General features: G+C 35.7%; 50 protein-coding genes and 1 pseudogene (1 of these 51 cut by a window edge). 21 read left to right on the plus strand and 30 right to left on the minus strand.

Features of this window, described 5'->3' with window-relative positions; translation table 11 throughout:
- Positions 1-110: 110 nt before the first annotated feature.
- Positions 111-326, minus strand: a complete 216-nt coding sequence (locus IPI31_04795) for a hypothetical protein (GenBank protein MBK7567124.1) — start codon at positions 324-326, stop codon at positions 111-113.
- A 47-nt stretch (positions 327-373) separates the two neighbouring features.
- On the opposite strand from IPI31_04795, the gene IPI31_04800 reads away from it, so the two are divergent.
- Together IPI31_04800 and IPI31_04805 are read left to right on the plus strand one after the other, a co-directional pair.
- Complete coding sequence (locus IPI31_04800) at positions 374-1,717, plus strand: OmpA family protein (protein MBK7567125.1); 1,344 nt, start codon at positions 374-376, stop codon at positions 1,715-1,717.
- Positions 1,718-1,985: 268 nt separating this feature from the next.
- Positions 1,986-2,687, plus strand: a complete 702-nt coding sequence (locus tag IPI31_04805) for a hypothetical protein (GenBank protein MBK7567126.1) — start codon at positions 1,986-1,988, stop codon at positions 2,685-2,687.
- An 8-nt stretch (positions 2,688-2,695) separates the two neighbouring features.
- Here the strand turns inward: IPI31_04805 and IPI31_04810 are convergent, their stop codons facing one another.
- From IPI31_04810 to IPI31_04830, 5 genes and pseudogenes are all read right to left on the minus strand, one after another.
- Positions 2,696-4,036: a hypothetical protein gene (locus IPI31_04810; protein MBK7567127.1), complete on the minus strand. Its 1,341-nt coding sequence runs from the start codon at positions 4,034-4,036 to the stop codon at positions 2,696-2,698.
- Between the two features lie 2 nt (positions 4,037-4,038).
- Positions 4,039-5,516 (minus strand): annotated as a pseudogene (locus IPI31_04815) (glycosyltransferase).
- Between the two features lie 14 nt (positions 5,517-5,530).
- Entirely contained in the window at positions 5,531-6,223 is a 693-nt protein-coding gene (locus IPI31_04820; GenBank protein MBK7567128.1) for a glycosyltransferase family 2 protein, read from the minus strand.
- Between the two features lie 70 nt (positions 6,224-6,293).
- Positions 6,294-7,646, minus strand: a complete 1,353-nt coding sequence (locus tag IPI31_04825) for a 4Fe-4S binding protein (GenBank protein MBK7567129.1) — start codon at positions 7,644-7,646, stop codon at positions 6,294-6,296.
- A gap of 263 nt (positions 7,647-7,909) precedes the next feature.
- Positions 7,910-9,244, minus strand: coding sequence for an NAD(P)/FAD-dependent oxidoreductase (locus IPI31_04830; GenBank protein ID MBK7567130.1), 1,335 nt, complete (start codon positions 9,242-9,244; stop codon positions 7,910-7,912).
- 213 nt (positions 9,245-9,457) lie between these two features.
- On the opposite strand from IPI31_04830, the gene IPI31_04835 reads away from it, so the two are divergent.
- The 9 genes from IPI31_04835 (at position 9,458) to IPI31_04875 (ending at position 14,278) form a co-directional block, all read left to right on the plus strand.
- The gene (locus IPI31_04835; protein MBK7567131.1) at positions 9,458-10,492 is read left to right on the plus strand and encodes a hypothetical protein; all 1,035 of its coding nucleotides are present in this window, start codon (positions 9,458-9,460) and stop codon (positions 10,490-10,492) included.
- A gap of 148 nt (positions 10,493-10,640) precedes the next feature.
- The gene (locus IPI31_04840; GenBank protein MBK7567132.1) at positions 10,641-11,189 is read left to right on the plus strand and encodes a cupin domain-containing protein; all 549 of its coding nucleotides are present in this window, start codon (positions 10,641-10,643) and stop codon (positions 11,187-11,189) included.
- A gap of 227 nt (positions 11,190-11,416) precedes the next feature.
- The gene (locus tag IPI31_04845) at positions 11,417-11,875 is read left to right on the plus strand and encodes a hypothetical protein (GenBank protein MBK7567133.1); all 459 of its coding nucleotides are present in this window, start codon (positions 11,417-11,419) and stop codon (positions 11,873-11,875) included.
- A 47-nt stretch (positions 11,876-11,922) separates the two neighbouring features.
- On the plus strand, positions 11,923-12,216 hold the full coding sequence (locus IPI31_04850; protein MBK7567134.1) for an FUSC family protein: 294 nt from the start codon (positions 11,923-11,925) through the stop codon (positions 12,214-12,216).
- Between the two features lie 20 nt (positions 12,217-12,236).
- A complete protein-coding gene (locus IPI31_04855) occupies positions 12,237-12,605 on the plus strand; it encodes a hypothetical protein (protein ID MBK7567135.1) in 369 nt (122 codons plus the stop codon).
- A gap of 17 nt (positions 12,606-12,622) precedes the next feature.
- Positions 12,623-13,027, plus strand: coding sequence for a hypothetical protein (locus IPI31_04860; protein ID MBK7567136.1), 405 nt, complete (start codon positions 12,623-12,625; stop codon positions 13,025-13,027).
- 143 nt (positions 13,028-13,170) lie between these two features.
- On the plus strand, positions 13,171-13,599 hold the full coding sequence (locus tag IPI31_04865; protein MBK7567137.1) for a hypothetical protein: 429 nt from the start codon (positions 13,171-13,173) through the stop codon (positions 13,597-13,599).
- Positions 13,600-13,722: 123 nt separating this feature from the next.
- A complete protein-coding gene (locus tag IPI31_04870) occupies positions 13,723-13,953 on the plus strand; it encodes a hypothetical protein (protein MBK7567138.1) in 231 nt (76 codons plus the stop codon).
- Entirely contained in the window at positions 13,943-14,278 is a 336-nt protein-coding gene (locus IPI31_04875; GenBank protein ID MBK7567139.1) for a type II toxin-antitoxin system PemK/MazF family toxin, read from the plus strand. The genes IPI31_04870 and IPI31_04875 overlap by 11 nt, the downstream gene beginning before the upstream one ends.
- A 132-nt stretch (positions 14,279-14,410) precedes the next feature.
- Here the strand turns inward: IPI31_04875 and IPI31_04880 are convergent, their stop codons facing one another.
- The 14 genes from IPI31_04880 to IPI31_04945 all read right to left on the minus strand — a co-directional run bounded on the left by IPI31_04880 (position 14,411) and on the right by IPI31_04945 (position 31,030).
- Positions 14,411-15,175 carry a DUF547 domain-containing protein gene (locus tag IPI31_04880; GenBank protein MBK7567140.1) on the minus strand — a complete coding sequence of 255 codons (765 nt, stop codon included), beginning with the start codon at positions 15,173-15,175 and terminating at the stop codon, positions 14,411-14,413.
- A gap of 413 nt (positions 15,176-15,588) precedes the next feature.
- Positions 15,589-18,051 carry a T9SS type A sorting domain-containing protein gene (locus IPI31_04885; protein MBK7567141.1) on the minus strand — a complete coding sequence of 821 codons (2,463 nt, stop codon included), beginning with the start codon at positions 18,049-18,051 and terminating at the stop codon, positions 15,589-15,591.
- A 441-nt stretch (positions 18,052-18,492) separates the two neighbouring features.
- Positions 18,493-20,943 carry a T9SS type A sorting domain-containing protein gene (locus IPI31_04890; GenBank protein ID MBK7567142.1) on the minus strand — a complete coding sequence of 817 codons (2,451 nt, stop codon included), beginning with the start codon at positions 20,941-20,943 and terminating at the stop codon, positions 18,493-18,495.
- A gap of 169 nt (positions 20,944-21,112) precedes the next feature.
- Positions 21,113-22,246, minus strand: a complete 1,134-nt coding sequence (locus IPI31_04895; GenBank protein ID MBK7567143.1) for an AI-2E family transporter — start codon at positions 22,244-22,246, stop codon at positions 21,113-21,115.
- 663 nt (positions 22,247-22,909) lie between these two features.
- Complete coding sequence (gene arsM, locus IPI31_04900; protein MBK7567144.1) at positions 22,910-23,884, minus strand: arsenosugar biosynthesis arsenite methyltransferase ArsM; 975 nt, start codon at positions 23,882-23,884, stop codon at positions 22,910-22,912.
- A gap of 17 nt (positions 23,885-23,901) precedes the next feature.
- Entirely contained in the window at positions 23,902-24,984 is a 1,083-nt protein-coding gene (locus IPI31_04905) for an anion permease (protein MBK7567145.1), read from the minus strand.
- On the minus strand, positions 24,981-25,592 hold the full coding sequence (locus IPI31_04910) for a TIGR04282 family arsenosugar biosynthesis glycosyltransferase (GenBank protein ID MBK7567146.1): 612 nt from the start codon (positions 25,590-25,592) through the stop codon (positions 24,981-24,983). The genes IPI31_04905 and IPI31_04910 overlap by 4 nt, the downstream gene beginning before the upstream one ends.
- Before the next feature lie 36 nt (positions 25,593-25,628).
- Positions 25,629-26,687 (minus strand): arsenosugar biosynthesis radical SAM protein ArsS, encoded by a 1,059-nt coding sequence (arsS, locus tag IPI31_04915; protein ID MBK7567147.1) that lies wholly within the window; start codon positions 26,685-26,687, stop codon positions 25,629-25,631.
- A 189-nt stretch (positions 26,688-26,876) separates the two neighbouring features.
- Positions 26,877-27,215, minus strand: coding sequence for a carboxymuconolactone decarboxylase family protein (locus IPI31_04920; GenBank protein ID MBK7567148.1), 339 nt, complete (start codon positions 27,213-27,215; stop codon positions 26,877-26,879).
- 114 nt (positions 27,216-27,329) lie between these two features.
- The gene (locus tag IPI31_04925; GenBank protein ID MBK7567149.1) at positions 27,330-28,034 is read right to left on the minus strand and encodes a DUF2064 domain-containing protein; all 705 of its coding nucleotides are present in this window, start codon (positions 28,032-28,034) and stop codon (positions 27,330-27,332) included.
- Between the two features lie 310 nt (positions 28,035-28,344).
- Positions 28,345-28,686 (minus strand): bacillithiol system redox-active protein YtxJ, encoded by a 342-nt coding sequence (gene ytxJ / locus IPI31_04930; protein MBK7567150.1) that lies wholly within the window; start codon positions 28,684-28,686, stop codon positions 28,345-28,347.
- Positions 28,687-28,754: 68 nt separating this feature from the next.
- A complete protein-coding gene (locus IPI31_04935) occupies positions 28,755-29,318 on the minus strand; it encodes a DNA alkylation repair protein (GenBank protein ID MBK7567151.1) in 564 nt (187 codons plus the stop codon).
- On the minus strand, positions 29,305-30,135 hold the full coding sequence (locus tag IPI31_04940; protein ID MBK7567152.1) for an aminotransferase class IV: 831 nt from the start codon (positions 30,133-30,135) through the stop codon (positions 29,305-29,307). Before IPI31_04940 ends, IPI31_04935 begins: the two co-directional genes overlap by 14 nt.
- 1 nt (position 30,136) lies before the next feature.
- On the minus strand, positions 30,137-31,030 hold the full coding sequence (locus IPI31_04945; GenBank protein ID MBK7567153.1) for a radical SAM protein: 894 nt from the start codon (positions 31,028-31,030) through the stop codon (positions 30,137-30,139).
- A 115-nt stretch (positions 31,031-31,145) separates the two neighbouring features.
- On the opposite strand from IPI31_04945, the gene IPI31_04950 reads away from it, so the two are divergent.
- The 3 genes from IPI31_04950 to IPI31_04960 all read left to right on the plus strand — a co-directional run bounded on the left by IPI31_04950 (position 31,146) and on the right by IPI31_04960 (position 36,290).
- Positions 31,146-33,875, plus strand: coding sequence for a 2-oxoglutarate dehydrogenase E1 component (locus IPI31_04950; GenBank protein ID MBK7567154.1), 2,730 nt, complete (start codon positions 31,146-31,148; stop codon positions 33,873-33,875).
- 76 nt (positions 33,876-33,951) lie between these two features.
- Positions 33,952-35,220, plus strand: coding sequence for a 2-oxoglutarate dehydrogenase complex dihydrolipoyllysine-residue succinyltransferase (gene odhB / locus IPI31_04955; protein MBK7567155.1), 1,269 nt, complete (start codon positions 33,952-33,954; stop codon positions 35,218-35,220).
- A gap of 35 nt (positions 35,221-35,255) precedes the next feature.
- A complete protein-coding gene (locus IPI31_04960; protein MBK7567156.1) occupies positions 35,256-36,290 on the plus strand; it encodes an endonuclease in 1,035 nt (344 codons plus the stop codon).
- Here IPI31_04960 and IPI31_04965 read toward each other — a convergent pair.
- The 5 genes from IPI31_04965 to IPI31_04985 are packed head-to-tail and all read right to left on the minus strand — an operon-like array spanning position 36,280 to position 41,610.
- On the minus strand, positions 36,280-37,122 hold the full coding sequence (locus tag IPI31_04965) for a hypothetical protein (protein MBK7567157.1): 843 nt from the start codon (positions 37,120-37,122) through the stop codon (positions 36,280-36,282). The two genes, IPI31_04960 and IPI31_04965, sit on opposite strands and share 11 nt — an antisense overlap.
- 35 nt (positions 37,123-37,157) lie before the next feature.
- Entirely contained in the window at positions 37,158-38,198 is a 1,041-nt protein-coding gene (gene mvaD, locus IPI31_04970) for a diphosphomevalonate decarboxylase (GenBank protein MBK7567158.1), read from the minus strand.
- 50 nt (positions 38,199-38,248) lie between these two features.
- Positions 38,249-39,184 carry a GHMP kinase gene (locus IPI31_04975; protein MBK7567159.1) on the minus strand — a complete coding sequence of 312 codons (936 nt, stop codon included), beginning with the start codon at positions 39,182-39,184 and terminating at the stop codon, positions 38,249-38,251.
- A 26-nt stretch (positions 39,185-39,210) separates the two neighbouring features.
- Positions 39,211-40,560, minus strand: a complete 1,350-nt coding sequence (locus IPI31_04980; GenBank protein MBK7567160.1) for a hydroxymethylglutaryl-CoA reductase, degradative — start codon at positions 40,558-40,560, stop codon at positions 39,211-39,213.
- Between the two features lie 42 nt (positions 40,561-40,602).
- Positions 40,603-41,610 carry a type 2 isopentenyl-diphosphate Delta-isomerase gene (locus tag IPI31_04985; protein MBK7567161.1) on the minus strand — a complete coding sequence of 336 codons (1,008 nt, stop codon included), beginning with the start codon at positions 41,608-41,610 and terminating at the stop codon, positions 40,603-40,605.
- Positions 41,611-42,177: 567 nt separating this feature from the next.
- Here IPI31_04985 and IPI31_04990 point away from each other — a divergent pair.
- From IPI31_04990 to IPI31_05000, 3 genes are all read left to right on the plus strand, one after another.
- A complete protein-coding gene (locus IPI31_04990; protein MBK7567162.1) occupies positions 42,178-43,875 on the plus strand; it encodes a M3 family oligoendopeptidase in 1,698 nt (565 codons plus the stop codon).
- Between the two features lie 353 nt (positions 43,876-44,228).
- Positions 44,229-44,963: a hypothetical protein gene (locus IPI31_04995; protein ID MBK7567163.1), complete on the plus strand. Its 735-nt coding sequence runs from the start codon at positions 44,229-44,231 to the stop codon at positions 44,961-44,963.
- 137 nt (positions 44,964-45,100) lie between these two features.
- Positions 45,101-46,150, plus strand: a complete 1,050-nt coding sequence (locus tag IPI31_05000) for a T9SS type A sorting domain-containing protein (GenBank protein ID MBK7567164.1) — start codon at positions 45,101-45,103, stop codon at positions 46,148-46,150.
- Positions 46,151-46,360: 210 nt separating this feature from the next.
- Here IPI31_05000 and IPI31_05005 read toward each other — a convergent pair whose 3' ends face one another.
- Positions 46,361-47,071, minus strand: coding sequence for a response regulator transcription factor (locus IPI31_05005; protein MBK7567165.1), 711 nt, complete (start codon positions 47,069-47,071; stop codon positions 46,361-46,363).
- 9 nt (positions 47,072-47,080) lie between these two features.
- Complete coding sequence (locus IPI31_05010; GenBank protein ID MBK7567166.1) at positions 47,081-48,697, minus strand: HAMP domain-containing histidine kinase; 1,617 nt, start codon at positions 48,695-48,697, stop codon at positions 47,081-47,083.
- Between the two features lie 173 nt (positions 48,698-48,870).
- Here IPI31_05010 and IPI31_05015 point away from each other — a divergent pair, with 173 nt between their 5' ends.
- The 3 genes from IPI31_05015 to IPI31_05025 all read left to right on the plus strand — a co-directional run bounded on the left by IPI31_05015 (position 48,871) and on the right by IPI31_05025 (position 54,663).
- A complete protein-coding gene (locus IPI31_05015; GenBank protein MBK7567167.1) occupies positions 48,871-50,325 on the plus strand; it encodes a PDZ domain-containing protein in 1,455 nt (484 codons plus the stop codon).
- Positions 50,326-50,511: 186 nt separating this feature from the next.
- Positions 50,512-53,097, plus strand: coding sequence for a TonB-dependent receptor (locus IPI31_05020; protein ID MBK7567168.1), 2,586 nt, complete (start codon positions 50,512-50,514; stop codon positions 53,095-53,097).
- 981 nt (positions 53,098-54,078) lie between these two features.
- On the plus strand, positions 54,079-54,663 hold the full coding sequence (locus tag IPI31_05025) for a NifU family protein (protein ID MBK7567169.1): 585 nt from the start codon (positions 54,079-54,081) through the stop codon (positions 54,661-54,663).
- A gap of 79 nt (positions 54,664-54,742) precedes the next feature.
- On the opposite strand, the gene IPI31_05030 is transcribed toward IPI31_05025, so the two are convergent.
- The 3 genes from IPI31_05030 to rlmN are packed head-to-tail and all read right to left on the minus strand — an operon-like array spanning position 54,743 to position 56,986.
- Positions 54,743-55,663 (minus strand): DoxX family protein, encoded by a 921-nt coding sequence (locus IPI31_05030; GenBank protein MBK7567170.1) that lies wholly within the window; start codon positions 55,661-55,663, stop codon positions 54,743-54,745.
- A gap of 15 nt (positions 55,664-55,678) precedes the next feature.
- The gene (locus tag IPI31_05035) at positions 55,679-55,918 is read right to left on the minus strand and encodes a hypothetical protein (GenBank protein ID MBK7567171.1); all 240 of its coding nucleotides are present in this window, start codon (positions 55,916-55,918) and stop codon (positions 55,679-55,681) included.
- A 27-nt stretch (positions 55,919-55,945) separates the two neighbouring features.
- Positions 55,946-56,986, minus strand: coding sequence for a 23S rRNA (adenine(2503)-C(2))-methyltransferase RlmN (rlmN, locus tag IPI31_05040; GenBank protein MBK7567172.1), 1,041 nt, complete (start codon positions 56,984-56,986; stop codon positions 55,946-55,948).
- Positions 56,987-57,111: 125 nt separating this feature from the next.
- On the opposite strand from rlmN, the gene IPI31_05045 reads away from it, so the two are divergent.
- Positions 57,112-57,671, plus strand: partial view of a PorP/SprF family type IX secretion system membrane protein gene (locus IPI31_05045; protein ID MBK7567173.1) — the 5' portion only. Its footprint extends 475 nt past the window's final position; only the first 560 of its 1,035 coding nucleotides appear in the window; the start codon lies at positions 57,112-57,114; its stop codon lies beyond the right edge, outside the window.

Raw genomic sequence — 57,671 nt, forward strand, 5'->3', positions numbered from 1 at the left:
AGTTGACAAAATTGCGACTCCGATTTGCATAAGAACAATAGGGGTTATAGTTTTGCCCACATATTAGGTTATTTTATACATTATAGAATTTAAAATATTATTAACTTTAATTAATACGTCATGATTAGTAGAAAACTCACGTTTGCGGTACTGTTGCTGGTTGGCATCATTACCATTGGCCAAAGCCAAACATCTTCATTTCCTCCAAAACCTGCCAATAAATGGCAACTTGGATTGAACCTTGGAGTTCCCCAGATTCTGGGTGATATTAAATCTGAACCTTTTGGTGGTAACCACACGCCTGCTTTTGGTGTTGGTTTAAACATCCGTAAAAGTTTAGGGTATCTTTTATCAATGCGTTTGCATGGTATGTATGGGCATTGCTTACGGACAGGACTTCGTTCAAGGTTCATTTGCATTTAATAAAACACTTAATGGTGCATTTTCAAACAGCACAAATGAAAACTACTCAACAGGTGCCGATTATACCGGTAACGTTTGGGTACCAAATTACAAAACAACCATAGGTCATGGATCATTGGACCTTATGGTTAATATTAACAACCTTAATTTCCACACTGCATCATCTAAATTCTTAGTATATGCATTTGTAGGTGTGGGTGGTTTTATGTTTAATACGAAAATGGATGCGTTGAATGGTGAAACACCATATGACTACGCTGCCATTCTCGGAGCTTTCGGTTCTCAGAATACATCAGAAAAAGAGCGTATCGATGCGATACATGCTGTTTTGGATGGTGAATATGAAACACAAGCGGAAGTTGCTGCACCAGCTGCACGTGCGGAAGGTGAAGTTAGAGGAACTTGGATTCGTAACCCTAGTATTTCAGGTGGTTTCGGTTTTTCTTACAGAATCGGAACTAACATGGAAATCGGTTTAGAGCACAGAGCTTCTCATTACTTCGACGACTTAGCAGATGGTCAGCGTTGGGAATTGGATGGTGACTATACAGATCACTTTGACATGTTCCAATATACTAACCTTACCTTTGGTATCAACTTAGGTAAATCTGAATCAGTAGATCCACTTTGGGAATTAAACCCTTTAACATACTTGTATGATAAAGTTGCATCTATCGATCCTGAAAACTTATTAAAAGATTCAGATAACGACGGTGTTATCGATTACTTAGATAAAGAACCAAATACAGCAGAAGGAGTTCCGGTTGACACACATGGTGTTAGTTTAGACTCTGATAAAGACGGTTGTCCGGATTCAGAAGATCCTGAACCATTCTCTTCTCCTGTTCTTCCTATGGAAAATTGCCAAAACGTTCATGTAACAATGAATGAAGTTAAAGCATATGTTGACAAAGCTTTAGAAGGCGTAAGCCGCGATGGCGGTGGAGCTGCTGACTGGATCTTACCTTATATATTCTTTGACTTAAACAAATATGATATCCGTCCGGATGCAGTACCTACCTTAAATCAGGTTGCTGAGATCATGAACAGATACAAAAAATTAGAAGTTAATGTTGTAGGTCACACCGATACTCAAGGTAGCGAATCAATGAATATGAAATTATCTGAAAATCGTTCTAAATCAGCTATTGCTTACCTTACTAAAAAAGGTGTTCCTGAAAGCAGAATGAAGATCGTTTATAAAGGTGAATCTGAAGTTATTATTGAAGGTGCCAAAAATGATGAAGAACACCAAATGAATCGTCGTGTGGAATTCCACATCATCAAGAATTAATACTGATATATACATATAATCATGACAGCCTAAGGGGTGGAGTAATATCCACCCCTTATTTTTTTATCACAGGGTCAAGGATTTTGGATCGCGGATTTTAATGGGATTTCACTGATTGCGCGGATTTATTTTTTGGATCACGGATTTTATGGAGATTACACGGATTGCGCGGATTTATTTTTTGGATCGCGGATTTTATGGGGATTTCGCGGATTGCGCGGATTTTAGTTTGTTGAAGTAATTTTTTAGTTTTATATGGATTTAGATAATGCTTCGAATAATAATCATATCTGTAGTTTGTTTTGTTTGTACTTCTGTTAATGGGCAGAATCAAAATGTGGTGGAGAAAAAAATTCCTCATTTGTATTTTCCTTATGAGCAGGTGGAGAAAAATTCGGTGCAGGTTAAATCTGCTTCAATTATTGTGGATACGGATAATGATGGTGTGCTTGATGAATTTGATAAGGAAATAAATTCGCCTTCGGGTTTTCCTGTTGATGTATTTGGTGTTTCGGTGGATAGTGATAATGATGGTTGTTTGGATTTTGAAGATATGGAGCCATTTTCCTCTCCGGTAATTCCGATTGAAAATTGTGTTAATATAATTGTCGGCGGATGCGACATAAAATCTGACAGTGAATCAAAATGGAGGGGTCTTGATTGTCATGGAATCCCAATGATATTTTTTGATGTAAATTCAATTAATATAGGCAAAGAGGACCTCCCTGTTTTAAACCAGGTATTTGAAATATTAAAACGATATCCGCAATTTAAATTGAATGTATCCGGAAGTATCAATAATACTGAAAATGAAGAACTTATAATGGCAAGAGTAAAAATTGTAACCAAATATCTACTTAATCAGGGCATATCGGAGAATCGTTTAGTAATAAAGTTTAATATTGATAAAGAAAATAATTTGTCATCTGATTTATTAGACTCTAATGTTGCTTTTAATGTAATTCAATAATTATCATATTACCTTGACTGAATTGAAAATTTCACCTTCTTTTTTACTAGCAATTCAAAAACAAAATACCCAATCACAACTACATATTCCAAAACAATCAAATAATAATTCTCAATATAAGCAGGTGTGATATAGGTAATATAGGAAAGATAGATCAGAAACGACCAGATTATAGCATATCTAAAATTGGAGAAAACAGATAGAATTATCAGCGGTGAGAGATACCAGGGATGAATGGTAGTTGCAAATAAACAGTATAAAGAAAATGCCAATAACAAAGCGGTAAGAAAATATTGTTTTTTATAAAATATACTTAGTAGAGTTATCCCGATAACAGTGAATAGCGGTAATAATTTTCGCATTAATAAAAAAGTATCGTAGTTCGCATCCTTACCAATTATAAATCTGAAGAAATAATAACTGCTCGCATTAAATTCGAATTGCTGAAAATAGAGGTTTAAACTTCCTGCTATGTTTTTATATTGCAGGAACATGGGTAGTAAAATTATTAATGCAACCACTCCGCTGATCAAACAAAATTGTAATGTTCTTTTAAATCCGATAAATTTAAAGAACAGTGGCAACAACATCACCGGCCAAAGTTTAGAACCTATGGCGAATCCAAAGGCTATGGCTGAAAAAATATCTTTTTGTTTTACAAGATAATAAATTGATAGAACAAGAAAAAATACCATTATCGCTTCAAAATGCATGTTGCCGGTTAGCTCAAGAATTATTAATGGATTTAAGGTATAGATCAGCTGATATTTAACAGGCATTTTAAGTTGCTCCAATAATTTTGGCAACAATAAAATGGTACCTGCTTCAAACAAAAAAATGAAAAATTTGAGAAGAACAATATTTACATAAGTATTATTAAAAGATAGAAATGCAGCGCCTGAAAAAAGGAACTGACACACCGGAGGATAAATGGAAAAATATTGTTTTGAATTGAGCTCATTAAATAAATGTGTATCAACAACATTCGTAAGGTTTGTGTGATGTACGTTATCAAGAGCAATCTGTTCGGGAGAAAATGCGTATGGATTTATTCCATTTAATAATAATTTTCCATCCCAGATAAAGCGATAGAAATCGTTGGTGAGATTTGGTATGCTGAATAATAAAACGAAACGAAGGAATATTCCGAGATACCTGCCTTCTTTCACAAGATCATTAGTATCTGCATATTTTAGTAAAACAAGATAAAGACCGAAGGCGGCGCTGTAGAGAACAAATAGTTGCAGGAAATCTTCACGCGAGGTAAAATACCCTATTAATACAAAAACAGCGACCATCAGCAAATACACAGCAAATCTCCAGGTGCCGGTAATTGCAGTTTTGATCATTGTTAAGAGTTATACCTGGAATGTTTGAGCGAAAAGTAAAAGATCAATGCGAAACCGGTAAATGCAAAAATGTGGAAAGGCAATAAACCATAATCTTCATAATAAAACGCCATGATAATGCCCATTAAAAAATACATGCTGAATAATCCTTCCAGATAAGTAATAGGACTTATTTTAGTAGCAGCGTATTTCTTGTTTTTCCATAAATCTTTCCCGTTGATAATATTAAACTTAGGAGTGCGTACAAAGTCTGTTTTCTGCCCTATCCAGCCTCTGAATACCGCCCAGGCATTATGGAGGCTCATACCCATTGTAATGGCAAGGAAGATAGGAAAACGCGTGATATAGATATGTAATGTTTTACGCACTGTTTTTTCGCGTTGCATGGTGGAAATATAATAGGCATATGCAATGGCCAACGATCCTAACAAGAAAATACTCGCGTATTTAAAATAGTTGAAATCGATATAATGGTTTTTGATGAACAACAGCGGAACACTTAAAATTGCTGTTATCAGAATAAAAATATAATTCGTGGTATTAAATAAATGCGCAATTGCGTGTAATTTAATTCGCAACGGAAGTTCAGAATTCATCACACTTCTGCCTATCTTTTTCGCGGTTTCAGCGCCACCTTTGTTCCAACGGAATTGTTGCGATTTTAATGCATTCATGTCGGTAGGTAATTCAGCTGGAGCAGTAACATTTTCCACGTACTTGAATTTCCAACCTTTTAATTGAGCGCGGTAGCTTAGATCAAGATCTTCGGTAAGTGTATCGGCTTTCCATCCACCGGCATCTTCAATACATTGTTTACGCCAAACACCGGCAGTTCCATTAAAATTAATAAAATACCCTGCTGCATTTCTACCTTGTTGTTCAATGGTAAAATGCATATCCAATGCAAAAGCCTGCATTTTGGTAAGAATGGAATAATCTTTATTTAAATGTTCCCACTTAGCCTGAACCACACCAATTTTGTTATCCTCTAAAAAATAAGGAATTGTTTTTTTAAGAAAATCGGGATAAGGAGTAAAGTCGGCATCAAATATTGCGATGTATTCGCCTTTTGCAATTTTTAATCCATATTCCAAAGCTCCGGCTTTAAATCCTTTGCGTTCGGGGCGTTTTATTTGAACGATATCAATTCCAAGATTTTGGTAGTATTCTACTTTTCGAAGTGCTATTTCAAAACTTTCGTCGGTGGAGTCGTCGAGCAGTTGTATCTCTAACTTATTTTTAGGGTAATCGAAGGCTGCAATGGCATCAATCAGACGTTCAACAACGTAGAGTTCATTATAAACCGGAAGTTGAACAGTTACAAGCGGATATTCCTCTTCAGGAATTTCAAACTTTGCATCTTCTTTTGCAAGGTGCGCTTGAATTTTATGTAATGGATGGCCAAACTCAATTGCATTATGCAATAAAAGAAAAGCAGGGTAATCGCGATGGTATATATTACTATTATAGAGATTGACATGTCAATCGTTTGGTTCAAAAATATTTAAAAATGGTAGTGATGATTTTATATCCTGCCATTACTGTTCCTTTAAGGGTTCCTGTTATCTTCGATTTTCCGATGCGCGGCCTGTAATCCACTGGCACTTCTACAAAGGTCAGCTTTTTTTTGGCAGCCTTTATTTGCATTTCCACAGTCCATCCGTAATTAGTGTCCACCATTTGCAATTCCAGCAATCGCTGCCATTTTATTGCCCTGAATGGACCCAGATCACTGAATTTAGCTCCGAAAAACATTTTAATGAGAGAAGTTGCCAACCAGTTCCCAAAAATTTGTTGCGGTGCCATGGACCCTTTTATCCTTTTCCCTTTAGCTCTGCTGCCAATTACCATGTCGATATTTTGATCGATAATAGGTTGAACAAGCATTTGCATTTGTTCGGGATAATCGGAATAATCTCCGTCAATGAACACAATAATATCGGGTTGCTCTTCTTTTGGCTTGTTTTTGATATAGTTAATACCCTTTAAACAAGCCGACCCGTAACCCTTTCTTTCTTCTAATAGAACAGTAGCGCCCTTTTGGTGTGCAATTTCAGCGGTGTTATCGGTTGACCCGTTATTCACTACTATTACTTCTTTCACCAGATTTGCAGGAATATCCTGTAAAACATGACCAATAGAACCACTTTCATTAAAAACCGGAATGATGACATTGATTTTTTGCATGGTTTTGGCCTGTCCCCTTCCTCAAAAAGTGCACAAAGTTACGTGAAATGTAAAAGATATTTAAATAATGTTAAGAAAGAATTTTCAAATCGTCGCTACTGAATAATATTTGGGTGCGATTGGCGTTATCCGGACCATTTTCCAGCTTTAAAACTCCTCTCGGACAAACGGCAGCGCATACGCCACAACCAACACAACTTGCGCGCACAATGTTTTGTCCGCGCTGGGCGTAGGCACGAACATCAATCCCCATTTCGCAATAGGTGCTACAATTTCCGCAGGATATACACTGGGCGCCGTTTGTAGTGATTCTGAATCTCGATTTAAATCGTTGGATCAGTCCCATATATGCAGCCATGGGGCATCCGAACCGGCACCAGACCCTGCTTCCCATAATGGGATAAAATCCAACCCCAACAACACCGCTGAATACCATTCCGATAACAAAACTGTAGCCTTTTGCAATATCTTTTGCTGATGAACCCAATAATTGATTTTTAAAACTATTATCTGCCAATAAAAGCACTGTTATGATAATAATTGCTGCTAAAACGGAGTGTATCATCCATCTTTCAATTTTCCAGGCCTTTAAACTTTTGTCGGAAAGATGGCGAAAAGGGTCGCCTGCAGTTTCTGCCAATCCTCCACATCCGCAAACCCAACTGCAGTACCATCGTTTGCCAAAAAAATAGGTGAGAATTGGTGTTACAACAAAAGACAGTACTAATCCCCAAAAAATAAAAAAAGTACCAAAAGCGCCTTGCGTTTGAAAATAACTGAGTGTGGAAGGAAATATCGCGTCGTAATCCAAAGGCCAGAAATAGGTGAGGTATGGTTCGTAGTTGTAAAGTGATTTCATTACTGCCGGTAACAACCATGCTAACCCAAGTTGAAAGAACATTACCGAAATTGTTCTTATGATCTGATAATTATTGTGGCGATATTTATAGATGAATTTAAATCCCATTACCAAAACAGCGATGGTATAAAAGGAGCCATACACGAACCATTGGTCAGAAGGAGAATTTCGTATCGCTTCACTCAAAGGATTGAACATATTTATCAATCCACCCAAAAGATCAACCCCGAAAACTTTTTGCCAATAATCTTTCCAATAAAGGCAAACATAGAAACCGGTAATAATTATTCCCGACATCCATGCCAAGGCTCCACGCGACGACATGGAAGTGAACATGGTGCGATTATTTTTTATTCCTGCAGGAAGATTTCCATAAGATCCCAAAGTATAAATAATTGTCCCCGCAAATACACAAACGATGGTAACCAATAAAAAAATAAGCGGTTGCTCATTTCCAACGCCTGCCCAGGCCAGAAATATTGCGAGTACTCCCAAGGCAGTAACAGATAACCCCACTTTTTGCGTTCCATTAAAGTTTGCAGGATGGGGGTTGGAAATCGACATTGATATATTAGAATCAGCCATTGATTTGATTTGTTAATTTGTTAGTTTGATAATTTGTCCGCCGCGGCGGATTGATTGTCCGCATTATACTTTGATCTTCGCATTTAACTTTTCTTATCTTCCATTTTTTTAATTTTTAGATTATTTCTTTTAAGCTTCAGCTCAAAAGGAAATTATCTTTTCATTTATTGAAAGTTCCACCCGAAGCTAAATCTTCCAATGTTACAAACTGCCCACTGCCCACTGCCCACTGCCACTGCCCACTATTTAAATATCATTCGCATCAAATTCTTTTTTTCTTTTAAAATTATTTTTTTTCTCGGATGAAGTTTATTCCAGGAATCAATAATTTCCTCTTCAAATTGCGCATAAAATTCGGGATCAAAATTTGCGGCTTTCAGATGAGTGAGAACGTATTCTACCGTTCTTTTTTCTTTAAGCCAGGTATTAAATAATTCGTGACGTAATCTGATTCCGAAATTATTGATTCCTATAAATAGATGATCTTCTTTTTTGAAAACTAGATGTATACATTTTTTTGCATCTGCGTGTTCCCAATAAAATTCTTCTTCTCCTTCGCGCAATTTATTTAAAACAGTTCCATAGGTTTGATATTCGATATCTAAAAATTTTGCGGAATTAAACCAATGTCCGGGATTGTAATTTGTTTCTACACCTATCATGTTTAATGCTGCACATTCGCCCTGAATTTTGCCGGTGTACCAAACTTGTTCCACTGTTTTTCTATCGGGAAGGGCTTCCTGAAACTGAGCACAGTCGCCGGCTGCGTAGACATCTTCCAGATTGGTCTGCATATTTTTATCGATAATTACTCCGCGATCACATTTAATTTTTGTATCTTTTAACCAGCTTATATTTGGTGATACACCGGCGGTTAATCCCACCACTTCACATTTAATTTCTTCGTCCTTATCCGTAATTATACTTTTTACTCTGCCCTTGCTGTCGCCAATAATTTCTTTCATCGACGTATTTAACCGCAGATCAAAACCATATTCGCGAATATGTTTGGAGATCATATTGGATTCCTGTTCAGGTAAAACATTATTCCAATAGTTACTTTCACGAACTAATATGGTAACAGGATAATTTCGCGAGTGCAACATTTCTGCTATTTCAATTCCAATTAATCCTCCACCTACAATTACTGCGCGTGAAATTCCATTTTTTGTATTTTCTTCCAGTGCCAGAAGATCCTGATAAGAATACATTCCCTGTACACCTTTAAGGTCTTGTCCGGGCCAGCCAAATTTATTGGATTTTGCACCCGTTGCAATTAATAATTTATCGTAAGCAAGTGGTTTTCCTTTTTCAAACTCCACATTCTTATTTTCGACATCAATATTTTTTACCCAAGCTTTTTTGAGTTTAATTCTATTCTTTTCCCAAAACCAATTTTCGTAAGGTTGCGTATGTTCAAATTTCATGTGCCCCATATACACATACATGAGTGCCGTTCTGCTAAAAAAATAATCCGTCTCCCCCGAAACCACAGTAATATTATGATCAGAATTTTTCCTGATCGTTCTTGCAGCAGTAATGCCCGTGATGCCGTTTCCTATGATTACGATATGCATGCCTAAAAGTAATTTGAATAAAGGTATTGTGAAAATAAGAAGATTATGGGAAAAGTTCAGGGGATTTGTGAAAGTTTGGTAAATGAGGGGATTGTTGTTTTGAATTTCAATTTGGAGATCAATTCGTCCAACCTTGTTGAGTTTCAATAATATTTTGTATTTTTAGTAATGGTTTCTGTTTTGGAACCTTTAATTGGACAAAGACCCCAAAAGATGAAAAAAGTTATTTTCTTTTCATTCCTATTAACTCTGGCACTATACTCTTGTCAAAAGCAATCTCTGGAGCCAGTTGGGAATACACTTCCATTTGAAAACGGTGATATCAGGTTAGAACTTGCTGCTTCTTCAGTTCCGTCCTTTATTCGCGATATTCATTTTTTTAACGAATCAGAGGGAATAGCTATAACTAATGATGGAAAAATATACAGGACATCAGACAAGGGAGTTACCTGGGAATTAAAATTTATTGATCCTCATCCCGATCAGATTTATTTTCAAATTCTGTTTTTAGATGAAAATATTGGATATGTTGTTGGAGGAAATACAGGTTGTGGAGGAAACGATTGTATACCAGCCGGTGGAACAATTTTAAAAACTACAGATGGTGGTGAAACCTGGTCAAATATTTACCTTTTAAACGGAGTGACATTTGAATCAATTGCTTCTAATGAATTAGGGGAAATATTTACTATCTCAAACGGAAAATTATCACGAATTTCGAAAAGTAGTGATGCAGGAATGAGCTGGATAATAATTGATAGTTTTGATTTCGATTTACATAAAATAACTTTTAATAATGGATTTGGTTTCTGCACAGGCATGGATGGAAACGTTATTAAAAGTAGTGATGAGGGTAATTCATGGATTCTCGCAACTACCCTTGATGCATTATATGCAACTGATATAAAATTTAATCAGGACAACGGATATTGTATCGCAAATAATAATGCAATTTACAAAACCACGAACGATGGAGTTTCCTGGGCTGAAAATTATACTTCCAATTATATTTCTTATGCTTTGAATCCTTTGTCAGAAAATAGTTGTTTAATTTTTGGATCCGGCGAATACACCGGAGGATGTTTCGGGAGTTATTATGGTGGAATAATTCAAACCACAGACTCCGGAAACAGCTGGACAGAAACACAAATTACTGATATTACTTCAATTCGTTGCACAAGTTTTTATTCAGAGACTGAGGGATATGCTGTATCGGGGTTTAAATTAATTAAAGTGATAGTTAAGTAATTATTTTGGAAAACTAGTTCTGATTTATAAAGCTATTCGCTTGCCTTTTTGGCTGTCGTAGATCTACTAAAGGTTATGCGAAAACTCCTAAAAAATTTTATCATCAGCAAAAAAATTTATAAATTTGATAAGCTAAAATCAAATTCAAATGGCAAAGCAAGGTGACAAAATCATAAACGCACGGACAGGACAAAGAATGATTTTTCTTCAAACAGGAAAAGAAACAAATGGGCAACTCCTGGAAATTGAATCCTTCAATCCCAAATCGGACATGAGAGAGCCAGTTCATATTCATCCTAAACAAGAAAGTTCTGCAAAGGTTATTTCAGGCAAACTTCATTTTTTAGTTAATGGCAAGGAACAAATTATAGGGCCAGATGAAAAAATTACCATTCCCGCTGGTGCTCCACATTGTTTTTGGAATGAGGATGAAATAGAAGCTCATTCTATTCAACAATTTTCCCCCGCGCTTCATATTGATGAGTTCTTCGAATCCTTTTTTGCACTCGCAAATGACGGTAAACTTAGTGATAAGGGAATGCCTCCTTTTTTGCAGTTACCATTGATGGGTCTAAAACATAAGGACGAAATCCGTGTGACAAATCCACCATGGTCAATCCAACTTTTGACCTATTATATACTCGCACCTTTAAGTATTTTAATGGGATACAGCGCGAAATATGAATCAAAAAAATGAAAGACATCAAAGCAGCAATAAACAATGCCTAGCTGCAATGTAGGAGGGATGATTTATTTATAAAATCGAAAACAATATTTTAGAAATAGGAATATCGACTTTCTAAGAAATAGTGGAATTTGATTTGTGCCCTCCAACCTATACACTTTTCTCAATATCACAAAAATCGCAAAACACTTTTCATTTTAACCATTCTGCCCTAATTTTATATTTCAAAAATTTACATTATGAAAAAGTTAAATTTAGAAATTAAGATAAACGCCTCTCAAGAAAAAGTTTGGGATGCGATAGTAAATGTCTCAAAGTACCGTATATGGACCGCTGCTTTCAATGAGGGATCGTTTTTTGAAGGAGGATGGAATAAAGGAGATACGATAAGATTTATTGGCCTTAATGAGGCAGGGGAAAAAGAAGGAATGATCTCCGAAATTGCGGAAAGTATTTACCCCGAATTTATTTCCATTCGTCACCTGGGTTATATTATTATGGGTGTGGAAGATACAACGAGTGATGCGGTTAAAAAATGGGCTCCATCATATGAAAATTACACCTTAAGCAAAATCGGGGATGATCTCACTGAGTTTAAACTAAGTATGGACGTTGTGGACGAATGGTATGATATGTTTCTCGAAATGTGGCCAAAAGCGATGGCTAAATTGAAGGAAGTGGCGGAATCAAATAACTGACAATTACAGTTACCGAATTTAATGTATCAAGCGAAAAATATAGCCCTATGAATGAAAAAAGTATGCCTGAATTTTCAGACCAAGAATCGATTGAACAAAAGAAACGAATCAAACAATCATCCCTACTGGATGCATTTTTTATTGGATTTTTGGTGGGGATAATAATTTTTAGTGTTATAGCGAGTACTTCGGGTTTACTTACGTTAATTCCGTTGTATTTAGTTTATAGATTATTGAAAAATCGAAAAAGGACTGATCTGAAATTTTGTATTTTTATAGGGTTTTTAGTTGACCTCAAGATATTCGCAAATCTGCCAAAAATTACAGGCATGCTAATGTGACAAATCAACCTGTAATAAATATGACTATAGAACAATCCTTTACAATTGACATTCTTGGAATTGTTCCGGATAATTCGACCTGTTATATTCAGTGTCCAAGTATTGATGATGATTCTAAAATTAGAGAATTATTTATGCAATCTGAATTTAGTTTTTACTACAAAATATTCTTGACACCAGAGAATAAGCAAAAACTGAAAAGTGTTATTTTAAACGAATCTATAGTAGACTATTTTCAAAACATGACAATAAAATGCAATGATATTACTTTAATGGAAGCGTTTGATGGAAATGTTATTGGAATATTTTCAAAAAAAATAAATGTTCCGCAATTATTTCTCGACAAGTATTCTCAGACAGGTCATGCAGAAATTTCTGATGATTGGTAAATAATAACTAGGTTAAAATGGCAGAGAAAATAGTTCCAATAATTACAGAAGTCGGAAAAATTTGGGGAAGAGATGCTATTTTCCTTGATAAAGTACATGTGATTGACGAAACTACTTTTGAATTGGTTGGCCAATTTAGTATCGTGTTATGCTCAAATTTACATGGTAAAGGTTTTCAAAACTATAAAATATTATTCAAGGAAGTCTGCTTTTTCAAAATGATTGAACTAGATTTTGATGAAATTGAATACCAATCTTCTTTTGATATGGTGGAAAACTCAAAACAAATTATAAGAATGATAAAAAAGAATAAAATTAGGGACATCGGTAAAATTGATGATACTTTCAAACATTACGTATTTAGAACTTATGATACTGTATTTGAAATTATTGGAAAATCCTTTCAATTAGATTTGGGATAAAAACCAAACTTTGGTTACCAAGCAACCATTAAATTACATCCTATATGAAAACACTTAAAGGCCACTTATTTTTCCTCTTTCTTTTAGTGTGCAAAATCTTATATTCCCAAGAAATTAATATAGATACAATACCACCCCGACCCATGAATAGTTTTAATTTAAATCTGGGTGATGCTTCGGGAATATCACTTAGTTATGAAAGATTATTCAAAATTGGAGAGAATTTTTTGCTTGCGGGTAGAATCGGATTGGGATTTAACGAGGAGTATCGACTTTGTCTTTTTCCTCACGATTGTGAAACCGCCACTGAAAAGTATTTATCAGTTCCTGCAAGTGTCACTATGAATTTTGGAAAAATGAAGAAATTTTTCGAAGTAGGCATTGGTAGCACAAAACTTCATGGAAGTTTAGACCAGCATTATTGGTTATATCCGATAATTGGATACAGATTCCAACCATTAATAGAAGGAAAATTTAATTTTAGAATAAATTTCGCTTTTCCTTTCGGAGGATATAATATGGATGACATCCTGTTTACGCCAGGAAGTATTAGTACGGGAGTGTTGTTTTAAATTTTTAGTCAAGACTAGGGCTAATGACAAGAAAGCAGTGAAATTTGATAGCTTCCAAAAATAGATCCTCCTAAATTTGTAGTATATACTAAAAGTATATACCTTTGTATAAACATTATTAATATGAAAACTTTATCATTGAAACTCGATGACGAAATTTTTAAGGATGCTGAAGAAATGACATCGAAACTTAATTTAGCCAGAAACAGGTACATCAACGAAGCTGTCAGTATCTACAATTTATTTAATAAAAGGCAACTTCTAAAAAAGCAGCTAACCAAAGAATCCAAACTAACCAGCAAGGATTCCATGGAAATTTTGCGTGAATTTGAAAAATTAATTGATGAAGCTTAAGCAATACGACATTTGGTTGGCTGATCTAAACCCAAGAAGAGGAACGGAGCCGGGAAAAACAAGACCAGTTGTTATTGTGCAAACTGATTTATTAAACGAAACGCACCGCTCCACTATAATTTGTCCAATCACAACAAATGTAGAACCTGAAATAGAGCTACTTCGTGTACATTTGAAAAAGGGACAGCTTACCAAATTAAGTGATATTTTAATAGATCAAGTGCGTGCAATTGACAATTCGAGATTTATAAAAAAAATCGGGCAGCTTTCAAATGAACAAAAAATACATATTAAACAGAATTTAAGAATTGTTTTGGATATATGAATGTTTATTATACTTCCTCTCTATCCGGGCAGCAATCTTCAACACCTTCAACAATTTCAACCTCTCTTATAGATCTATTTAGTCTGATTTAATAAAAGTCTGAAATTTAAACATATCAGCTTCATTAAAAAATCATTTCCCCACCTCATTCAACCTCCAATCATACTCCATAAATTCGATCTTTGTCTCTTCACTAATTTTTACTTTCGAATACGTATTTATAAATTCTTTCAGACTTCCGTTTTTTGTAAAATCGCCGGTGAACCAGTTGAAAATGGAACTTACCTGAGCGCTGTCGGTGGAGATCTTATTTCGGGTGGGATCGTTTATAAAATCAATTGTTTGTTGCTGCAGTTGTTTTTCTAATTTATTTGCAGTATAAGCTTCATTTAATAATTTGGGACAACTATAACTCGCACAGTTTACTGCGAAATGGATGCGTGGTTCGTCCATTTTGCGGAGGATATTGTGTTCTATGTTGTTGAGATCTAAGATCTGCCCTTCAATATTTATAAATTTAATATCCCACACAGAATTAATAAATGCTACTCCGGATTGAATATCTTTAATACTTGCAAGCGGGTAATTGCGAATGATTAATTGAATGGTGTATGCATTATAAGCATTGATCCAATAAGCTAAAATTTCTTCTCTGCTCCAGGTTTTTTCGTTGGGATAATTTGTTTCTATTAATTGCAGATAGGAATTTAGTTTCAGGCTATCAGCAATAAATTTTTCATAATTTACAAATCCTGCTTCATTTACATTGTTCTTGAGGAGACCATTAAAAATATCGTGACTTATAGGTTTTGAATCGGTTTGAATACCTGAGATCGTTTTGCAGGAAACCACAGCAGTTATAAGAAAAAGTATAAAAAGACCAGATAATAAGCGCATTGAAATATGTTTTGATCTCTAAAGATACGATTGGAAATCAAAAATGGATTTAAAAAATTGTCACGCATTGTCAAAAGAAACAACCTTAATAATTTTGTGTTTTTTAAGCTCAAAAAATACCTTGTGTCCATTGTGCGTTCCTTTGAGAGCTTTGTTGTTATTCTTTTTTACCACAAGGTGCACAAAGGAACACACAAGGTACACTATTTTAAACACAAAATATCTTGTATCTTATTGTGATTTCGTGTGAACTCGGTTTTACGAGAAAAAAATATTGCAGGCAAAGCCGCAGAGTCGCAAAGAAACAGCAAAATTATTTTGTGTTATTAAACAGAAAATACCCTTTGCGTCTTTGCGCCTTTGCGTGAAAAAAAATATTCATACAAAGGCGCAAGAGACACAAAGTTTTGATATTAATTTTTAATGATCTCTTTAATTACGGTTTCGCCGTTTGAAAGAGTTGCTTTTATAAAATATAATCCCGGAGCAACATTGGTAATGTCTAAATTTATTACACCTTCTTCCTGAGTTATAGTATTTGCAACTATTTTATTTCCTGTAATATCAAAAACATCAATATTTATTCCACCGTTTACCGCATTGATATATTCCAGTTGATAGATACCATCTGATGGATTTGGATAAATATTAAGAGAGAAATTATTTTCTTCTTCAAAAATTAATCCCGGTAAAATATTTATGGTATAATCTTCCACTTCACCGTTGGTAAATGTTTCGCATGACGTTGGATATCCGCCATATTTACTGCTGATGCGCATACGTGTTAAACCAGTGGTTGCAGTTAGAGGAATTTTTACATTTTTATTAAATATGGAGGAAGAGGTTGCAACTTTTTGAAATATTTGTTCCCCGGCATCTGTAAAATCACCATCGAGATTATAATCTATCCATCCCTTCCAATACATCTGATAAACAGTGCCGGAAAAACCTGCGCTGTATTTTAATGGATAAGTTCCTCCTTTAGAAACATTAGTGGAAAGTGCGGTTCCATTATAATATCCGCCATCGCTTCCTGAGGTTCTTGTTATCGCTCCAATATTAATATAGTCGATATATCTTGATGCACTTGATGTTCCAGCACTAGTGCAATAGGTTGCTCCAGCAGGTGTAAAAGATGCAGTATAATCTTCCACTTCACCGTAATCAAATGTTTCGCATGATGTTGCAAGTGCATTGTATTTCATGGTAATGCGCATGCGGGTTGTTCCTGTTAATCCCGCAGGTACAGAAAAACTTCCACTCACTGCAGCGGTAACGGCACCGGAATTATATACATTTTCTCCGGCATCGGTAAAATCAAGATCTTTATTGTGATCTACCCAAATAGAAAAATATTCCGGATAAGTTGTACCGGTAAATCCGGGAGTTAAAGTAAATGTCGCCGTTCCTCCGGAAGTTAAATTAATAGTTGTTGCAGTAAAATCTTCATACCCACCATTATTTCCGGAATTATTAATTGTTCCTGCAATATTTATTGTTTGAATCCATTCATCGGCAGTGGATAAACCTAAGGATGCACAATATGCTGGCACAACTCCGCAAGAGGTAACACAACCTGCCGCAGAAATTGTATTTCTTATCGCATTACCTGGTTGCGTTCCAAATCCATTATTAAAATTAATTCCGTAACCGGTGAGGTGACAATAACTCATAATAGTTCCACCTCCAACCGGTGGAGGACCAGCGGCGCAACCTCCTTCTGTTGTATAACAATTATCTAAAGCACCACCAACCCATGCAGCACAATTTTGTGTATGATAACTTCCGAATAAATGTCCCATTTCATGTGTTACAACCATAACTGTCCAGCTATAAGTTGGAAAGTCGGAATAACTTGCATCAATATCGCTGTAACAATATTTATACGAATTACATAATCCATTAATTGTTGCAGCAACTCCACCTAATCCTCCCGGATCCAATGCTAATAAGTGTGCAATATTTCCATTAAATGTTGTGCGAAATGCCATAAAATCATCTAAAGCATCAAATGAAGAAGCAGCGGAATAACCGTCACTGCTTGTCCATACGAATATTTCAGAAATTTGTGTTGGAACAGTTTCGTTGGCATAAATTACTGCGGAATTATTATAGATTCCGGTAATATAATTTGCCGTATTTGTTACCGAACCTTTATTTTGATATAACTGATAATCTGCTTCGAAATATATTTTCGGGCAGGAAGAAATTCTGGAACTTCCATCAATTTCCATGATCTCGTGAAACTGATCGAGATAGGATTCATCTTCTATTGTTGCACATCCGGCATTATTATTTTCCACTAAGATATCGCGATCGGAAAAGATCATATAATCATCCGCTTCTCCTTTTTTATATCTTCCGATATTAATATTACCATCAGCGGTTGTGGAGATAATTCCCATTATTTCATTTTCGAAAATACTTATTGCAACTATGGAAGTAGGATCATCTTTTACTATTCCCTGATAATATACTCCGGGTTGATAATTAATCGCTTCTTCATTCGCGATATCGGTGCTGATCTTAAAACCCTCTGCAAAAATATTTACCTCCACAAGCTCAAGGGAAAGTAAATTATTTTTATAAGGAATATTTAATGCGATCGCGGCATTTTTAGTTTTGTGCAGATTGCCTATCTGCACAATATCTAATTTCGCATAAGTAATATTATTTGCAAATGCATCCGTATTTATTTTGTAGGGAGCCGATGTATTTAATACAAAAGGCGTCACATCTTTAAATTGGATATTCGCAGTTTTTGAATCGGAGATCATTTTGGCTAAAGGTTTTAAAGCCGTTGTTTGCGCAAATAAAGTGTTGCCGACGCACACAATTATTAATGCGGAAATAAAAGAGGTAAATAATTTTCTCATAGCAGAACTTTTTTGGGTTAAAAAATCGTGTATGTCTGCCGAAGGAATGGTACCTAAAGATGAATTTAATTTTTGAGTTTTGCAAATAAATGGTATAAGTGTTGGTTTTAGGATGATGGATGGAGGGAAAAGGGTTGTTTTGGGGGGGGGATAGGAAGTAGGAAATAGGAAGTACGAAATAGGAAGTACGAAATAGGAAGTAGGAAATAGGAAGTAGGACAGACAAGTCCTATTTCCTACTTCCTATTTCCTATGTCTAATTTCGCCGGGAACACGGAAAGGGCGGAAAGGTTACGGGAGGAGGTTGAAGTAGATTATATGTTTATTTCACACCCATTACTTTAAAGTTTGAATAAGAAAATAGACTTTAGGATGTCTCTTTAATGCTTGCGCCTTTGCGTGAAATCTTCACACAAAGACGCAAGATCGCAAAAGCATTAATTAATTTTTAATGATCTCCTTAATTAGAGTTTCACCCGAAGTGAGTGTAACTTTTATAAAATATAATCCCGGAGCGGCATTGGTAATATCTAAATTTATTACACCCAGCTCTTGTTCTATGGAATTTACAATTATTTTATTTCCAAGTATATCAAAAACATCAATATTAATTCCTCCATTTATTGCATTGGTATATTCTAATTGATATATTCCATCAGAAGGATTTGGATAAATATCCAATGAAAAAGTTTCTTCTGCAAATGGAAGTCCGGGCAAAATATTGAGTGTAAAATCTTCCACTTCTCCGTTTGTAAATGTTTCGCAAGAAGTAGGATATCCTCCGAATTTAGAACTGACACGCATGCGTGTTGCACCTGTTGTTGCAGTTAATGGAATCAGAAAATTTTTACTGAGATTAGAAGATGTTGTTTCTGTTTTTTGAAATATTTGTTCACCGGCATCTGTAAAATCACCATCGTGATTAAAATCAACCCATGCTCTCCAATACATTTGAAAAATTGTACCGGAAAAACCCGCACTGTATTTTAAGTTATAGGTACTTCCTTTTGCAACATTTGTAACCAATGCTGTTGCGTTAAAATATCCGCCATCACTTACCGAATTTCTAGTAATGGTACCAATTTTAACAAGATCGATATATCGTGTGCTGCTGGAAGTTCCGGCACTGCTGCAATAGGTAATTCCTCCACCGCTGAAAGAAGCAGTATAATCTTCCACTTCACCAAATTCGATGGATTCACAAGGCCCTGCAACAGTTTCATATTTCATGGAAATTCTCATTCGGGTTGTTCCGGTCAATCCTGCGGGAACTACAAAACTTCCGCTTACTGGTGTCAAAACTGCCGCTGAATTATAAACATTTTCACCCGGGTCAATAAAATCAAGATCTTTATTATAATCTATCCATATAGAAAATATTACAGGATAAGCTGGACCAAGATATCCTGGAAATAAAGTAAATGATGTTGTGCCACCCGAAACTAAATTAAAAGTTGTAGCTGTAAAATCTGCAAAACCTCCATTATTTCCTGAATTTTTTATAGTTCCGGCAAGGTTTACTTTTTGTAACCAAATATCTTCAGTGTGTAATCCGGCGGAAGCACAATATCCTCCAACAAATAAACAGGATGTTACACAACCGGAAGCAGAAATTGTATTGCGAATTGCATCTCCGGGCTGTGGACCAAAACCATTACTTAAATTAATTCCATATCCGGTTAAATGACAATAACTCATAATTGTTCCACCGCCAATTGGTTCAGGTCCAGGAGCGCATCCTCCCTCAGGACTCGCACAATTGTCTATTGGTCCGCCAATCCACTCACAATTCTGTGTATGTAATGAACCGAATAAATGACCCATTTCGTGAGTTACCACCATAACTGTCCAGCTGTATGTAGGAAAATCAGCAAAGGTTGGATCAATGTCGCTGTAACAATATCTTAAAGGTCCACATAAACCATTTACGGTTGCGGCAACTCCCCCAAGATCACCCGGATCTAAAGTTAAAAGTTGTGCGATGTCGCCTGTGAATGTTGGTCGAACTGTCATGAAATCATCCAATGCCTCATCGGAAGATGCGCTTCCAAAGGGATCGCTGGAGGTCCAGATAAAAATTCCGGAAACCTGTGTAGGCACACTTTCGTTGGTATAAATAACAGCGGAATTATTATAAATACTTGTAATATAATTTGTCGTATTTATTACGGAACCTTTATTTTGAAATAGTTGAAAATCTGCTTCAAAATATATTTTGGGACAAGCTGTTATTCTTGATGAGCCATCTATATTCATGATATCATGAAATTGACCCATGTCTATATCATCTTCATTGGTTGCACATTCCGCATTATTATTTTGCACTAATATTTCACGATCGGAAAAGATCATGTAGTCATCACTTTCCCCTTTTCCATATCTTCCGATATTAATATTTCCCTCTGAAGATGTGGAGATCAAACCCATTAATTCATTTTCGAAAATACTTATCGCAACAATGGAATTAGGATCATCGCGCACGATGCCCTGATAATAAACTCCGGGTTGATAATGTAACGCTTCTTCATTCGGCACGTCTGTTTGCACAGAAAATTCATCCGCAAAAATATTTACTGATATAAGATCAAGTGTAATAAGACTATTATTTTTATAAGGTATAGTTAATTCTAATGCTGCATTTTTAGTATGATATAATCCGGATATTTTTTTCATATCCATTTTAGCATAAGTAATATTATTGGCAAATAGATCGGTTGTGGTTTTAAATGCCGGTGAATTAATTCTTTGAAATGGTGCTGATTTATTAAATTCTGGATTAGTGATCTTAAATTCCGAAACCATTTTAGCAACAGGTTTTAATGTTACGGTTTGGCCGAAATTGAAATTACAGAATAAACAAATAATAATGAAAAGTGAAATGTGGTTTCTCATAATAAACTTTTAAGATTAGGTGGTTATAAAATATTGAATTGGGACAGCCTAAAGGTGCATTATAAAAATGAACTTTGCAAACATTTGAAATCCAATAGGATAACTGTTTGTTTGGAAGCAATGCTTCAACTTCCTGGTATAGGTTTGGGTATATAAGGGAGGGAATAGGTCAATCAATGCCCTGCGTCATTTTTCTTACAATTTTTAATTCGCTGAAAAACTCTTTTGCTATGATACGGAAAAATGCATATACGGGCATTGCGGCAATCATTCCCGGAACTCCGGCCAATGAGCCGAATACGAGCACAACAAAAAATACTTCGAGTGGATGCGCCTTTATCGAATTGGAATAAATAATGGGTTGGGAAATAAAATTATCGATGAGCTGCACTCCCTGGAAAAGAATAAATAATTGGATCAACATGGGAGTGATATCAAAACTTGGATCCACACTTAAATTAGTGGTAATACCTATGAACATACCGAACAACATTCCGATAATTGGTCCGATATAGGGAATGATATTAATGATACCAGCAAACAATGCAATAAGCCAGCTGTTTGGCCCGAAACCTAATGCCAATAAACCTACTGCAATTAAAATAAATACAACAAGCGACTGAATGATCAATCCCACAAAATATCGGGTGAGATATTTTTTACTGGATTGTAATATGCGTTTGGCATTGGGTTCAAATTTTGTTGGGGTGAGTATCATTACGATATTGTAAAATAATTTTTCATCCCTCAAAAAGAAAAAAGAAATAAAGGTGATGGAAAAAAGTGCAACAATTATATTTCCAAGTCCGCCCAAAATATTATTAAAAATATGGGTGATGGATGTTACATTTATCCATTCCTTTAAATTATTGTTTATGATCTGATCAACAGATTGCTGCGGAACATTCGGATCCTGAAAACGCACCACCAAAGAATCGAGGGCTTCCATTTGCGACTGTAGTCCCATTGCAACTTGTTCGGTATTGATATTACTTATGTTATTCGTTTGTTCCACAACCAAAGGTGTAAACATTTTAACGATCCCGAATATAATTCCGAATAAAACAGAAATTGTTATTAAAGAAGAAAGTGCATTGGGAATTTTAAATTTCCCGATTTTAAATTTTTCCAGAAAATCGCAAATTGGTTTTCCTATAATGGAAATAATTGCTGCGATGATAAAATAAAATAATATAGTAGTGATCTGCAATATCAGCCAAACAACACCAAATACCAAAGCAAGTGTGATAAGGATCAATAAAGTTGTTCGAATGATATTGTTGTTTGACCAATTTGTGGGCATTTTGGAATTTTTGCGAAAGATAGGTTAAAAAAAGAATCGAAGGGAGGTGGTGGAAGATTCGAAGGGAGAAGATTCGAAGGGAGAAGGGGAAGGTTCTAAGAGGGAAAAAGGAAGGAAGGGGTGGGGAAGGGGGAGAAAAGGATTAGCCTTATAAAAATATCGAATAAAGAACAAGGAATAGAGAATCCGTCATGAGACGGACAGGCATTAATCGGATCGACAAGCCGGAGGATATTCCTCCGAATTATATTGGGAGGAATATCAAATAATAATCAAAAAATAAAAAACATTAATCGGAACCATAACCCGAATAAATTTCCTCCGTAGTGAAGTTTCAATGTAACAATAAACCTACTCCCCTATGGGGTCGGGGGCCAAAACATTAATCGGATCGACAACCCGGAGGATATTCCTCCGTAATGAACCCAAAAGCTTAACTAATCCATAAACTATGAGCTCCGAATCCACAGAGTTCGTCATGTAGCGAGCGACGCAGGAGCTCTGCTTCATGGCGTAACACTGTGGGGAAACGTTTGGGCTTGGGAACGCAGAACCCTGAACTCAGAACACAGAACTGAAACATGTAGTGATCGACGTACGAGATCTATTACATGTCAGAACCCAGAACATCGTTCGAAATTAAAGTTCAATAGAAAAAAAATCTTAACAACATCCTCCTCCATCATAAAAGTAAGTAGAGCCGGAAATAAAAATATCATTTCTATTTAAGGCGGCAAGATTACCTGCTGTTTTATCGCAAACGGCGAGCGGTTGATTTGGAGTTAGGGTGTGACCTTTGTGGTCGTCGAAATATTCTGCAACGCCGTAATAGATTGCGGTTTTTCCGGTGAATACACAAGGACCATCATTAGGCATTGGATCTTTAATTGCACATACTTCTGCACTTTCGATATAAATTAATTCTGACGTTTCGTAATGTAAAGGATCTAAAATTCTATAAGGTCTTCTTGCACGCACTTCTATTGTACCAAAACCAACATCGGTAATTCTGTTAATATATTCCTGCAAAGGCAATGATCCACTCAAACACAAAGCGCGTAATTTTTCATCGTCTCTCAGGTTTTCAGGAATTGTTTGTTCGCAGGTTGGATCACTCATTACCAAACGACCGTGTTTTTTTAATATGCGATACATTTCTCCCAATGCTTTTTGGAGATCTTCTTCTCTGAAAATATTAAAAAGACAATTTTGAGCAGCAATATCAACCGAATTATCTTCCACCGGTAAATTAAATGCATCACCTTTGCGAAGATCAACAAATTCTCTTTTGAACCAGGGATTTAATTTTTCTGCTTCCAATAAATTTTCGTGACAGGCATCCAACATTTCGTCAACAACATCAACTCCGATCACACCACCTTTTTTACGGGAGAAATATGCGAATTGCAATAATTCCATTCCACCACCAACACCTACATACATTATGGTAGGTTCATTTACAAGATCGCGCGGATTTACAGTACTTCCGCATCCATAATTCATCTGCAACATTTTTTGCGGAATTACAAGTCCGGGTAATTGCCAAATTGGAGTGGTTGTGCAACACAATCCTTCCTGTGGATTTTCTGCTGCTTCTTTGTAAACGTTTCTTGTAGTTTCTAAATAACCTGTCGACATGTTTATTTATTTTAGTATTAAATAATATTATTTGATATAACATAAATGAGTGCAGAAACAAGTGCTGCAATTGGCAAAGTAAGTACCCATGAGCCAACTATTTTACCTATCATTTTATAATCTGCTTTTTTATTCACCACACCAATCCCGAAAATACCACCAACGGAAACATGCGTTGTTGACACCGGTAATCCACTTGCACTAGCCGTCCAAACTAATACTGCCGTAATTAAATTAGAAGTAAATCCCTGCCCTGAATTCATATAAGTAATTTTTTTACTCATGGTCATGGCTACTTTTTTGGAATTTAATAATCCACCAATTGCCATTACTATTGCAACGATGATGATCATCCAGGGAACATTTAAAAAACTCACCAATAATAATAATCCTGCAATTTTTGGTGCGTCATTCATTCCTCTGGCAAATCCAACTGCACCTGCAGATAAAAAATGCAAGCCGTCCAATATTTTTTGAGCGCTGATGCCGACAATATTTCCATGATAACTTTCGCGATAATCATTGCTTATCGAAATGGTGGATGCAGCAATACTATTTGTATCAGAGGATGGTTTATCAACTGTAAGATGTGTTTGTTTATCTATTTTGAGTAACAAACGAAGTTGTCGGAAAATAAAATATAAAATAATACTTGCAGCACAGGCAATAAAGGGACTTAATAATAATGGTTTGAGAAATACTTGCCCTAATTGAGTTAAATTTAGTTCGCTTCCAACAGCCATAAATCCTGCGCCAACCAATGCTCCTACAATTGCATGCGTTGTGGAGATAGGAATACCGATCTTGGTTGCTAAAAATACGGTTATGGCAGCGCCAAGTGCTACAGCAATTGCAAGCGAAGGATCTTTTAATGCTTCATCGGGAATTAATCCTTTTCCCGAAAAATTTTTCATTAATCCCTGCGCAATATAAATTGCAAATAAACAGCCGGCGAGCGTAGTAATTGTTCCCCAGTTAATTGCTTTTTTATAATCCGTTGTTCCGCTTCCAAATAAGGTAGATACACCTTTAAAGTTATCATTGGCTCCATTAGAAAATGCAAGAAAACAAGCTGCTAATAAAATTATAATTGCTATCATGCTATCACATGTTTTAGGTCAGGAAATAAATTTAGATCTTCAATTGTATCGATATCAGTTAATGTTTCCAGCAAAAATAATTTACCATTATTGTTTTCAATTTCTGCTTTCGATTCTTTAAACAGATGTTCGGTGCTCCATTGTTTGTTTTGCAGTATCCAGCGGTTCCACTTTTTCATACCAATTAAATAATAACCACCGTCGTTTGCGGGACCTATTACAAAGTCGTGATCTTGCAAAGCCTGAAATGCTTTATTAATATGTTCTGAGGTAAGTTCATAACAATCTGCGCCTATCATCACCACTTCTTTGTATTCGTTTTTAAATGGAATGGAAAAACCATAATCCATACGGACTCCCAGATCACCACTGCATTGTACATATTTTTTATAAACAGCATTATCAAAAATGTCATTTCTTTCTACCAGGTCAGAATAAAAAATATATTTATCCGCATCTATTTCTGCGGTAATTTTTTGTGTATGCGACAATAAATTTTTGTAAACATCAAATGCCAGTTCATCACCCGTTTCTTTTGCAAGGCGGGTTTTTACTTTTCCCTTAACGGGATTCTTTAACATTATTACGAGGGCTTTTCTATTCGACATTTTATTTTTTATTGATCGATATGAATATTAATTCACTTAAGCAACGGTTCCTCCGCAACTACTGCCACTTCCTGCAGTGCAACCGAAACAATGTTGATTCAATACAATTTCTCTGTTATTTAATTTTTCCAGATCCCAGTTACTGATATGGTTTGGAGCGCCATGATTTACTTTCAATCCCAACATCTGATTAAAATCACAATCGTAAATTGTTCCTTCCCAACCAATGGAAATGGTATTTCTGCACATTACATTTTGTGCTGCAACGGGATTAAATGCTTCAATTAATTGCTGCATATACGATTCATAATTCCCACTCTGAATTAAATAATCGAGAAATCTGCTTATTGGCATATTTGTAATGCAGAATAAACTATTAAATTCGATATTGTGCTGGCGTTTTAATTCTTTTTTAAATTGCGCTTCTAAAGTTTCCTGCGAGCCGGGCAAAAATGCTCCGCTTGGATTATACACTAAATTTAATATCAAACCTGTTCCGGGTTTTCCATAGCCCACTTCATTTAGTAATTGCAGTGCTTTAATACTATCTTCAAAAACACCATCACCGCGTTGCGCATCAGTTCTCGATTTATTATAAAAGGGCAAGGAAGAAATTACTTCCACTTTGTGATCGGCAAAAAATTGTGGAAGATCGTGATATTTTTTATTTGCCATAATGATGGTGAGGTTACAACGCACCATTGTTTTTCTGCCGAGTTTTGAAATACCTTCCACAAACCATCTGAAATCAGGATTCATTTCCGGTGCACCACCTGTAAGATCAACAGTTGGAATATCGGTCTGAGCCAAAACATCCAAACACTGCTGCATGGTTTCTCTCGTCATAATTTCCTTGCGATCAGGACCTGCATCCACATGACAATGCGCACAGGTTTGATTGCACATATAACCTACATTCACCTGAAATATTTCAGTTTTTGTCGGCTTTAACGGAAATAAATTGATAATGTTTAATTTATTATCAAACCGCTCAAAATCCGCAGCTGCAATTTCATGTGTTTCCAACACCTTTAGCTGATAATCGTTATCCGCTAATTTGTGATGTTGGGCATGTAATGATTTTGTTGTCTTCATATATTAAGTTGTCATTAGTCAAGAGTCATTAGTCAGGAGTCAATAGTCAAGAGTCAATGGTCAGGACGTAAATTTTTAAACGGACGTAAACTCATTACTCATAACTCATTACTCATTACTCATTTCGTGAATCGTGAGTCCGCTCCTACTCGGAACATACTCACTACTCACTACTCACCACTTTCCATCCTACATGGCTATCTCCTTAAATTTCGCCATCATCTGTGTTCCATGTACTAAACTTGCACCTCCGCGTATTGCTGCTGCAACGTGAATTGCTTCCATCATTTGTTCTTCATCACAACCCTTTGCCATGGTATCTTGTGTATATGCATCAATGCAATAAGGACATTGAATGGCATGAGAAACTGCAAGTGCAATTAAACTTTTTTCACGTTCAGTTAATGCACCTTCTGCAAAAACTTTTCCGTAATAATCAAAAAATGCTTTTCCCAATTCGCCATCCCATTCGCTGATCTTGCCGAAATTTTTGAGGTCTTTTGGGTCGTAGTATGTTGAACGTTCCATTATGAATTATGTATTTTTAAATGAATTAATAAATTAATATTGCTGTAATTATTTGTTTTGCGTTTGGCTCCAAAACAGAAGCAAACTACAAATGTTCAAATCGGATGTATTGAATCAAACAGCAGGCGGACCCCTTAATAAGGAGTACTTACGAAAGAAAGTTGTAAGTGGATTGCGGAAAAGTGTAGTACTAAAACTGTCAATGGAAGCCAGAATTCCGGCTAATATTCTTCGGAAAGAAAAAGATAAAAATGGATCTAAAATGGTTTTAATAAGATCTGTTTTATGATCCAGATCTCTTTTTTGTTCAGTTATGATAAAATCGGCAGAAAGAGCATCTAAATACTGAATAAATGCAGTGCTTACCTGATCAGTTCCCCAGGGAATGGTATTAAATAATTCAGTTCGTAAAAAATTGTTTTTGAGCCCGATAAGATATAATCCGCCATCTGTTGCAGGTCCAATAACAACATCTTTTATCTGCAATTCACGTGCAGCGAAAACAAGGTCAGATGGAGTCAAGGTGGGACAATCGTTTCCAATTGCGATAACGTTTTCAAAACCAAGCTTAAAAATACCTTTAAATGCATTATTCAGTCTTTCCCCAAATGAATTTCCGGTTTGGAGGTCAGTATTAATTGTGAAACATGGGAGACCACTTTCTCTTGCAATTTTTTCGCTGTGACTGATGAGATTTTTTGCAATTAATAAATTTGCATGAAAGGAGTGTGCATCTGTGAAGTCTTTAGCTACAGCTTCTTCTTCCGCAGATCGCGTGAAAAGTAGCAGTGCAGTATTTTTAACTTCTTTGAGATGCATAGTGGTGAAACGCCTGTTTCGCTGAATAGTTCGGCTAAAATAGAAAGCTTTTTTGAAATGGAATGTTAAACTTTTTCTAACGTTTCTTTAGGATCCTCCTTTCGGGCCAAATTACCACGTTTGGAAAGTAGGATGAAGCTCGGCAAATCCGCCTATCGTTTTTTAGGTAGTATAGTCAATAAATGAAGAAAAAACTTAGTGTATTGTGATCATTTCTTATTCCAACTTGTGAAATTTGAAAATGACCTATATTGTGAAATGCCCTTATAGTAAGATAAAACTAAAGCAATATGATTTCAGCTATTAAGTTTTAGATTTCAACGCTAGCAATTGCATTCTCAATCCCCGTCATTTTAATGCCAATATGCGCTTTACTGTAAACGCAGATTCCATTTTTGATCACCAAAACCTGCGGAGATTCATGTCGTATGCGAAATAAATCGGATACTTGATTTGAAACTGATCTAAAATTTATAAGGTCTAATAAATGAAAATCAGCATTTACAGGCGAAGTTGAATCCTCTAAATTTTCTTTCACCAAATAACTTGTTCCACATCTCAAACTGTGTTTGTATATTACCTGTGGTTGTTCATGTGATCTGCTTATTAATTCGTTGAGTTCTTCTCCTGAAGTTAATTTTATCCAATCCATCCTTTAAAATAATTATTTACATTACCTAAACAAAATACCTGCAAAATAGTTCAATTTTTGGAGGATATTCAAACGTGTTTATCCATGCTGCTTTCAAGCCAAACCACTGCTCTTTTAATGTAATATTCCTTATCACTTTTTTGTTTTTTAATGAGCTTTAGTATTGCTGGATGAAGTTCAGGTCGTTTATTAAAATCTTCTACTAAAACCAGGGATAAACGCCTGAGCCACATATTTTTTGATTCAGACAATCTGTTAGCTAATTCAAACACCTCCTTCGTTCTGATCTTATTGATGGATTTTAAACTCTGCATTCCAAGTGTATCACAAACTGCCCAATTATCTATCCCGTCGGCATATTTTTCTACTAAAACCATTGCTCTTTCCGGATCCTGTTTTGCGATGAGGCGAATTATTTTCGCGGCAAGAATTTTTTCCTCATAAGCACCCGATTTCCATAATTCCTCTACAAGTTCAAATCCCCCATCCTTATATTCTTTTGCCAGATCATTGATAACAGGCATACGCACTCCGTAAGCTCCTGTAGCACCTGGGGCAACTATTTTCAACTGCTCAATTCTGTCGGGATGACCGGCAGCCTTTAATGCTTTCTTAATTTTATTCAGAGACATAATTAATACAATAATTTTCAAATATGGTAATTAAACTTTTTGTGATCTCTCCGGGAACACCATTTGCGATCATTTGATCTTCAATTTTTACTACGGGCATAATGTTTTTTGTTGTACTCGAAATAAATACTTCATCAGCTTCAAATAATTCTTTAATCGAAATATCTTTTTCAATCACCATAAATTGTTCTTTTAAACAATTCATCACATGATGTCGTGTTACACCTTTTAATATATTTTTATCCGGTGTGTATATTAATCCTCCTTTAATAATAAAAATATTACATCGGGAACATTCACGTACAATATTGTCGTAATAAAACAGAATATCCTCTGCATTGTTTTCCAGCATTCTGTCGTATTCTCTAAAAGAACCTAAGTAAAATGTAGTTTTATATTCCGGAAATGGTTTTGCATATTCATGGAGGATGAGCGTGATTCCATTATCAAACATGGAAACATCGTATGGTATAAAAACATCTTGATATACAGTGATTATTGCAGAAATATTTTTATTTATCATTCTTGCGGAAATGATACATTTAAAATAAGAATCTTGTAAATTATTTTTGGTTTGCAATGTTTCCAATACTTTTTTTACTTCATGCATATCTGCTTTGAAATGCAAGCGCAGTAAGGATTGCGAGTGCTCCAAACGCTGCAGGTGCTCCTTCAAAAAAGTGATCTTACCATTTCTCTCCCTGCAATAATCAAACACTGCAAAACCGCGTTCGAAACCAAGGTCATCTATGCCGATACTTATTTGATCTTTCGGTAAATATTTTCCATCGCGATATGCTAATAATTGTTGTTCCATATTAATTTGCTAAGATACTGTTCCTGATATTATACTTCGCACATAATTTTTTCACCATCGCATTAATATTTTCCTGATATTGTTTTGGTGGGTAAGGCCAATTTCCATACAAACTTTTATATTGTTCCACCAGTTCCGGATGATATCGTTCGAGAAATTTATAATACAGGGTTTTGGAGGATGCGGAATCTTCCCCAAAAAGTGTAAGTCCTCCAATTAAAACATAATCAGCACCATATTTTTTTGCATGGTAGATCATCTCCTCCAGTTTTTCTTCACAGTCGGAAATATATGGTAATACCGGTAAACAATTCAAACCAGTGAGTAAACCGGCCTCTTTTATTTTTTGCATGGTTTCCAGTCTTTTTAGAGGAGGAATTGCACCGGGTTCAAGATGATCGCTGATTTTTTGATCCAAAGTTGATATTGAAAAAGTGACCAATGTTCCGCGATTTAAACTCAATTTCAGGTCGTCAGGAAGAATTGCATTTGTATCAATTTTTTTCAAGATATCAATATCCTTTAAAACAAGATCAGATTTTGTGATAATATGCACAGGAAATTGATATTTCACAAATAATTCCAGAAACTTTTTTGTCATTCCATATTTAACATCCACCTGCATATATGCATCTGTAGCACTTGATACTACAACAAATGCGTATTGTTGCTTTTTTACACGGAATTGCAATTGTTTCTCCAATATTTCAGGGGCATTTATTTTTACGGAAAGTTTTTCTTCCATATTCTCCCCATACTTACTCCCACGCACGTAGCAGTAGAGGCAATTCATACTGCAGCCTTCATATGCATTTGCGGTAAATTCGTCTAAAAACCAGCTATCGCGTTTTTTCTTTTTATTGAGAATGGTTTTTGCTTGAATTTCCTGTATCACAAAACAATATTAAGCAGAAAATCTAATTGTATCCTGCCCAAAACTACCGATATTTGTACCTTCAAACTAAACGGGCAGTTTACTTGTTAAAAATCAGGATAAGAAACAAAAAGAAATGGACAAGTTTTCATACATAGCAAATGCGGAACCTCAATATATAGAGAGTTTATATCAGAATTATATAGCAGATCCTTCTAAAATTGACTCGGAATGGAAAAAGTTTTTTGAAGGATTTGACTTTGCACAGCAGAATTTTTCTTCCAATGGCCATACTGAAAATATTACAGTATCCAATTTGGCAGCGGAATTAAAAGTGTACAGTGCAATTTTGGCCTATCGGGAAAAGGGCCATTTGATCTCCAAAACAAATCCGTTAAAACCGCGTAAGGATCGCAATGCACAATTAAATTTGGATCAATTGGGATTTAGTGAAGCTGATCTGAACAAAAAATTTGGTGCTGGTATTTTGGTTGGATTGGAAAATGCCACATTACAGGAGATCATAACACATCTCGAAAATTGTTATTGCAGAAGTCTTGGATTTGAATATGATTATATTATTGATCCGGTAGAAAAAAAATGGTTTCAGGATAAAATAGAAATCTCGGGAAAAAATATTTCGTTTCCTGTCGAACAAAAAAAACGTATACTCAAAAAATTAAATGAGACTGTTGTATTTGAACAATTTCTGGAAAAAAAATACGTAGGTCAAAAACGATTTTCATTGGAGGGGGGAGAAACTACAATTCCGGCCTTAGATGCAATTATTACAAAAGGTGCGGCAATGGGAGTGGAGGAATTTGTATTCGGAATGGCGCATCGCGGAAGATTAAATGTGTTGGCTAATATTCTCGGAAAAACCTACGAGCAAATATTTAATGAATTTGAAGGAACCTCCATTCCTGATACTACCATGGGTGATGGCGATGTGAAATATCATCTTGGATATTCATCGCAGGTGGAAACAAGTTCAGGAAAAGAAGTGCATTTAAAATTAACGCCAAATCCATCGCATTTAGAGGCAGTTAATCCTGTGATGCAGGGATTTGTGAGAGCTAAAACGGATGTTTTATACCATGAGGATTGGGATAAAATAATGCCGATAACAATTCACGGTGATGCTGCTATTGCCGGACAAGGAGTTGTTTACGAAGTTTTGCAAATGAGCAATTTGAAAGGTTACAGAGTTGGAGGTACTTTACATTTTGTAATTAATAATCAGATAGGATTTACTACTGATTTTGATGATGCACGCACAAGTAATTATTGTACAAGTTATGCTGCAACAATTCAAGCGCCTGTAATTCATGTGAATGGCGATGATGCAGAGGCAGTGGTATTTGCCTGTGAATTAGCAGTGGAATATCGTCAGGAATTTAATAAGGATATTTTTATTGATATGTTGTGTTACAGAAAACACGGACATAACGAAGGGGATGATCCGAAATACACTCAGCCTGCTTTATATAAATTAATTGAAAATAAATTAAATCCGCGTGAAATTTATGTGCAGAAATTATTAGCGAGTCACGATATTGATAAACAACTCGCAACAGAAATGGAAAAAGATTTCTGGAATGAATTACAAAGCAGATTAGATCTCACTAAACAAAAACCACTTAAGTATCAATATCAGGCTCCGGAAGAAGCGTGGAGAAAACTGAAAAAAATAATTGACATTGCCGTAGACTTTAGCAATACACCGGAAACAAAAGTTGACAAAGAAAAAATTAAACAGGTTACGGATAACATGTTTAAAGTGCCTGAAGGTTTTGTGAAATTGAAAAAAATTGAAAAGTTATTTGAAGCGAATAAAAAACTTTTATCAGAAAATAAAATTGACTGGGCATTAGCTGAATTGCTTGCTTACGGAACTATTTTATTAGATGGACAAGATGTTCGCATGAGCGGACAAGATGTAAGAAGAGGAACTTTTAGTCACCGTCATGCAGTATTGCGTGAAGAAAATACGAATGAAGAATATATTCGTTTAAATCACCTCGACGAAAAACAAGGTAAATTTAGAATTTATAATTCTTTATTGAGCGAATTTGGAGTATTGGGATTTGAATTTGGATACAGTCTTGCATGTCCCGACCCATTGGTAATATGGGAAGCACAATTCGGCGATTTTAATAATGGCGCACAAACAATAATCGATCAGTTTATATCAGCAAGTGTGAGCAAATGGCAGCGTATGAGCGGACTGGTTATGTTATTGCCTCATGGATATGAAGGTCAGGGTCCGGAGCACTCCAGTGCGCGTTTGGAGCGATTTTTACAATTATGTGCCGAAGGAAATTTAATTGTTGCCAATATTACTACTCCTGCAAATTTTTTCCATGTATTAAGAAGACAACTTGCCTTTGATTTTCGCAGACCTCTGATCATTATGAGTCCGAAAAGTTTGTTGCGTCACCCCTTGGTGCAATCTCCACTAACTGAATTATCGGAAGGTAAATTTGAACCGCTGATAGGAGATACGTATGCTGATAAGAAAAAGGTAAAACGCGTTATTTTATGCAGTGGAAAAGTATATTATGATCTGTTTGAATATCAACAAAAAAATGAAAGAAAGGATATTGCAATTTTACGAGTGGAACAATTATATCCTTTTCCGATGACAAGATTAAAAGAAGAATTAAATAAATATCCTGATGCAGAATTAATGTGGACGCAGGAAGAACCAAGAAATATGGGTGCATGGTTTTATATTTGGAATTTGATGGGAACTATGATAAAACAAAAGGTGAGCAGAAAATCAAGTGCATCACCGGCAACGGGATTTGCAAAGATTCATGCTCAGGAGCAAGCGGATATTGTGGAGCAGAGTTTTAAGTTGTGAGTAGTCGGTTTCATTGGGCGAAGTAGGAAGCCGGCTGTTCTCTAATTACTAAATACTATATACTAAATACTTTTTTATGATACTTGAATTAAAAGTACCTACAATTGGAGAATCAATTAATGAAGTAACACTTTCAAAATGGCTTGTAGCTGATGGTGATATTGTTACTATAGATCAATCACTATGTGAATTTGAAAGTGATAAGGCCACACTGGAATTTCCAGCTGAGAAAGCCGGTAAAATAAAATTACTCGTAAAAGAAGAAACCGAATTAAAAATAGGAGATGTAATTGCTACCTTGGATACAGATGCTGTGCCCGCAGCAACAGGTGAAGCAAAAAAGGAAGAAAAAGTTACGAAAGAAGAAGTAGTAGAAAAGAAAGAAGAGAAGGAAGAAAAGGTTGTTGAGAAAGTAAAGGAAGAAAAGAAAATTCCGGTAGAGGAACACGCGCCGGCTATATCACCTTTGGCATCTACAATTGCTAAAGAAAATAAAGTTGATATTCAAAAATTATCAGGTACCGGAAGTGGAGGAAGAATTACGAAGGAAGATGTTTTAAATTATATTAAAAGTGGAACTGATGGGAAAGAAATTGTTAAAAGTTTGCGAAAAAATTTGCGCACCCAGCATGAAGAAAAAGTTTCTAAACTTCGTAAAACAATTGCAAAACGATTAGTTGGTGTTAAAAACGAAACTGCCATGCTCACCACTTTTAATGAAGTGGATATGAGCGCAATTATGGCAATTCGGGAAAAACACAAAGCTAATTTCGAAAAGAAATTTGGTGTCGGTTTGGGGTTCATGTCCTTCTTTGTAAAAGCATGTTGCAATGCATTACAGGAATTTCCAAGCGTAAATGCCTATTTTAATGAGGATACCATGATATTTAATGATTATTGTGATATTTCTATAGCGGTTTCTACTCCAAAGGGTTTAGTTGTTCCGGTAGTGCGCAACGCCGAAAGTATGAGTATGGCCGAAGTAGAATTAACAATTAAATCATTGGCAGTTAAGGGAAGAGATGGAACTTTGAGCCTGGAAGAAATGCAGGGTGGAACGTTTACGATCACAAACGGAGGAGTATTCGGATCATTAATGAGCACACCAATAATTAATGCACCACAAAGTGCGATTTTGGGAATGCATAAAATTCAGGAACGACCCATTGCTTTAAACGGACAAGTTATAATAAGACCTATGATGTATCTTGCATTGAGTTATGATCACAGAATTATTGATGGAAAAGAATCGGTAAGTTTTCTGGTGCGGGTGAAAGAACAATTAGAAAAACCGGAAAATTTATTATTTGGTTTCGATAATATTGAATTGTTGCTGGAGTTATAAAAGTACTGTCTAGTGTTACAAATAAATTATTGATCATGAAATTTTATATCCTATTATTATTGCCCGTACTCGCAAGTTTACAGTGTGCATCACAAAACCAGAATGAGAAGGCAATGAGTTATGGAGTGATGTTTTACAATCTCGAAAATTTATATGATACAATAAATGATCCCAAGGTTGATGATGAAACTTTTCTTCCCGGTGCTGACAGAAAATGGAATGATGAAAAGTATAAAAAGAAATTAAAACAACTTTCTAAAGTGATAGCAACAGGAGCCGATGAAATGCCTGTGTTGGTTGGACTTTGTGAAGTAGAAAATTTAATGGTAGTAAATGATCTTGCGGCAACACTTAATTTATCTGCCGCAAATTATTCGGTAGTGCATTTCGATTCGCCTGATGAAAGGGGAATTGATGTTGCTTTATTGTATAATAAAAATGTTTTTACTCCATTAAATAAAACTCCAATTCATGTAACAATTCCTGGTGATTCTGTGGACTACACGAGAGATATTTTATATGTTTCAGGTACTATAAATATAAATGGTGAAAAAGAGGATCTCCATATTTTTGTTAATCATTGGCCGAGTCGATCAGAAGGTGAGGAAGTGTCTGCGCCAAAGAGAGCTGCAGCTGCACAAACTTTAAAACATGTGATCGATTCTCTAAATAATAAATTTACCGATCCTAATATAATAATTATGGGAGATTTTAATGATACTCCTTTTGATATCAGTATTCAAAAAATATTAATGGCGCAGGAAGCCGGTGCAAGTTATGCTGATGAAAGCCTTGTTAATATGATGAGTGAAAAACAAAAAGCAGGTGAAGGAACCTATAATTTTAAAGGAAACTGGCAAATACTGGATCAGATAATTGTTTCGGAAAGTTTATTAAATAAAACTTCCATTGATGCAAATATTAATACTGTGAAGATCGTAAAGCAGGATTGGATGTTATTTCACCACGATAAATACGGAGATTCACCCGACAGAACTTATAGCGGAATTAAATATATAGGAGGATATTCTGATCACCTACCTGTTTATATAGAATTAATTAGTTTTTAAAACAAAGTACATAACCACCACCACCGGCGCCACATAATTTATATATCTCTTTTCCGGACTGCAATCCTGCCTGCCATTGGTGCTGCACTGAATCAGGAATGGCAAATGAAAAATGTTGCAATTGGAATGCGGAGAGTGCGGCTAGGTCTAAATAAAATCCTTCTTTATCGTTTTCTAATAATTTCTCAATCACAGATGCTACCAACGGTAAATATTCTTCATTTATCAACGTGCTGAAATCTTCACTCTGCATTTTATTAATAAATATTTCAATTTGGGTTGATGCTTTTCTTTCTAAGCCTGTGTTGAATAAACTAATATTGAGATCTTTTAATAAATGAATTTCTTCATTTACCGCTCTTGGTTCACCTCCATGCAAAAGATGAATAGGTTTGTTTAATAATATTACTAGTGGGTCGAGTCCGGAACTGGTTTCATGAAAATAATTCTCCATTTCCCCGAGTTCTTTTTTTAAAGTTTTTAGATCGGAGGCATATTCGGTTTTAATTGCCTGATTATTATATTTATCATACACAGCCGCAACAACAGAACCGGAACTTCCTAATCCCATTCCAATAGGAATATCGGATCTTAAATAATAATTGTTTTGTAGATCCTCTATAAACTTTTCGAGGTCGAGAATTGTATTAAATTTTTCAGATGTTTTCAGGAATTTATAGAATGGTCGCAGATCATGTATAATATCAATGGGAGAATCTGCCTGTCGCCATGCAGAACTATATTTTGGATAGGGAATTGCAAATCCTTCTCCACCTACCAACACGGCATATTCGCCGAACAATAATAATTTGGAAGGATAGGTTTGAGGCATTTTCAATTTTCTATTTATTAATTTGGTAATGGAGACTAATCATTCATTATTTGCGAAGGGCCTTTTCCCATATGATCGTAGATCACTTTCTTTTTTATACAAAATGGCAACAACTCACTTTGAATAAAATTGCGCACTTTTGTTTTTTCAGAATGTGGATATAAAACATGAACATTGGGACCTGCATCTAAAGTAAAACAAACAGGAATTTTAGTTTCTGCTCTGAAATTTCTTATTCGTTCAATAATTTCTAAGGTATTCGGTTTCATTAAAATAAAGGAATGCGTACTTGTCATCATTAATGCATGTAATTCCAATGCCTCTGTTTCCACGATCTGACAAAATAATCCCCAATCACCGGTGTTTAATGCATTTAACAGAAGTTTAAATCTATTATTGGCATTTACATATCGTTGTTTCGCCATAGGGTGATCGTTCATCAAAGCATGTCCTGCTCTGCTGCTCACCGATTTTTCACTTTCATTTACAATTAAAATAGAATCCTCCATATCAGAAAAATCATTATGGTAATTAATTGGAAATGGAATTGCATATTTATCAGAACTACCCGGAACAGTAGTTGTTTTTCCCCATACAGAAAATTCGGGATAGATACTGCGCGATGCACTTCCACTTCCTAATCTGGCGAATCCTGATGCCTGTTGTAAAAATGTATCATAATTATACATTTTCTTTTCTGTAGTTGCCTTTAACGACATTAAACACAATGCCATTGCACTCATGGAGGATGCGCTGCTTGCAATTCCTGCAGAGTGAGGAAAGGAATTTTCTGAATCTACAATTATACGTTGTTCACTTAAAAAATTGAAGTCTTTTTGAATCCCTGTTAAATAGGTTAAAATTTTAGCAGAAAAAGCGGGATTCTTTTTTCCTTCAAAAGAAAAATCCAGATCAATAGGTTTTTTGCTTCGTTTTTTTTTGAGTGATATGGAGGTTGTTGTACTAGCATCACTTAAGGTAAGTGAAAGAGAAGGATTGTTTGGTAATTGTTCTCCGTGTTTCCCCCAATATTTAATGAGTGCTATATTTGAAGGACTTTTCCAGGTAATATTCATACTTACAAATTTAGATGCATAATATCAAAACTCTGAATAATGAAAGCGGATTATAAAACCATTTCATGATAGGGAATAATGGTATTATATTGTTTTTTTTCAAAATAATCTCTTACCTCCACTTCTTCCATGCTGCTTGCCACCAAAACAAAATCTCCTCCCCAGGCACCAAGTGATTTAACTGTTCCTGTAAAATCAGGAAATAATTTAGTTTTCACCATTTCTTCCTGTAATACAAATTGCATCAATTCTTCATGTTCATCCAATAATTGTTTAAAATCATGAAAGTCGTCGCAAAAAAGTAATGCTTCAGTAATTTCGGAAATGATCTCAATCTCCTCAGTAAATTTAGATGTGTTATTATTGAAATTAATTACTTCCGTTTTAGAATCTTGTTTTTTATTAAGATGAACAAAAAATATTTTTTCCGGACTTGGAGGCATAAAATGTACAGTATCATTCACAGGTCCTTCTTCATCAATTCTAAAGAGAACAGGTTTTTTTGCATTGGCACAGGCAATATCATAACCGCTGCCACTAAAAATAATTTTATTAAGCGCAAATGCATCAACTCCTGCATACTTTGCAATATTATTAATAACGGTGGAACTACTTCCTAAACCGGAGTGCCTGTCGAATTCCAAATAATTTGTAAGATGTGTGGATCCGTTATTTTTCAGAAATTCCGGATTTAATTTGCGAATAGCAATTAATATTTTTTGTAATGTTTCTAAAACCGGAGCTTCAATATTTTTTAATGTTTCTCTGAAAGGGCTGAGATCTTTTTTATTAAATTGAACATCTATCCAAACATTATTTGCATTGTCGTAACTTTTCCAGAATAAAATATTCTCTTCATTTTCATTTTCTTCTACTTCCATGCGCTGACCTTGTTTTGTAGGAACAGCTAATGCCAAAGCACCGCGCAATATTAAATATTCGCCGCTGATTAATAGTTTGCCGTGTGAATAGAAAGTTTTTTTCACCAAGATTTATTAATAGTAAGTAAAATTTATAATTTTTCTGTCGAGAAGTTTTCACCCCTCAGGTCGTTTAAATAAGCTCTCACCGAACTGAAAGAAACAGTTTTATCAGTAAAATAAGTAGCTGCTAATTGAATCTCATTTTCACTTGCACCAAAGTGACGCAAAATATTTGTGAGATGCATTTTCATGTGACCTTTTTGTATACCTGAAGTAACCAATGCCTTTATTGCGGAAAAATTTTGTGCCAATCCAACACATGCAACAATCTTCATTAATTCTTTAGCACTTGGATTTCCTAATATTTCCAGAGAACGTTTGCTCAACGGATGCAATTTTGTTAATCCGCCAACAGTTCCAACAGCCAATGGAATTTCTAAAGAGAAAATAAATTTGTTTCCTTTTATTTCACAACTGGAAAGACTTGCATATTGTCCATTGCGCGATGCATAGGCGTGACCACATGCTTCAATTGCACGAAAATCGTTTCCTGTAGCAAGAATTACTGCATCAATGCCGTTAAATATTCCTTTGTTATGCGTAGTTGCGCGATACACATCGTGTTTCGCAATATTAATTGCAGTATTAAATTTTCTGGCAAATTGTTGGGCAGATAAATTAGCTTCTTCAAAAGATCCCAATTCATTTATATCACATTCCACCCAGGCTTTTACCAGACATTCCGGAGTGTAATTACTCAAAATGCTCATTACAACATCTACATTTTTTTCAGCGCCGGTAAATTTTTTATTTTCTTTAACTTCTTCTGCGAGACTTCCGGCAAAATGTTCTAAAACGGAATTAATAAAATTAGCACCCATTGCATCCGCAGTTTCGAATGTTGCTTTTAATTGATAATATTCCGGTTCGAGATCGGAACAATCAATTAATTCCAAAGTTTTTAATCCGCCCCCACGCGCTTTCATATTTTCAACCAGAGGTTGAACACCGGCAATTAATTCTTCTTTTAATTCCGTATCGAAAAAATGCAATAATTTTTCACTGTCGCCACGCCATAAAAAATGAACGTGACCAACCTTTATTGTTGAAATTACTTCGGCATGAAAACCTCCGCGTTCGCTCCAAAACTTTGCTCCTGCACTTGCGGCTGCAACAACCGAGCTTTCTTCTATCACCATTGGAACTACATAAGTGCGGCCATTAATTACAAAATTTGGTGCAACACCATATGGTAAATAAAAATTGGTAAGGGTATTTTCAGAGATGCCATCAAATACTTTTTGTAATTCGGCATTGGCATGCATATAACTTGAAAATTCCCGCGCAATATCCAATGGATTACTGGTGAGAAAATGTTTTGCAAGCCATGCAATTTTTTCTGTTTTATTGAGTTTGGAAAACCCTTTTATTTTTGCCACTCTGAAATTTATTATTCAAATACAATCAAATAAAAGTACTTCTTATTTTACTTTTAAAAAATTGTTACACAAAATTAACCCATCTCTTTGACTTTCAATATATGTTTTCAACTCCGCATATCCTGTCTGTGCATATTTCAGGAAACCGGAACCCTGAGCATAAATACTGTTTAGGTTCAATTTTTCGGTGAGATAATATCCATCCAAAAAATTTTTCACTCCACCGCTGATTATCACCTCTCTACACTTCAAATCGTTCCCTAATGTTGCAGCGGCTTGGTTTACAAATCCAACCATCTCCTCTGCTGTATGTCCTATATACGCTAATTCTTTAAACACAGATCCTTCGGCATTGTTCGAGCGCAACATTTCCAATTTTGCAAAATTAGTGCCGCCATATGCGCCAAAATCAAGAGCAGCAATAGGTAGCTGCAACAGGGCTTTCACACTTTCAGGCCCCATCCCTTGTCCTACCTCCTTCACAATTAGTGGAAAATCGACCTCAAGCAGCAATTTTTGTATGGTTTCCAAAGGTGATTTTGTAAAGGTATCACCCTCGGGTTGCAACCATTCCTGAAAAGGATTAATATGCACTATAAGTCCGTCAGCATCAAGCGATTGCACCATTTTTTTTATGGCATCTACCGTATTATCGGCCAGGTTGTGTTCTATCTGCGCAATTCCCAGGTTGGCAAAAAAGGGCAGGTTCTTTCCAATGATGGGTCTTAAATTAAAATCATCAAAATACTTATCATCGTTCAACAGACGACGACAGGAGCCCAAACCCATGCCCATTCCGAACTCATTACATGCACTTGCTAAATTGCGATTTATCACCCCGGCTTGCTCCGTTCCACCCGTCATACTGCTTATCCAGATAGGATTTGCGAGCTTTTTTCCTAAAAATTCTTTCTCCAAAGAAACAGCATGATGCCCGCTCAAAACGGGTTCGTAGTAAAACCTCACATCATTTTCAAGACTTCCCGTCTGGCTCTTGAGTGCCAGTTCGATATGATCTTGTTTGCGTTGTTCTGAAGTTGGATCGGACAAGTTGAGCGTTATTGTTGGGTGCAAAGGTAAGAAAATGAGTAATGAGTAATGAGTGATGAGTTTGATCCGAGAAAGCCGGATAGATTTACTCTTGACTAATGACTGTTGATGGGGTGAGTGGTGAGTAGTGAGTGCTGAGAATGCTACGATCAAATAGTGAGGCTCCCACTTTTTCAGTGGGGGTCTCACTGGGGAAGGGGAAAATGGTGAGTGGTGAGTGGTGAATAGTGAGCTTACTCCGAGTTAGCCGAATAGTTTTGCTCCGCCCCGTACGCCGTGGTTTGGTGTTTTTCTCCAACCACTGCTGGGCGAAGTGTGATTTAGCTCTGATCGAGTCTTGCTATTACTTAACAATGATACTTTGACCTTCCTGCAGGACTAAAATTTTCACTCAAGCTATTTCCCCACTCATTACTCCCGTCCGACCGGGTCATCCGGGCGGGCATAACTCATTTCTCATCTCCAAACCCACCCACTCACCCTTTCCCTTCCCACTCACTCCTCACCACTCACCACTCCCCCCTCACCATCAATATCTTCTTAAATTTGCACCTTTAATAAATCGATATGCATTTTTCAGAATACAGTTATACGCGGCCGGAAATTGAATCTTTGAGGGAGCGCTTTATGGATTTGGTTAAATCTTTTGAGTTAGCAGAAAACGCGGAAGGACAAATGGATGCTATGGATAAAATTAATCAACTCCGTTCGGCATTTGATACCAATTATCAGCTTTGTGCAATTCGTCATTCCATTGATACCAGGGATGAATTTTATAATAAGGAGCAGGATTTTTTTGATGAAAATTTGCCGCATTTTGAAGAACTTACCAGTATCTATTATAAAGCACTGATACATTCTAAATTCAGAATAGAATTGGAAGAAAAATTTGGTAAACAATTATTCCGTATCGCGGATATGCAATTGCGTGTTTTTAAACCGGAAATAATTAATGATCTTATCACGGAAAATAAATTAAGTACTGAGTATCAGGAATTGATTGCAAGTGCACTGATCAATTTCGATGGAGCCGATAGAACAATAGCAGAAATGGTTCCCTATTTGCGCTCGACAGATAGAAATGTAAGGCAAGAAGCATCATCTGCTCGTTGGAATTTTTTTGTAGAGAATGAAAATGCTTTCGACAGAATATTTGATGAATTAGTAAAAACACGACACACTATTGCTTTAGAGTTGGGATTTAAAAATTTTGTCGCGGTTGGTTACCTCAGGATGTTGCGTAGCGATTATACTTCTGATATGGTGGCAGGATTTCGTGAACAGGTATTGAAACAAATTGTCCCCATGGCATCGGAATTAAAAAAGGAACAGGCAAAACGACTTAATTTAGATATCTTAAAATACTACGACGAACCATTATTATTTAAGAGCGGAAATGCAGATCCAAAAGGATCACCTGAATGGATAATTAATAACGGCAAAAAAATGTATGCAGAATTATCCGCTGAAACAAAAGAGTTTTTTAATTTCATGCTCGACCACGACCTCATGGATCTGGAAGCAAAAAAAGGGAAGGCGGGGGGTGGATATTGCACTTATATATCAGGATATAAATCGCCTTTTATTTTCTCAAATTTTAACGGGACAAGTGCCGATATAGATGTGCTTACACATGAGGTGGGACATGCATTTCAGGTGTATATGAGTCGCGGGTTTGAAGTGCCGGAATATTATTGGCCAACGAGTGATGCTGCGGAAATTCACTCCATGAGTATGGAATATTTTGCATATCCATGGATGGATGATTTTTTTGCGGAGGAAGCAGATAAATATCGTTATGCGCATTTAGTGGAATCGCTTTTATTTTTACCTTATGGTGTTGCAGTGGATGAATTTCAACATCATATTTACGAAAAACCTGAGCTTACACCAACAGAAAGAAAAACGCTTTGGAGAAACATAGAAAAAAAATATCTTCCGCTAAAAGATTATGATGATAATAATTATTTAAATGCCGGCGGTTTCTGGCAAACACAGGCACATATTTATCAATCACCATTTTATTATATTGATTATACCCTTGCACAAATGTGTGCCTTTCAATTTTGGTTAAAAGCTAAAAAAGATAATGTTGCAGCATTACACGATTATGTTCAATTATGTAAAGCTGGTGGAAGCCGATCCTTTTTAGAATTAGTTGAATACGCCAACCTTAGATCACCGTTTGAGGTAAATGTTTTTGCAGATATTGTTGGTGAATTGGATGGGTATTTGAAAGGGGTGGATGAAAGTAAACTTGGATGAAAAGTGTGCTAAAAGAGGGAACCCGCCAGTAGGCGGACAGGCGCAGATGACGCTGATTTGGCGGATTTAAAAGGATAAAAATTTTAAAATAAATTGAGATTAATTTTAAAATGAAAGAAGGAGTTTGCAATTTGCGATAGATACAGTCCTGAAAGGACGGCCCATCTTGTAACAACGGACTTTAGTCCGTGTTAATTTGAGAGGACGGCAGGTCAAGGGATGAATTTTAATTTTCGAAGAAAATTTACCCCTCACGCCTCACGCTTCACGCCTCACGAAAAAAATGGTTTGCCGAAAGAATTAATGACCTGTTTTATTTATCATTCATTGATCAACAATTAATTAGACCAATTGTGAAATGTTATTTAAAAATAAATTTTATTAGTTTTTTGATCCTTGGATTTATTCCTGCGATCGGAAATACACAAACCATCTCTCATGACACTTCCGCATTAAAAGCAACCAGCATTGCCAAGCGCGTGATAAGTGCAATGGGAGGAGATGAAAATTTTGAGGAAACAAATTTTATTGGCTGGTCATTTTTTGGAAGTAGAAAATTGATATGGGATAAACAAAACGATAGAGTTAGGGTTGACTACCTCAAAAAGGAATTAACTATTATAACCTCCCTAAATTCAGAGGAAACAAAATTATTCATAAATGGATCGGAGATCACGGATGCTGATTCGCTGATCAAATATAGTACGCGGGGAAAAAGAATTTGGGCGAACGATTCTTATTGGCTGCTCATGCCTTTTAAATTGTTGGATGAGGGAGTAAATTTAAAATTTGTAAAAGACACACTTTTAAATACTGTAAATACCTCCATCCTCGAAATGACCTTTGAAAATGTCGGTTTTACCCCTGAAAATAAATATTGGATCTACGTTGATATGAATTCCTATTTAATAATCCAATGGGATTTTTTCGATAAATATACAGACACCATTCCTGAATTCTCCAACACTTGGAGCGACTACAAAAAATACGATAAATTACTCATCTCCAGCGACCGCGGAGTAGAGGGAAAATTGGAAGATATTTATGTGGTGGATGAAATGCCTTCTGGTGTATTTGAAAATGAATAGGGCACAACAATATTATATTTTTTGATAATAATTTCTTACTATTGTTAAAGAATGAGATCCTTGCCATCTCAAAAACTAGTCTTATGAAAACATTTAAGCATAATTTAAAATATAAGCCCTCAGGATAGCATTTGTTTTTGTTTTTATTCCTTTTATTTTTTGTCAACAATTTATCAGCAACAATTGACCTGGGTATTTCTGAAATTATTACTCCAGTAAGTGGTTGTGGATTAACCGATGAAGAGGTCGTTAGGATAAAAATCACAAATTATGGTGATGAATCTGTTTTTTCAGCTACAATTGCATATCAACTTGACGCAGAGGCAATTCCGATGGAAATAGATTTTGCAGGAATAATGCCTGGCGAATCCATTTTTTACGATTTTATAGTTACTGTAGATCTCTCAGAACCTGGATGGCATGACTTATGCGCCTGGACGATATGGCCTGATGATGACGCCTCCAATGATACTATTTGTATTCAACTTAATGTACTTACAACCCCAATTGTTGATTTGGGAGCCGATATCAATATATGTGATTTTATAGTGTTAGATGCCGCTAATCCAGGATCTGAATTTCTTTGGAATACAGGAGAAAATACACAAACTATTGTTGTAGTTGATTCTGGAGTTTATTCAGTAGTGGTGATAGATCCTATTACGGGTTGCGAGGATTCTGATACCCTTGAAATAAATTTAATGGGAATACCAAATGCAGAATTTACATATACGTTATCTGGATTAACTATATCTTGTATTAATTTTTCCACAAATGCAATAGCATATACTTGGGATTTTTCGGTGGGAGAATCCTATCTCGTTGACCCGGTATTTATTTTCCCGGAACCTGGTAATTATTATGTCTCATTAACTGCTGCAAATGCATGTAGTGATGATGTTACAACTTCGCTTATTTTAGTAACAACAGTGGAAGAAAATTTAAAATTGGAAAATAAGATTTCTATTTACCCGGTTCCTGCTCACTATTCGATAGACATTTCCGATGTTTCAAATGGGATTTTAAATTATACCATTAGATCATTTGCAGGAAATGTAATTGAAAACAAAAATTTTGTGGTTGGAGAAAGTATAAATATTGAGCATCTACCTCAAGGGTTGTATTTTATTGAATTAATAAAATCAAATGGAGTTTCAGCTGGACTTGCCAAATTTAGTAAAATTTAATAAAGAGATACGGACGTCAAGACTGATTACACTTGACAGTTTGTTTTAATTGAAAATTTATAAAGCCAAGTAAAATTTAAATTAGGATATAAAATTTCCAATCAAAAAGTAATCCCCCTTTTTCAATCTTTCCCAACCCTTCCTTCCTTTTTTAACCTTAGAACCTTACCCTTCGAATCTTCTCCCTTCTCCCTTCGAATCTTCAATTCTTTACACCACCGCCTCCTCTTCCGTATTCAACCTAAACCCATTCCCATGAATATTCACGATCTCCAATGTTGGATCTTCTTTTAAATATTTGCGGAGTTTGGTTACGAATACATCCATGCTGCGGGCTGTGAAATAATCATCTCTTCCCCAAATTTGTTTTAAGGCTTCTTCGCGGTAAACGATATCGTTTACTTTCATGCAGAATAAACGCAATAATTCGGCTTCTTTTGGTGAAAGTTTTGCATCGGAACCATCGGTTTTGAGAAGGCGGGTTTTGTAATTAAAATGATATTTTCCAATCGTAAATTCTTTTTGCTGATTATTGGTGCGCAATTTTCCTCCGCGTTTTAAAATTGCGGCAATGCGATATAATAATTCTTCGCTGTTAAATGGTTTGGTAATATAATCATCAGCACCTACTTTAAATCCTTCCAAAACATCTTCCTGCAAAGTTTTTGCAGTGAGGAAAATTACAGGCATTTCAGGATTGATGCGTTTAATTTGTGCAGCAAGTGTGAAACCATCCTTTTTAGGCATCATAACATCCAGTACACATAAATTAAATTCTTCCTTAAAAAAAAGGTCTTCCCCTTTTTCACCATCAGTGGCAAGTCGAACATCGTAGCCACTCATGCTTAAATAATCTTTTAAAACGGCTCCGAAATTCGGATCGTCTTCCACTAATAAGATTTTTGTTTTTAATTCTTCCATAAGTATAGATTATAATGTTATAGGTAAATATATTTTAAATTGTGATCCCTTTTTGGGTTGACTTTTTACTTCTATTGTTCCGTTATGTGCTACAATAATTGCTTTTACATAAGTTAAACCGAGTCCGAATCCTTTGATATTATGTACGTTTCCTGTCGGCACACGATAAAATTTTTCAAATATCATTTTAATATTATCCTGACTCATTCCTATACCTTTATCTTCAATAGTAATATAAATTCCTTTATTGTCGCTTTGCGTTGATATTTTAATTTCGGGTTTATCCGGGGAGTATTTATTGGCATTATCCAGTAAATTAAAAATCACATTCTGGAGATGCACTTCATCGCCTGTAAGTTCGTAATTTTCTGCGGCAAGTTCTGTCATAATATTGCCACCTTTTTCTTCCACCTGTAAACTGATATTTTCAACAGCGCGATAAATAATATCATGTATATCTATTTCATCCTTGCTTAAATTGATCTGATTTTTATCCAGCAGCGCCATCTGTAAAACCTTTTCCACCTGACTGTTCATGCGTTTGTTCTCTTCCTTTATGATATGCGTATAATGTTTGATCTTATTTTCATCCTTCAATATCATCGGATTATTAACCGCATCTACTGCGAGCGAAATAGTGGCCAATGGAGTTTTAAATTCATGGGTCATATTGTTGATGAAATCATTTTTTATTTCCGATAATTTCTTCTGACGGAATAATATTAATACAGTATAATAAAATACGGCGATTATGATGGATGTAAATAAAAGCGAACCTATTAACAACGACCAGATCGAACTGAGGATGAAACTTTTTTGGTGCGGGAAATTCACTAATAAAACATCGTTGTTAAAAAACATATCATCGGGAAATAAGCTCACTTTATGAGGCGTGGCAACTAACTCTTTAACTTCTTCTTTTTCTGTTGTATTGGTAATAAAAAATTCATCATCCATTAAAACACCAAAATTAAAATCAGTGGTTATTCCGTTATTTTTTAATTCGTGAACCAGTGTATTTTTTAAGAATACGGTATCAATTGTTTGCTCAGGTTTAATTCCGCGCTGCATCATTTGAAACATCATTTGTTCCATTGCTTTTTTAATACGCTGCGAATTGATCATCAATTGCCTGTCAATATCCTTTAAAATTTGGGTGATAAGGTCGCTGTTGGCAGAAGAAAAATCTCCACTGTATTCCAGTGGTTCCAATATCATGGTTGGTCGTTCACCCTTGGTTTGTATAGGCGACATTGCATCTTTATAAGGATCTATTCCAGATATTTCGGTTTTTTCATAATAGCCATTGTCGATGCGCGATGCTTTTAGTGCACCGGCTAACATACTGTCGTTCACAATGCCTTCATAAATATTGAGCGAGTCGTTTCCTGTTCGCCAATAGGTAGAATCTGAAAAAAATAAACTCGTCTGACTGCTCAAAACTGATGCTGCAATATTAGTTTCCACCTTATCAGCAACTTTGTTGAGTGCCTCATTCACATGATATCCAAAAACCTGTTCCTTCTGTGTTATGGTATTTTGGATCCAGTATACCTGAACCAAAATGATCCCTAACAGAGCGGAACTCATTAAGATCACAATAAGCCAAATGCGGTTCTTTAACATCTTCTACAAATTTACATATGTTAAAATCGTGAAAACAGCGGTTTAACGCAACATTAACATCTTTTAATGGTCATTTAACTACTTTCAATTGTGATAGGTGCTAAATTTGTCATCCCATGGTCATAATGAACTATAATCAACGAAAATCAAGTATTAAACCAATCTCGAAAATTATGAAACAGTTCCTTTTAATTTTCAGCCTTTTTACCCTTTGTAACCTAACCTTTGGCCAAAACCCTGAAAATGGTCAGATCCGAATTAAGATTGATGCAAATGTTGACGGTGAAAAGGTGAAGATAGATACTTCCATCGACGCTTTAAGCGATTTTGATATTGATGGTTTATTAAAAGAATTAGGATTGGATGAAGAATTAAGTCAGCTTAATATCGACATTAATTCGGGATTTAATTTCGAATGGGATGAACAAGCTTTTGAAGAAATGATGGAAGGACTTCAAAATATTGAAATGCCCGAAATGCCCGAAATGCCTGTAATTCCCAATTTGGAAAACCTGAAGGAATTGGAATTTTTGTCATCAAATAAAGCAATTCTTGGTGTTTATACGGATAAGGTTCCCGAAGGTGCGAAAATAACCGGTCTGGTAGTAGAAAGTGGAGCAATTGATGCAGGTTTGAAAGAAGGAGATATTATTACAGGTATAGATGCAAAAACAATTGAATCACCTAATAATCTGAGTGAAGTGATCGGAATGTATGAAGTTGGGGCAACAATAAAAGTTACCTTCATAAGAGACGGAAAAACAGAAACTGTAAATGCCGTTTTAAAAGAAAATAAAAATGATTTTGGCAATTGGTCGGGAATGGAAGGTTTTAGTGACAGTTTTAATTTAAACTGGGATAATAATTTAGACCAATTAATTGAAATAAATGCGCCTACTAGAGGGTATTTGGGTGTGTATTTACAAGACGAGGAAGGAATGGTGAAAGTTTCAGGGGTTGAAGATAATTCCGCAGCTAAAGAAGCAGGATTAATGGAGGGTGATATTATCACAGAATTAAATGGTAAAAAAATAATTACCTATGATGAGATGATGGAATTTATGGAAACAACAGTGCCCGGTGAAAAAATAAAAATCTCCTACGAACGTAACGGCAAAAAAAATACAGTTGACGCAACTTTACAAGAGGTAAAAAACATGCAATTTTATTTTAATGGTGATGATAAAGAAGGTAGTTATTCCCCAAATATAATAATTGACCGTATTGCTCCATGTCCTCCGGGAAGTGCATATAGTTATAATTCAGGTGATGGAAAACGAAATATAAATATTTGTATCACTGCAATAAAAAACACGGATGAAAGGGCACCTTCACCTAATAGTAATTCTGCAGGTGCATTTCACCCTTTACTTGAACAAAATAGTGTGAGTGTTTATTCCAATCCAAGTGATGGTACCTTCAATGTAAAATTTAATTTACCTGAAGCAGGTGATGCAAAAATTGTGATCACCGATATTAATGGTAAAGAAGTGTATGAAGAAACATTGATGAATTTTTCAGGTGCTTATGATAAAACGATCACACTTTCTTCGGAGCCAAAAGGTACTTATTTTGTTAAGGTAACTCAAAACGGTTATTCGAATACCAAAACTGTAATACTGCAATAAAAGATCTTGATATTTATTAATAAGAAGACCGGAATTGATCCGGTCTTTTTTTTGAGGTTTAATTTCAAAAATAAGTTGCGGGATGGATGTGTTTTATGTTTAAGATTACAAACAAAATGCCTGTGTATATCGGATAAAGCGGCATAAATAATTTTTTTACATTCGCATCAACTAAACCCAAACCTTATGCTCAAGAACCTTTACTTATTAATTGTTTCCCTATTTGTATGTAATATTATTAACTCGCAGGTCGTAATAAAAGGCCATATTTCCGAATTCGACGGAGGCGCTCTTATTGGAGCAACCGTTGTTGAAAAAGGAACTAACAATGGCACTCTGGCCGATGTTGATGGTAATTTTACCATTACCCTCAATACAACTCCCGCTACACTGGTATTTAGCTATGTGGGATTTACCCCTCAGGAAATTGAAGTAACTGCACAAACAACACTGCGTATTATACTCGAAGCCGATTCCTATAGTTTGAGTCAGGTTGAGGTATTGGGCACAAGAAGTTTGAATCGTTCCTCCACTGAAAGCATGGTTCCTATCGATATTATTGATGTAAGTGCTGTTACTGCTGCAAATGGGCAATTGGATCTGAATCAGCTACTACAATACGCCGCACCCTCTTTTAATTCGAATCGTCAAAGTGGTAGCGATGGCGCCGATCATATTGATCCTGCAACTTTAAGAGGATTAGGTCCCGATCAAACTCTTGTTCTTGTAAATGGAAAAAGATATCATCAATCATCTCTCATCAATATTTTCGGAACAAGAGGAAGAGGAAATACGGGAACTGATTTGAATACAATTCCCGCAGCTGCAATTGATCGCATAGAAATTTTGCGTGACGGTGCATCTGCACAATATGGTTCTGATGCAATTGCAGGTGTAATTAATATTGTTTTAAAGGATGATGTAAATGAATTTACCGGTAATGTAAATACATCCGGAAATTTAGCGCAATATAATTTTGATCAGGGGTCTATCGATGGGCAAAATTTGCAGATAAATGGAAACTATGGATTTGATATTGGTGAAAAAGGATTTATGAATGTTACTGCAGATTATCATTACCGCGGTCATACAAATCGCGCAGAATTTACCGGCGATTTTCCTGATAATGTGGATGTTCGAAATCAATATGGTGATGCAGAAGTTACCGATTTTTCTGCCTGGTTCAATATGAAATATCAGCTTTCGGACAATGCACATTTTTATGCATTTGGTGGATATAATACGAGAGATGTTGCTGCTTATGCATATACAAGAGATGCAGGTAGTCCTCGTACGGTTACTTCCATTTATCCCAAAGGATTTGATCCAATTATTGCATCCATTGTAACCGACAAATCAATTTCCGGTGGAATTCGCGGAGATATTCATGGATGGGATGTTGATTTTAATAATACATTTGGTGCGAATAAAATGCATTATTATGGCAGAGAAACATTAAATGCTTCCATGGGAGATGCTTCGCCAACAGAATTTGATGATGGAGGATTTTCACTTGCACAAAATACAACAAGCCTTGATTTTACAAAATATTTTTCGAGTGTTTTGAAAGGATTAAATATTGCTTATGGAGCGGAATATCGCATCGATAATTATCAGATATTCGCAGGCGAAGAAGCATCATGGTATAATTACGGAGCTGTTCTGATTGATGGAGAAGATACCATCGGCAGACCAGGTGGATCGCAGGGTTTTCCAGGGTTTCAGCCTAAGGATGTAACCAATGAGTTCAGATCAAATTTAGGCGCTTATTTTGACGTGGAAGCAAATTTCACAGAACAATTTTCTGCAGATGCTGCAATACGTTATGAAAATTATTCTGATTTTGGAAATACGATAAATGGAAAATTGGCAGCCCGTTTTGCAATTAATAATAAATTTGCTTTACGAGGTTCATTTAGTACAGGATTTCGTGCTCCATCGTTGGCACAAATATATTTTAGTTCCACGTATACAAATGTGGAAGGTGGTGTTATTATAGATGAAGTTATTGCAGATAATAAAAGTACGATCGCACGTCAACTCGGAATTCCGGCATTAAAACAAGAAGAAAGTATGAATGGTAGTTTCGGATTTACAGCAAAACCAATTTCAGGATTATCATTAACGATTGACGGATATTATATTGCCATAAATGATCGTATCGTGTTAACAGATGGATTTGGAACGGATGATGATATTATCGGTGGAATTCTTTCTGATCTGAATGTTGGATATGCAAGATTTTTTACCAATGCAGTGGATACAAAAACAATGGGTGTTGATGTAATTCTTGCTTATAAAATTTATATGCAGGAAAATGTTTTAACATTTACCTATGCAGGTAATTTTAATCAGATGACCATAGAAAATATTTATACCAACGAATTGCTGACAGGTAAAGAAGAAAATTATTTTAGTGTGCGCGAACAATATTTTTTACTCGCCAGTGCGCCGCCTGCAAAAATGAATTTAACAACAGAATATTCGACTAAAAAATTAAATGCAACATTGCGCTTTAATTATTTCGGAGAAATTAATTTAATTAATTACAGTGGATTAGAATATACTTATGCAGCTAAAACAACCATTGATGCAAGCATAGGATATGACATAACAAAAAATTCACACCTTACAATTGGAGCAGCAAACCTCCTGAACACCTATCCCGATCCAACTGATCCATACGAAACCGAAACCGGTGGCGCCTGGGATGCAGTGCAAATGGGATACAATGGAACGGCGATTTTTGCGAAACTTGGGTTTAAGTTTTGAAATGAGTAATGCCCGCCCGGATGACCGGTCGGACGGGAGTTATGAGTAATGAGTTTGATCCGAGTGGGATTGAACTCATTGCTCACCATTTATGTGAAAGTAGCGGTCACAGTCTCAGTAAACAGTCAAATTCTGAATAGTTGAAAAACGTTTCCTTAGTAGAGACGCAATGCATTGCATCTCTACTAAGGAAACATTTTTCAACCAACGAGATTCACCCTTCGAACAAATCCCTGATAAGCATATTAATATCGAACCTGCCGGCCGACAGCGTCAGGCAGTTAAAGAATAAAGAACCCGTCAGTGGCCGGGCAGGCATAAACAGATTCCAACTCGGAAGATTTTCCTCCGTAACTAACAAAATAAATATCCAATAACAATCAAAAAATAAAAAATAACAATCGGATCGACACCCGGAAGATATTCCTCCGTAACAAACAAAATAAATATCCAATAACAATCAAAAAATAAAAAATTTTAATCGGATCGACACCCGGTAGATATTCCTCCGTAACAAACAAAATAAATATCCAATAACAATCAAAAAATAAAAAATTTTAATCGGATCGACACCCATATGATTTTCCTCCGTAATAAACCCCTTCAACTACTTCAACTTCTCTCACCTCGTTTCAGGTTGAATCGGAGCTCCCCTCCGTAATAAACCTTGCCAACCCAATCCAATATCGAATAAAGAACAAGGAATAAAGAACATTAAACAAATCCTCACCCGGAAGATATTCCTCCGTAACAAACCCCTTCAACTACTTCAACCCTTTCAACCAAACGACAAAAAAGTTTCAGGCAGAGTGAGTAGTCCCCTCCGTATGAACCCAGAACTCAGAACTCAGAACCCCGAACTCAGAACCCCGAACTCAGAACTGAAACATGTAGTGATCGACGCAGGAGATCTACTACATGTCAGAACTCAGAACTTTTTTCCCATGATTGTAGTTTATACCTTTGCATAAAGAAAAGACTATGAGCAATTTTATCGTGAGTATATACACAGAAGGAACGCCGAACCCGGATAGTTTGAAGTTTGTGATGAATAAGATGTTGTTGACGGGGCAGAGCGTTGACTTTGACAGGGGAGACAATGTGAGTTACGCGCCTTTGGCGGAGGAGTTATTCAATAAATTTGACTTTATAAAGGGAGTTTTTATAATGAATAACTTTGTTACGGTTAGAAAAGAGGCGGAAATTGATTGGTTTGAGGTGAAATCGGGGATTAGCGAATTCATTAAGAATTTCGTGAGTGAAGGAAAAACCGTGGTGGGTGAGATTCCTGAAATTGACAATATTAGTGGCGAATTGGATGGCGACGCGATAATCGCCAAAATAAAATCGATGTTGGATCAATATGTAAAACCAGCCGTGGAAATGGATGGTGGAGCAATACAATTTAAATCGTTCGACAATGGAATTGTTACCTTAATGATGCAGGGATCATGCAGTGGATGTCCTTCTTCTACGGTTACATTAAAATCGGGTATTGAGGGACTATTAAAACGTATGGTTCCGGAAGTGAAAGAAGTGGTTGCGGAAAGCGCAGAATTAATTTAAAAAATATTTTTTCTATTTAAAAACACGATCAGTAATGTTCGTGTTTTTTTTATGCTGCAATAATAAAGGGATGTCTTCTTTATTCCGTTTCAAAAAAATCCTGAATTTCTTTTTCATTTATACTTCTGTAATTATATTGTTTTACAACCTTGCCGTTTTCAAGTAAATAAATACTCGGAACAGAAGGACCGGCAATGGAAAAAAATTGTTTCATTGGTAAAAAGTCGTAGGTAAATTTTGCGGAATTACTTTCTTCCCAGAAGGTATTTAATAAATTTACATCACCGGTAAAAACATAAATTGTATTATTGTTTAGGTCGTATTTATTCGAAATAAGTGAAATTTTGTTGGCCGCATGTATACAATATTCGCAGGTAACGCTGAACAGGCAAAGCATTTTTTTATTCTCTCCAACCTTTAAATTGTTTAAAGTTTCTGAATCATGAATTCGGGCGGATATAGTTTCCATTGTGTAACCACTTGGGTCTTCCCAGTTGATCAAAAAATCGGGACGAGATATTACAAGGGGAAGCGTGAAACAAAATACAAATGAAAATAATAAAATATTGGATCGATATTTCAATTGATAAGAATGCTCTTTCCTGATAAGAAAAAGTAATCCTAACATAATAATATTTTTTATAAGAGATTCCAGTGGCGACAAGCGGAGCATTTCTCCAAAACAATGGCAATTTTCTTTTTCACCTCTTATAACCTGATAAAAAAGAAAAAGAGAAAATAGGGTGAGGAGAGTAACTGTTGTTCGCCATACAATATTATACTTGATGTTGGTGATCAATAAAATTCCCAAAAGTAATTCCACACTAATAACCAAACGTGCAAGAACCGCGGCAACATTGAAGCTGAACCATTTTAAACTGAAAATGTATAGTTCGAAAGTATCAATGGAGATTAACTTGAATATCGCAGATAAAATAAATATCGTTCCTAACAGAACTCTGATAAAGAGAAAAAGGAAAGATTTGGAATTTAATTTCATGGATATCAAAAAAACTTAAAAAGGTTCACAATCCACTGTTTTGGTAATTCCGAAATCCGTGGTTTCCGAATCAAAGGCATCGCAGGTTTTATTTGCATCTCTGCCTTCACCAACTAAAGTATAGGTAGTATCAAATCCGGAAACATCCTGGTAACAATCGCAACGAAATTCTTTATCGCAGGAATTTAAAATAGATCCAAGCCCCAATAAAAAAATATACAAGATCGTTTTGTTTGATGCTCTGATTAATCTCATCAATCTACTTTTTTTGAAATTTAAATTTTATTTATTTGCCAATTGCCCGCATGCAGCATCTATATCCTTGCCTCTGCTTCTGCGAACTACGGCTACTACTTTATGCTGCTCTAAATAACTAATAAATCGTTCTCTTTGTTCCTCCTTCGATTTGTGAAAATCAGCTTCCCGAATGGCGTTGTATTCGATAATATTTACTTTAGCGGGAACTCTTGCACATAAAGAAACTAAATTTTTTGCATCCTCCATACTTTCATTAATGCCGTCGAATAAAATATATTCGAAAGTTATGGAATTGCCGGTTTTTTCATAAAAATAATTTAATGCTTCCACCAGATCATTTAAATTATTTGCATCATTTATCGGCATTAATTTGCTTCGTTTAATATCATCTGCGGCATGAAGAGATAATGCAAGATTAAATTTAACATCATCATCACCCAATTTTTTTATCATTTTTGCCAGCCCGGCGGTGGAGACCGTAATTCGTTTTGCAGAAATATTTAATCCTTCCTCGGAAGTAATTTTATCTATTGCTTCCAAAACATTTTTATAATTGAGTAATGGTTCACCCATTCCCATAAATACAATATTACTTAATGGCTGTTCGTGTTCTTTAAGGGCAATTTTATTTAATAAAACAACCTGATCGTATATTTCGTGTGGTTGCAAATTGCGTTTGGTTTTAATAAATCCTGTTGCACAAAAAGTACAACCGAGATTACATCCAACCTGACTCGAAACGCAAGCAGTCATTCTGTGTTTTGTTGGGATCAAAACTCCTTCCACAAAATGCCCGTCATGCAATTTAAAACGACATTTAACAGTTCCATCACTACTTTTTTGTTCCATGTCGATCTGGAGCGGAAGTATTTCAAATTCTTCTTCCAACTTTCCTCTAAGTTCCTTGGAAAGGTTGCTCATTTCCTCAAAACTCACGGCACTTTTCTTCCACAACCATTCATGTATTTGATTGGCTCTGAACTTTTTATCTCCCAAAGCAATGATCTTTTCCGTTAAATCCTCCAGACTGAGATCACGTATTGCTATTTTCTGCTTTTCCTGCATTTAAGCAAAGATAACCCTTTAATTGCGTGTGACTGTGCAATTCCGCTTTCTAGCGCTCATGAAATTATTTTGAAATATCATACATTAGTTGGAACTTCATGCTCCAAAACAAACCGGCTGGAGGAATGAATAAACTTTTTACACTGCTATTTACATGTATTTTATCGTTGTCGGTACACGCACAAGACATTCATTTTTCTCAGTTTTATGCGTCACCGTTAACCCTGAATCCGGGGTTAACGGGAGCATTTAACGGGAATATCCGCGGAATCGTAAATTATAGAAACCAATGGAATTCTTTTGCGCCTTTTAACACTTTTGCGGCTTCAGTGGATGTGAATTTCGGTCAGAGTTTTTTGAAGCACGACCTTATGGGTTTCGGATTAAGCGCATTTTCCGACGTGGCAGGTGATACAAAATATTCGAGTACTCAGGTTAATATGACCTTTTGTTACATAAAAACTTTAGGCAATAAATATCATCCCAGTTTTTTGTCGGCGGGATTTCAAGGTGGATATGCGCAAAAAAGTGTGAATTATCTTGCAATGACTTTCGCAAACCAATTTGACGGGGTTTATTACGATCCAACTTTAGGAACGGGGGAATCCATTGGTTTTGATACACGTGGTTATCTCGACCTTTCTGCAGGTTTGATGTGGTATTTAGTTCCTAAGGAAGATAAATT

This window comes from Bacteroidota bacterium, from assembly GCA_016706865.1.
Lineage (GTDB): Bacteria > Bacteroidota > Bacteroidia > Chitinophagales > BACL12 > UBA7236.

Excerpts from the sequence above, each read along its gene's own strand:
- IPI31_04940 (MBK7567152.1), bottom strand. The coding sequence starts at position 30,135 with ATGGAACAACAATTATTAGCATATCGCGATGGAAAATATTTACCGAAA.
- IPI31_04950 (MBK7567154.1), top strand. The coding sequence starts at position 31,146 with ATGGACAAGTTTTCATACATAGCAAATGCGGAACCTCAATATATAGAG.
- IPI31_04845 (MBK7567133.1), top strand. The coding sequence starts at position 11,417 with ATGAAAAAGTTAAATTTAGAAATTAAGATAAACGCCTCTCAAGAAAAA.
- IPI31_04860 (MBK7567136.1), top strand. The coding sequence starts at position 12,623 with ATGGCAGAGAAAATAGTTCCAATAATTACAGAAGTCGGAAAAATTTGG.
- odhB (MBK7567155.1), top strand. The coding sequence starts at position 33,952 with ATGATACTTGAATTAAAAGTACCTACAATTGGAGAATCAATTAATGAA.
- IPI31_04925 (MBK7567149.1), bottom strand. The coding sequence starts at position 28,034 with ATGCATCTCAAAGAAGTTAAAAATACTGCACTGCTACTTTTCACGCGA.
- IPI31_05025 (MBK7567169.1), top strand. The coding sequence starts at position 54,079 with ATGAGCAATTTTATCGTGAGTATATACACAGAAGGAACGCCGAACCCG.
- IPI31_04820 (MBK7567128.1), bottom strand. The coding sequence starts at position 6,223 with ATGCAAAAAATCAATGTCATCATTCCGGTTTTTAATGAAAGTGGTTCT.
- IPI31_04795 (MBK7567124.1), bottom strand. The coding sequence starts at position 326 with ATGTTTAAACCAACACCAAAAGCAGGCGTGTGGTTACCACCAAAAGGT.
- IPI31_05005 (MBK7567165.1), bottom strand. The coding sequence starts at position 47,071 with ATGGAAGAATTAAAAACAAAAATCTTATTAGTGGAAGACGATCCGAAT.
- IPI31_04935 (MBK7567151.1), bottom strand. The coding sequence starts at position 29,318 with ATGTCTCTGAATAAAATTAAGAAAGCATTAAAGGCTGCCGGTCATCCC.
- IPI31_05020 (MBK7567168.1), top strand. The coding sequence starts at position 50,512 with ATGCTCAAGAACCTTTACTTATTAATTGTTTCCCTATTTGTATGTAAT.
- IPI31_04910 (MBK7567146.1), bottom strand. The coding sequence starts at position 25,592 with ATGTCGAATAGAAAAGCCCTCGTAATAATGTTAAAGAATCCCGTTAAG.
- rlmN (MBK7567172.1), bottom strand. The coding sequence starts at position 56,986 with ATGCAGGAAAAGCAGAAAATAGCAATACGTGATCTCAGTCTGGAGGAT.
- ytxJ (MBK7567150.1), bottom strand. The coding sequence starts at position 28,686 with ATGGATTGGATAAAATTAACTTCAGGAGAAGAACTCAACGAATTAATA.
- IPI31_04800 (MBK7567125.1), top strand. The coding sequence starts at position 374 with ATGGGCATTGCTTACGGACAGGACTTCGTTCAAGGTTCATTTGCATTT.
- IPI31_04960 (MBK7567156.1), top strand. The coding sequence starts at position 35,256 with ATGAAATTTTATATCCTATTATTATTGCCCGTACTCGCAAGTTTACAG.
- arsS (MBK7567147.1), bottom strand. The coding sequence starts at position 26,687 with ATGAAGACAACAAAATCATTACATGCCCAACATCACAAATTAGCGGAT.
- IPI31_04855 (MBK7567135.1), top strand. The coding sequence starts at position 12,237 with ATGACTATAGAACAATCCTTTACAATTGACATTCTTGGAATTGTTCCG.
- IPI31_04920 (MBK7567148.1), bottom strand. The coding sequence starts at position 27,215 with ATGGAACGTTCAACATACTACGACCCAAAAGACCTCAAAAATTTCGGC.
- IPI31_04840 (MBK7567132.1), top strand. The coding sequence starts at position 10,641 with ATGGCAAAGCAAGGTGACAAAATCATAAACGCACGGACAGGACAAAGA.
- arsM (MBK7567144.1), bottom strand. The coding sequence starts at position 23,884 with ATGTCGACAGGTTATTTAGAAACTACAAGAAACGTTTACAAAGAAGCA.
- IPI31_04990 (MBK7567162.1), top strand. The coding sequence starts at position 42,178 with ATGCATTTTTCAGAATACAGTTATACGCGGCCGGAAATTGAATCTTTG.
- mvaD (MBK7567158.1), bottom strand. The coding sequence starts at position 38,198 with ATGAATATTACCTGGAAAAGTCCTTCAAATATAGCACTCATTAAATAT.
- IPI31_05030 (MBK7567170.1), bottom strand. The coding sequence starts at position 55,663 with ATGAAATTAAATTCCAAATCTTTCCTTTTTCTCTTTATCAGAGTTCTG.
- IPI31_04885 (MBK7567141.1), bottom strand. The coding sequence starts at position 18,051 with ATGAGAAAATTATTTACCTCTTTTATTTCCGCATTAATAATTGTGTGC.
- IPI31_04875 (MBK7567139.1), top strand. The coding sequence starts at position 13,943 with ATGAAGCTTAAGCAATACGACATTTGGTTGGCTGATCTAAACCCAAGA.
- IPI31_04905 (MBK7567145.1), bottom strand. The coding sequence starts at position 24,984 with ATGATAGCAATTATAATTTTATTAGCAGCTTGTTTTCTTGCATTTTCT.
- IPI31_04835 (MBK7567131.1), top strand. The coding sequence starts at position 9,458 with ATGAAAAAAGTTATTTTCTTTTCATTCCTATTAACTCTGGCACTATAC.
- IPI31_04830 (MBK7567130.1), bottom strand. The coding sequence starts at position 9,244 with ATGCATATCGTAATCATAGGAAACGGCATCACGGGCATTACTGCTGCA.
- IPI31_04805 (MBK7567126.1), top strand. The coding sequence starts at position 1,986 with ATGCTTCGAATAATAATCATATCTGTAGTTTGTTTTGTTTGTACTTCT.
- IPI31_05035 (MBK7567171.1), bottom strand. The coding sequence starts at position 55,918 with ATGAGATTAATCAGAGCATCAAACAAAACGATCTTGTATATTTTTTTA.
- IPI31_04850 (MBK7567134.1), top strand. The coding sequence starts at position 11,923 with ATGAATGAAAAAAGTATGCCTGAATTTTCAGACCAAGAATCGATTGAA.
- IPI31_05015 (MBK7567167.1), top strand. The coding sequence starts at position 48,871 with ATGAAACAGTTCCTTTTAATTTTCAGCCTTTTTACCCTTTGTAACCTA.
- IPI31_04865 (MBK7567137.1), top strand. The coding sequence starts at position 13,171 with ATGAATAGTTTTAATTTAAATCTGGGTGATGCTTCGGGAATATCACTT.
- IPI31_04895 (MBK7567143.1), bottom strand. The coding sequence starts at position 22,246 with ATGCCCACAAATTGGTCAAACAACAATATCATTCGAACAACTTTATTG.
- IPI31_05010 (MBK7567166.1), bottom strand. The coding sequence starts at position 48,697 with ATGTTAAAGAACCGCATTTGGCTTATTGTGATCTTAATGAGTTCCGCT.
- IPI31_04870 (MBK7567138.1), top strand. The coding sequence starts at position 13,723 with ATGAAAACTTTATCATTGAAACTCGATGACGAAATTTTTAAGGATGCT.
- IPI31_04825 (MBK7567129.1), bottom strand. The coding sequence starts at position 7,646 with ATGTCGATTTCCAACCCCCATCCTGCAAACTTTAATGGAACGCAAAAA.
- IPI31_04965 (MBK7567157.1), bottom strand. The coding sequence starts at position 37,122 with ATGCCTCAAACCTATCCTTCCAAATTATTATTGTTCGGCGAATATGCC.
- IPI31_04880 (MBK7567140.1), bottom strand. The coding sequence starts at position 15,175 with ATGCGCTTATTATCTGGTCTTTTTATACTTTTTCTTATAACTGCTGTG.
- IPI31_04890 (MBK7567142.1), bottom strand. The coding sequence starts at position 20,943 with ATGAGAAACCACATTTCACTTTTCATTATTATTTGTTTATTCTGTAAT.
- IPI31_04810 (MBK7567127.1), bottom strand. The coding sequence starts at position 4,036 with ATGATCAAAACTGCAATTACCGGCACCTGGAGATTTGCTGTGTATTTG.